The organism is Paraburkholderia kirstenboschensis (assembly GCF_904848585.1).
Lineage (GTDB): Bacteria > Pseudomonadota > Gammaproteobacteria > Burkholderiales > Burkholderiaceae > Paraburkholderia > Paraburkholderia kirstenboschensis.
The window spans coordinates 1-57188 of record NZ_CAJHCR010000022.1; the positions used below are offsets into that span (position 1 = coordinate 1).

49 protein-coding genes, 1 tRNA gene and 1 pseudogene are annotated in these 57188 nt (G+C 62.1%); 34 read left to right on the top strand and 17 right to left on the bottom strand.

Features of this window, described 5'->3' with window-relative positions; all coding sequences use genetic code 11:
* Positions 1–192: 192 nt before the first annotated feature.
* Both JMY24_RS33285 and JMY24_RS33290 read right to left on the bottom strand, forming a co-directional pair.
* A pseudogene (locus tag JMY24_RS33285) lies at positions 193–366 on the bottom strand (lipocalin family protein); the annotation flags it as partial.
* A 20-nt stretch (positions 367–386) separates the two neighbouring features.
* Positions 387–1595 (bottom strand): M20 aminoacylase family protein, encoded by a 1209-nt coding sequence (locus tag JMY24_RS33290; RefSeq protein WP_128595875.1) that lies wholly within the window; start codon positions 1593–1595, stop codon positions 387–389.
* 182 nt (positions 1596–1777) lie between these two features.
* Between JMY24_RS33290 and JMY24_RS33295 the strand changes: the two genes are divergently transcribed.
* Together JMY24_RS33295 and JMY24_RS33300 are read left to right on the top strand one after the other, a co-directional pair.
* Positions 1778–3856: a molybdopterin-containing oxidoreductase family protein gene (locus JMY24_RS33295; protein WP_128595874.1), complete on the top strand. Its 2079-nt coding sequence runs from the start codon at positions 1778–1780 to the stop codon at positions 3854–3856.
* Between the two features lie 155 nt (positions 3857–4011).
* Positions 4012–5685: a long-chain fatty acid--CoA ligase gene (locus tag JMY24_RS33300; protein ID WP_128595873.1), complete on the top strand. Its 1674-nt coding sequence runs from the start codon at positions 4012–4014 to the stop codon at positions 5683–5685.
* Positions 5686–5890: 205 nt separating this feature from the next.
* On the opposite strand, the gene JMY24_RS33305 is transcribed toward JMY24_RS33300, so the two are convergent.
* Entirely contained in the window at positions 5891–7066 is a 1176-nt protein-coding gene (locus JMY24_RS33305; RefSeq protein WP_128595872.1) for a porin, read from the bottom strand.
* A 302-nt stretch (positions 7067–7368) separates the two neighbouring features.
* Here JMY24_RS33305 and coq7 point away from each other — a divergent pair, with 302 nt between their 5' ends.
* The 18 genes from coq7 to lpxC all read left to right on the top strand — a co-directional run bounded on the left by coq7 (position 7369) and on the right by lpxC (position 27839).
* On the top strand, positions 7369–8007 hold the full coding sequence (coq7, locus tag JMY24_RS33310) for a 2-polyprenyl-3-methyl-6-methoxy-1,4-benzoquinone monooxygenase (RefSeq protein WP_128586229.1): 639 nt from the start codon (positions 7369–7371) through the stop codon (positions 8005–8007).
* 430 nt (positions 8008–8437) lie between these two features.
* Positions 8438–8866, top strand: coding sequence for a division/cell wall cluster transcriptional repressor MraZ (gene mraZ, locus JMY24_RS33315; RefSeq protein ID WP_027802334.1), 429 nt, complete (start codon positions 8438–8440; stop codon positions 8864–8866).
* Between the two features lie 15 nt (positions 8867–8881).
* Positions 8882–9835 (top strand): 16S rRNA (cytosine(1402)-N(4))-methyltransferase RsmH, encoded by a 954-nt coding sequence (gene rsmH / locus JMY24_RS33320; RefSeq protein WP_201703667.1) that lies wholly within the window; start codon positions 8882–8884, stop codon positions 9833–9835.
* Entirely contained in the window at positions 9832–10182 is a 351-nt protein-coding gene (ftsL, locus tag JMY24_RS33325) for a cell division protein FtsL (protein ID WP_128586231.1), read from the top strand. The genes rsmH and ftsL overlap by 4 nt, the downstream gene beginning before the upstream one ends.
* Complete coding sequence (locus JMY24_RS33330) at positions 10179–12044, top strand: peptidoglycan D,D-transpeptidase FtsI family protein (protein ID WP_128586232.1); 1866 nt, start codon at positions 10179–10181, stop codon at positions 12042–12044. Before ftsL ends, JMY24_RS33330 begins: the two co-directional genes overlap by 4 nt.
* On the top strand, positions 12041–13612 hold the full coding sequence (locus tag JMY24_RS33335) for a UDP-N-acetylmuramoyl-L-alanyl-D-glutamate--2,6-diaminopimelate ligase (RefSeq protein ID WP_201703669.1): 1572 nt from the start codon (positions 12041–12043) through the stop codon (positions 13610–13612). The genes JMY24_RS33330 and JMY24_RS33335 overlap by 4 nt, the downstream gene beginning before the upstream one ends.
* Positions 13609–15036 (top strand): UDP-N-acetylmuramoyl-tripeptide--D-alanyl-D-alanine ligase, encoded by a 1428-nt coding sequence (locus JMY24_RS33340; protein WP_128595870.1) that lies wholly within the window; start codon positions 13609–13611, stop codon positions 15034–15036. The genes JMY24_RS33335 and JMY24_RS33340 overlap by 4 nt, the downstream gene beginning before the upstream one ends.
* Before the next feature lie 17 nt (positions 15037–15053).
* On the top strand, positions 15054–16223 hold the full coding sequence (gene mraY, locus JMY24_RS33345; protein ID WP_020071217.1) for a phospho-N-acetylmuramoyl-pentapeptide-transferase: 1170 nt from the start codon (positions 15054–15056) through the stop codon (positions 16221–16223).
* 23 nt (positions 16224–16246) lie between these two features.
* A complete protein-coding gene (gene murD / locus JMY24_RS33350) occupies positions 16247–17761 on the top strand; it encodes a UDP-N-acetylmuramoyl-L-alanine--D-glutamate ligase (protein ID WP_128595869.1) in 1515 nt (504 codons plus the stop codon).
* A complete protein-coding gene (gene ftsW, locus JMY24_RS33355; RefSeq protein WP_201703671.1) occupies positions 17758–19026 on the top strand; it encodes a putative lipid II flippase FtsW in 1269 nt (422 codons plus the stop codon). Before murD ends, ftsW begins: the two co-directional genes overlap by 4 nt.
* Entirely contained in the window at positions 19023–20141 is a 1119-nt protein-coding gene (gene murG, locus JMY24_RS33360; RefSeq protein ID WP_128595868.1) for an undecaprenyldiphospho-muramoylpentapeptide beta-N-acetylglucosaminyltransferase, read from the top strand. The genes ftsW and murG overlap by 4 nt, the downstream gene beginning before the upstream one ends.
* The gene (gene murC / locus JMY24_RS33365; protein WP_128590790.1) at positions 20138–21541 is read left to right on the top strand and encodes a UDP-N-acetylmuramate--L-alanine ligase; all 1404 of its coding nucleotides are present in this window, start codon (positions 20138–20140) and stop codon (positions 21539–21541) included. The genes murG and murC overlap by 4 nt, the downstream gene beginning before the upstream one ends.
* Position 21542: 1 nt before the next feature.
* Complete coding sequence (locus JMY24_RS33370) at positions 21543–22496, top strand: D-alanine--D-alanine ligase (RefSeq protein WP_201703673.1); 954 nt, start codon at positions 21543–21545, stop codon at positions 22494–22496.
* Between the two features lie 49 nt (positions 22497–22545).
* Positions 22546–23298 carry a cell division protein FtsQ/DivIB gene (locus JMY24_RS33375; protein WP_128590794.1) on the top strand — a complete coding sequence of 251 codons (753 nt, stop codon included), beginning with the start codon at positions 22546–22548 and terminating at the stop codon, positions 23296–23298.
* A gap of 27 nt (positions 23299–23325) precedes the next feature.
* Positions 23326–24558 carry a cell division protein FtsA gene (gene ftsA / locus JMY24_RS33380; RefSeq protein ID WP_012434417.1) on the top strand — a complete coding sequence of 411 codons (1233 nt, stop codon included), beginning with the start codon at positions 23326–23328 and terminating at the stop codon, positions 24556–24558.
* Between the two features lie 150 nt (positions 24559–24708).
* Positions 24709–25905, top strand: a complete 1197-nt coding sequence (gene ftsZ, locus JMY24_RS33385) for a cell division protein FtsZ (protein ID WP_128589007.1) — start codon at positions 24709–24711, stop codon at positions 25903–25905.
* A gap of 217 nt (positions 25906–26122) precedes the next feature.
* Positions 26123–26626, top strand: coding sequence for a peroxiredoxin (locus JMY24_RS33390; RefSeq protein WP_128595866.1), 504 nt, complete (start codon positions 26123–26125; stop codon positions 26624–26626).
* A 295-nt stretch (positions 26627–26921) separates the two neighbouring features.
* A complete protein-coding gene (gene lpxC, locus JMY24_RS33395; protein ID WP_020071227.1) occupies positions 26922–27839 on the top strand; it encodes a UDP-3-O-acyl-N-acetylglucosamine deacetylase in 918 nt (305 codons plus the stop codon).
* 84 nt (positions 27840–27923) lie between these two features.
* Here lpxC and JMY24_RS33400 read toward each other — a convergent pair whose 3' ends face one another.
* A complete protein-coding gene (locus JMY24_RS33400; protein ID WP_128589011.1) occupies positions 27924–28409 on the bottom strand; it encodes a DciA family protein in 486 nt (161 codons plus the stop codon).
* Positions 28410–29626: 1217 nt separating this feature from the next.
* Here JMY24_RS33400 and ltrA point away from each other — a divergent pair.
* The 5 genes from ltrA (at position 29627) to JMY24_RS33425 (ending at position 37075) form a co-directional block, all read left to right on the top strand.
* Positions 29627–31327 carry a group II intron reverse transcriptase/maturase gene (gene ltrA / locus JMY24_RS33405; protein WP_128595865.1) on the top strand — a complete coding sequence of 567 codons (1701 nt, stop codon included), beginning with the start codon at positions 29627–29629 and terminating at the stop codon, positions 31325–31327.
* Between the two features lie 202 nt (positions 31328–31529).
* Positions 31530–34340, top strand: coding sequence for a preprotein translocase subunit SecA (gene secA, locus JMY24_RS33410; RefSeq protein WP_128595867.1), 2811 nt, complete (start codon positions 31530–31532; stop codon positions 34338–34340).
* 164 nt (positions 34341–34504) lie between these two features.
* Positions 34505–35746 carry a bifunctional glutamate N-acetyltransferase/amino-acid acetyltransferase ArgJ gene (gene argJ / locus JMY24_RS33415; protein WP_128587568.1) on the top strand — a complete coding sequence of 414 codons (1242 nt, stop codon included), beginning with the start codon at positions 34505–34507 and terminating at the stop codon, positions 35744–35746.
* Between the two features lie 40 nt (positions 35747–35786).
* Positions 35787–36656: an ATP-binding protein gene (locus JMY24_RS33420; RefSeq protein WP_128595864.1), complete on the top strand. Its 870-nt coding sequence runs from the start codon at positions 35787–35789 to the stop codon at positions 36654–36656.
* The gene (locus JMY24_RS33425; RefSeq protein ID WP_128595863.1) at positions 36653–37075 is read left to right on the top strand and encodes an NUDIX domain-containing protein; all 423 of its coding nucleotides are present in this window, start codon (positions 36653–36655) and stop codon (positions 37073–37075) included. The genes JMY24_RS33420 and JMY24_RS33425 overlap by 4 nt, the downstream gene beginning before the upstream one ends.
* 103 nt (positions 37076–37178) lie before the next feature.
* Here JMY24_RS33425 and yacG read toward each other — a convergent pair whose 3' ends face one another.
* The 9 genes from yacG to JMY24_RS33470 all read right to left on the bottom strand — a co-directional run bounded on the left by yacG (position 37179) and on the right by JMY24_RS33470 (position 45351).
* Positions 37179–37376, bottom strand: coding sequence for a DNA gyrase inhibitor YacG (gene yacG / locus JMY24_RS33430; RefSeq protein WP_128587561.1), 198 nt, complete (start codon positions 37374–37376; stop codon positions 37179–37181).
* 125 nt (positions 37377–37501) lie between these two features.
* Positions 37502–38257 (bottom strand): cell division protein ZapD, encoded by a 756-nt coding sequence (gene zapD / locus JMY24_RS33435; RefSeq protein WP_128587558.1) that lies wholly within the window; start codon positions 38255–38257, stop codon positions 37502–37504.
* A gap of 180 nt (positions 38258–38437) precedes the next feature.
* Complete coding sequence (gene coaE / locus JMY24_RS33440; RefSeq protein ID WP_128595862.1) at positions 38438–39049, bottom strand: dephospho-CoA kinase; 612 nt, start codon at positions 39047–39049, stop codon at positions 38438–38440.
* A 3-nt stretch (positions 39050–39052) separates the two neighbouring features.
* Positions 39053–40006, bottom strand: coding sequence for a prepilin peptidase (locus JMY24_RS33445; RefSeq protein WP_236597642.1), 954 nt, complete (start codon positions 40004–40006; stop codon positions 39053–39055).
* Positions 40007–40034: 28 nt separating this feature from the next.
* Positions 40035–41264: a type II secretion system F family protein gene (locus tag JMY24_RS33450; RefSeq protein WP_201703675.1), complete on the bottom strand. Its 1230-nt coding sequence runs from the start codon at positions 41262–41264 to the stop codon at positions 40035–40037.
* Positions 41261–42559 carry a GspE/PulE family protein gene (locus JMY24_RS33455; RefSeq protein WP_201703677.1) on the bottom strand — a complete coding sequence of 433 codons (1299 nt, stop codon included), beginning with the start codon at positions 42557–42559 and terminating at the stop codon, positions 41261–41263. The genes JMY24_RS33450 and JMY24_RS33455 overlap by 4 nt, the downstream gene beginning before the upstream one ends.
* 147 nt (positions 42560–42706) lie before the next feature.
* Positions 42707–44005, bottom strand: coding sequence for an HlyC/CorC family transporter (locus JMY24_RS33460; RefSeq protein WP_193425164.1), 1299 nt, complete (start codon positions 44003–44005; stop codon positions 42707–42709).
* Between the two features lie 228 nt (positions 44006–44233).
* A tRNA-Pro gene (locus JMY24_RS33465) sits at positions 44234–44310 on the bottom strand.
* Between the two features lie 48 nt (positions 44311–44358).
* Positions 44359–45351, bottom strand: a complete 993-nt coding sequence (locus tag JMY24_RS33470; protein ID WP_020071241.1) for a polyprenyl synthetase family protein — start codon at positions 45349–45351, stop codon at positions 44359–44361.
* Between the two features lie 239 nt (positions 45352–45590).
* On the opposite strand from JMY24_RS33470, the gene rplU reads away from it, so the two are divergent.
* From rplU to proB, 4 genes are all read left to right on the top strand, one after another.
* Entirely contained in the window at positions 45591–45902 is a 312-nt protein-coding gene (rplU, locus tag JMY24_RS33475; RefSeq protein WP_007180329.1) for a 50S ribosomal protein L21, read from the top strand.
* Positions 45903–45927: 25 nt separating this feature from the next.
* A complete protein-coding gene (gene rpmA, locus JMY24_RS33480) occupies positions 45928–46191 on the top strand; it encodes a 50S ribosomal protein L27 (protein ID WP_007180330.1) in 264 nt (87 codons plus the stop codon).
* Positions 46192–46404: 213 nt separating this feature from the next.
* Positions 46405–47526, top strand: coding sequence for an Obg family GTPase CgtA (gene cgtA, locus JMY24_RS33485; protein ID WP_128595859.1), 1122 nt, complete (start codon positions 46405–46407; stop codon positions 47524–47526).
* Positions 47527–47595: 69 nt separating this feature from the next.
* Entirely contained in the window at positions 47596–48714 is a 1119-nt protein-coding gene (proB, locus tag JMY24_RS33490; RefSeq protein WP_128595858.1) for a glutamate 5-kinase, read from the top strand.
* A gap of 87 nt (positions 48715–48801) precedes the next feature.
* On the opposite strand, the gene JMY24_RS33495 is transcribed toward proB, so the two are convergent.
* On the bottom strand, positions 48802–49359 hold the full coding sequence (locus JMY24_RS33495; RefSeq protein ID WP_128589616.1) for a CNP1-like family protein: 558 nt from the start codon (positions 49357–49359) through the stop codon (positions 48802–48804).
* Positions 49360–49445: 86 nt separating this feature from the next.
* Positions 49446–50189, bottom strand: coding sequence for an RNA pyrophosphohydrolase (locus JMY24_RS33500; RefSeq protein WP_128589626.1), 744 nt, complete (start codon positions 50187–50189; stop codon positions 49446–49448).
* A 298-nt stretch (positions 50190–50487) separates the two neighbouring features.
* Between JMY24_RS33500 and JMY24_RS33505 the strand changes: the two genes are divergently transcribed.
* Together JMY24_RS33505 and JMY24_RS33510 are read left to right on the top strand one after the other, a co-directional pair.
* Positions 50488–52224 (top strand): proline--tRNA ligase, encoded by a 1737-nt coding sequence (locus tag JMY24_RS33505; protein WP_201703678.1) that lies wholly within the window; start codon positions 50488–50490, stop codon positions 52222–52224.
* 12 nt (positions 52225–52236) lie between these two features.
* Positions 52237–52836, top strand: coding sequence for a MarC family protein (locus tag JMY24_RS33510; RefSeq protein WP_020071248.1), 600 nt, complete (start codon positions 52237–52239; stop codon positions 52834–52836).
* A 179-nt stretch (positions 52837–53015) separates the two neighbouring features.
* Here the strand turns inward: JMY24_RS33510 and JMY24_RS33515 are convergent, their stop codons facing one another.
* Both JMY24_RS33515 and ffh read right to left on the bottom strand, forming a co-directional pair.
* Positions 53016–53567 (bottom strand): hypoxanthine-guanine phosphoribosyltransferase, encoded by a 552-nt coding sequence (locus JMY24_RS33515; protein WP_128589618.1) that lies wholly within the window; start codon positions 53565–53567, stop codon positions 53016–53018.
* Between the two features lie 120 nt (positions 53568–53687).
* Complete coding sequence (gene ffh, locus JMY24_RS33520) at positions 53688–55055, bottom strand: signal recognition particle protein (protein WP_128589620.1); 1368 nt, start codon at positions 55053–55055, stop codon at positions 53688–53690.
* 81 nt (positions 55056–55136) lie between these two features.
* On the opposite strand from ffh, the gene JMY24_RS33525 reads away from it, so the two are divergent.
* Genes JMY24_RS33525 through ampD form a run of 3 tightly spaced genes read left to right on the top strand, consistent with a single transcriptional unit; the run spans position 55137 to position 57016 of the window.
* Complete coding sequence (locus JMY24_RS33525; RefSeq protein ID WP_128589622.1) at positions 55137–56090, top strand: cytochrome C assembly family protein; 954 nt, start codon at positions 55137–55139, stop codon at positions 56088–56090.
* 9 nt (positions 56091–56099) lie between these two features.
* Positions 56100–56423, top strand: a complete 324-nt coding sequence (locus tag JMY24_RS33530; protein WP_128595857.1) for a PP0621 family protein — start codon at positions 56100–56102, stop codon at positions 56421–56423.
* On the top strand, positions 56420–57016 hold the full coding sequence (gene ampD / locus JMY24_RS33535; RefSeq protein ID WP_201703680.1) for a 1,6-anhydro-N-acetylmuramyl-L-alanine amidase AmpD: 597 nt from the start codon (positions 56420–56422) through the stop codon (positions 57014–57016). Before JMY24_RS33530 ends, ampD begins: the two co-directional genes overlap by 4 nt.
* The last annotated feature ends 172 nt before the right edge of the window (positions 57017–57188 follow it).

Consider the following 57188-nt stretch of genomic DNA (forward strand, 5'->3'; position numbering starts at 1 on the left):
TCCACGCCGATGATAGTGCGGATTGCCCGTGTGAAAGTAGGTAATCGTCAGGCTCCCCAGCAGCATCAGAAACCCCACCCCACAAAGGGTGGGGTTTCTGCGTTTACGCGCCGACCAGACCCGGCACACCGGCGGCAGGAACAGGCCGGGTGCAGCCCGGGACCAGCCCTGGTCCAGGTCACATATCACTCGTCACTGCCTGCCGGTCCGTAGTGTGTTCGCGTACCCCGTCAGCTCCAGACAGGCGCGCCCGAGATCAGCGCCATCGTGGCTCACCCGCGCCGCGCCTTCCCAGTACACCGCGCCGGTAGACTCCCGCGAGTCCAGTTCCTGGTCGTCCATCAGCGGATGGAACTGCCATGTCAGCGCAGGGTGTCAGTTGAACTTCATTGATCTGTCGTACTCTTCCCCGACAGAAAGCGCTGCGCAAGTCGCACCCAGTACGTTGAACCGATGGGGAGCAATTCATCGTTGAAGTCGTAACTGGCGTTATGCAGCATGCACGGGCCCGCACCGTGGCCGGCATCTCGGTGGCCGCCGTCGCCGTTGCCGAGAAACGCGTAACACCCTGGCTTCGCCAGCAACATGAAGGAAAAGTCCTCGGCACCCATCGTGGGTTCGACAGAGTCGTCGACGTTCTCTGCCCCGACGATCTCTTTCATAACGGCCGCCGCGAACTGGGCTTCTTCACTGCTGTTGATCGTGGGTGGGTAGTTCCGGTGAAAGTGCACGTCGGCCGAGCAATCGTAAGCTTCCGCCGTACTTTGAGCGATTTTGCGCATACGCGCTTCGATCAAGTCGAGCGTTTCTGTCGTAAACGTGCGCACTGTGCCCGCGAGCCACGCATCGTTAGGAACGACGTTGACCGCATCGCCGGCGTGAATTTGTGTGATTGAGAGCACGGCTGTATCGAGCGGCTTCTTGTTTCGCGTGATGATGCTCTGCAATCCGTTAGCGATCTGCACGGCGGTAAAGACCGGGTCACGGCCATTGTGCGGCAACGCGGCGTGCGAGCCGACGCCTTTGATCTCAATACGAAACTCGTTGCTGGAGGCCATAATGGGGCCTTCAGTCACGCCAAACTTGCCAGCAGGCATGCCCGGCCAGTTGTGGATGCCGAACACGGCATCAACCGGAAATTTCTCGAATAACCCGTCGTCGATCATCGCTTGCGCACCGGCGCCGCCTTCTTCCGCTGGCTGGAAGATGAATACGATGGTGCCGTCGAAATCGCCGTGCCTCGCAAGATGTCGCGCCGCGCCGAGAAGCATCGCTGTATGGCCGTCGTGGCCGCACGCGTGCATTTTCCCGTCGTTTTTCGATTTGTGTTCGAAACTGTTCAGCTCCTGGATCGGCAGCGCATCCATGTCGGCGCGCAGACCGACAGAGCGCGTACTGTTTCCGCGTCTGAGGACGCCAACTACGCCTGTCTTGCCCAATCCACGGTGAGTTTCTATGCCCCAGGATTCAAGCGTTTTGGCGACGAGATCAGCAGTCGCAGTTTCTTCGTAGCGCAGTTCGGGATGAGCGTGGATCGTACGTCGAAGATTCTGAATTTCTCCGTGAGCAGCTTGAATTTCGGGGATCAGTTTCATAATAGAGTGCCGATGTGCTTTCGCTTTTGACTTGCAAGGAATCGCTCGGGCGAGTTGCGCCCGGACGCAGTGCTAACGATTCTACGCCGAAGGCTTTTTGGCGGCAGCATGCAGGCAAGCGCCGACAGACGTAATAAAATCCGGCGTTACGCTGTGTTTTCCGTCCCCTGAATGGTTACTCAATGAACGCTCCGACTGAATTCGCTCGCGCAGTCTGTCCACACGACTGCCCCGACACCTGCGCGATGCGTGTAACAGTCGAGGACGGCCGGGCGGTCAAAGTGGTCGGCGACCCGGACCATCCGCCAACACAAGGCACACTGTGTACCAAAGTCAGTCGGTATGCAGAGCGAGTTCACCATCCGCACCGTCTGACAACGCCAATGAAGCGCGTTGGCCGCAAGGGCGAAGGGCGTTTCCAACCAATCAGCTGGAACGAGGCGTTTGAGCTGGGCGCGAAGCACCTGTCGGAAATAGCGCGGCGTGCGCCGGAGGCCATCCTGCCATACAGCTACGCCGGCACGATGGGCTTGGTCCAAGGCGACAGCATCGCTCAACGTTTCTTTCACAAGCTCGGCGCGTCGCAACTGGATCGGACGATCTGCGCAGCGGCCGGTGCCGCAGGCCTGAAATATACGTATGGTGCGGGCATCGGCATGCTCACCGAGTTCTTCGAGGAAAGCGAGGTCATCCTGATCTGGGGCTCGAATCCGATTGCGTCGAACCTGCACTTCTGGACACGTGCGCAGCAGGCCAAGCGCCAAGGCGCGCGGCTCATCGCGATCGACCCGTATCGCTCGCTGACTGCCGAGAAGTGCCATCAACACATTGCCCTGAAGCCCGGTACCGACGGCGCGCTCGCGCTCGGCATGATGAACGTGCTGATCTCCGAAGACCTGCTCGATCACGCTTACATTGCGGCGCACACACTGGGCTTTGCCGAGCTGAAAGCGCGGGCGCTCAGTTATCCGCCATCGCGCGTCGCCCAGATTTGTGGCGTCGACGAGCAGATTATCGTCGACTTGGCGCGACTTTACGGCAGCACGAAAAAGGCAGCGATCCGCCTGAACTATGGTCTGCAGCGAGTGCGCGGCGGCGGTAATGCCGTGCGCGCGATCGCGTGCCTGCCGTCGCTGACGGGCGCATGGCGCGAGCGGGCAGGCGGCGCCTTGTTGTCGACGTCCGGGTGGGCACCGGTCGATTTGCATGCATTGCAGCGTCCAGACCTTATGCCTGGCTGGCCGACCAAGCTGAGCCGCGTAATCAATATGAACGCAATCGGCGACGCATTGCTGCATCCGGGCGATGCCGCATTCGGACCAAAGGTCGAGGCGATCGTAGTCTATAACTCGAATCCCGTTGCCGTCGCGCCTGATTCGGAGCGCGTCGCAGCAGGGTTCGCGCGCGAAGATCTGTTCACGATCGTGCTCGAGCACTTTCAGACCGACACTGCGGACTATGCGGATTTGCTCCTGCCGGCCACTACGCAACTGGAGCATCTCGACGTGCACAAGTCGTACGGCCACACGCACGTCATGGTGAACTTGCCGGCGATTCCTCCGGTGGGCGACGCGCGGCCCAACACTGATATCTTTCGCGGCCTCGCACGTCACATGGGGCTTGACGAGCCGTCGCTGTTCGAAAGCGACGAAACCGTTGCGCGCAGCGCCTTGCGTTGGCAAGACAAGACGCTGGAAGGAGTCGATTGGGAATCGCTCAAACGCATCGGCTGGGCAAAGCTGAACCTTCCCGATGCGCCCTTTGCTGAGGGCGGCTTTCGCACGCCCTCGCGCAAGTGCGAGTTCTACAGTGAACGGCTCGCGCAGCAGGGGCTGGATCCGCTTCCGGATTACGTGCCGCCCTATGAATCGGCCGAGTCCGCGCCCGAGCTCGCCGCTCGGTACCCGCTTGCGATGATCTCGCCACCCGCGCGCAACTTCCTGAATAGCACGTTCGTCAACGTTGAAAGCCTACGCTCTACCGAAGGCGAGCCGCACCTCGACATCCATCCCTCAGACGCCGGATCGCGGAATATCGTCGACGGTGATCAGGTGCGCATTTTCAACGACCGCGGCTCGATGCAGGCGCGCGCTCGCGTCACCGACCGGGCGCGTCAAGGCCTCGTGGTCGGCCTGTCGATCTGGTGGAAGAAGCTGGCGCCCGATGGCCGCAACGCAAACCAGGTCACGAGCCAGGCGCTGACCGATCTTGGTGGGTCCGCAACTTTCTACGACTGCCTCGTCCAGGTCGAGCGCGTCTGAGGAACTCGCCCGCACCCCGTCAAGCCTCGTCACGAAGGCCTCAGAACGTTCGAGGCAGCAGTCTAACCACGCCGTCATTCGCCAATACCGCAGGGGTGCCCATGCTACGATGCGTTTTTAGCACGACCATTCGAAAATAAAGAAGGAGACGCTGCATGGATAAAATCTGGCTGAAATCTTACCCGCCCGGCGTTCCCGCAGAAATCGATCCAACCCGCTATTCGTCCGTAGCCGAACTACTCGAAGAGGCGTTCCGCGAGCACCGCGACAAGCCCGCGTTTGTCTGCATGGGAAAAGAGATCAGCTACGGCGAACTGGACGCGCTTTCGCGCAAGCTCGCCGCATGGTTTCAGTCGAAGGGTCTTGCGCGCGGCGCTCGCGTCGCGATCATGATGCCCAACGTGCTGCAGTACCCGGTGGCGATCGCAGCGATCTTGCGCGCGGGTTACGTGGTCGTGAACGTCAACCCGCTTTACACGCCGCGTGAGCTCGAGCATCAGTTGAGGGACAGCGGAGCGGAAGCGATCATCCTGCTCGAGAACTTCGCCGTGACGTTGCAGGCAGTGGTGCGCAATACCGCAGTGAAGCATATCGTGGTCGCGGCAATGGGTGATTTGATGGGCGTCAAAGGCGCGGTTGTGAACTTCGTCGTGCGCCAGGTGAAGAAGATGGTACCGGCCTGGAGTTTGCCCGGCCACGTCAAATTCAACGCCGCAATCGCGGAAGGCGAGCGCCAGACTTTCAAACCGGTTCAGCAGGGCCCTGACGACGTCGCATTCCTGCAGTACACCGGCGGTACCACTGGCGTGGCCAAGGGCGCGACCCTTCTGCATCGGAATCTGATTGCCAACGTGCTGCAATCGGAAATCTGGCTCGATCCGGTTCGCGCGAATCGCACGGACATCGAGCAGTTCATCACCGTTGTCGCGCTGCCGCTTTATCACGTCTTCGCGCTGACAGTGTGTGGGCTGCTGACGATCCGCACGGGTGGCTTGGGCGTTCTGATCCCGAACCCACGTGATATCCCCGGGATGATCAAAGCTCTGCAAGGCTATGCGATCACGACGATCCCTGCGGTCAACACGCTGTACAACGCGCTGCTGAACAGCCCCGACTTTCACAAGCTCGACTTTTCCAAACTGATCGCGGCCAACGGTGGCGGAATGGCGGTTCAGGAAGCTGTCGCCAAACGGTGGTTCGAGAACACGCATACGCCGATCATCGAAGGCTATGGCTTGTCCGAGACGTCGCCGTGCGTTACTTGCAACCCGGTTACGGTAACGGAATATAGCGGCACGATCGGTTTGCCGTTGCCGTCGACCGAAGTGTCGATTCGGGACGACGAGGGCAACGAGGTCCCGCTCGGGCAGCCCGGCGAGATTTGCATTCGTGGCCCGCAGGTCATGGCCGGCTATTGGAATCGGCCGGACGAAACGGCCAAGGTCATGACGTCGGACGGCTTCTTCAAATCGGGCGATGTTGGTTTTATGAACGAGCAGGGCTTTGTGAAGATCGTCGACCGCAAGAAGGACATGATTCTGGTTTCCGGCTTCAACGTTTATCCGAACGAGATCGAGGACGTAGTGGCGAGGCTCCCAGGCGTATTCGAGGTGGCTGCGGTCGGCGTGCCCGACCAGCATTCAGGTGAGGCGGTTAAGTTGTTCGTCGTCAGGAAAGACGACGCGCTCACCGACGCAGATATTTTCGCCTACTGCAAACAGCAGCTAACTGGCTACAAGCGGCCGAAAATCGTCGAATTCCGCACTGAGCTACCCAAGAGCAATGTGGGCAAGATCTTGCGTCGTGAGCTACGCGACGGGCGTGCATGAACGGAAGGCGCGTCGAGTTCGCGTACGTCCGAGGCTCCTAACGGGTTCTGGCTAGCAAAACTGAAAGGCCCGGCAGACGAGAAGTCTGCCGGGCCTTTATTTGCACCGTCACAAACGCAAAGCTGGCAAGCCTCGTGACCCGCCGGACCCATAAAAAAAGGCGCCCGAAGGCGCCTTTGAGGCAAAACTGCGTATTTACGACTTATTAGAACTTGTGGCGGATACCGACGCGAGCCGCGAGTTGGTTCTGGTTCGACGAGCCCGACAGACCGTTGATGCCAGCATGTGCTTCGGTCACACCAGTACCTGCTGCATTCAGTACTTCACCCGACGCGTGTTGGTACACACCAATCACGTACACGTCTGTACGCTTGGACAGGAAGTAGTCCACGCCGACCGCGCCTTGGTGGTACTGGGCACGCGATGCACCTTCGATGCTCGCGCCGCGCGTGTAGTCATATGCCGCGCCGACCAGCAGCGCCGGGGTCAACTGATACTTGAAGTTGATTTCCGCGTTGTTGAACGTAGCCGATTGACCTCTGACATTCGGCTGTGCGAACGCCGCGCCCAAGTTTGCGAAACGGATGTTCGAGTACGTCAGGCCAACCGTTGCGGCACCGAACGTGTATGCACCACCCGCACCGATTACCTGGTACGTGTTGGCAGACGTGTAGGCACCATAGACCGGCGAGGACACTGCGGTCGCCGGCGTAGCCGCCGTGCCGCCGTTGTTGAACAGGCCGCCCGAAGCTGCCGGCGTACGTGCGTTCAAGTAGCCGACGCCCAAGACCAACGGACCGTTGTTGTAGCCAGCGCCCAACGACCAGATCTGGTTCGAAGTAACGTTGCCAGCAACACCGCCGAAGCTGTACGTGCCGCCGAACTTCAGGCCGCCGTAATCCGCGCTCGTGTACTTGACCGTGTTGTTCGTACGGTATGCGTTGTTGAAGTTGTCGATGTCGCCCGGGTGAGCAGCGATGTAGCCGCCCCACTGGTCGCCCGCTTCCAGCGGACCAACGTAGTCGACGACGGAGTCGTACTGACGACCCAGCGTGACCGTGCCGAACTGGCTCGACAGACCGACGTATGCTTGACGACCGAACATCAGGCCGCCTTGACCCAGCCTGCCGTTGTTCACGTCAAAGCCGTTTTCCAACACGAACAGCGCCTTCAGACCGCCGCCCAGATCTTCCGTGCCGCGCAGGCCGAAACGCGAGCCTTGCATAACACCGCTGGACAGGTTGTACAGGTGCTTGCCACCCGAGTTGGTGTTGATGTTGAAGCCTTCGTCAATGATACCGTACAGGGTCACGCTGCTCTGAGCATGTGCGACGCCTGCGAATGCGCCCAGTGCTGCGAGAGCGAGAAGCGACTTTTTCATCGAATGATCTCCAAGGATTACGAATCTTTTGTACAAGGCGAATATTTATGTAGCGTTGAGGCCTTGCTTGTCCAACTTCGCGAGAAGTTGCACGTAATGTAACAAAACGGCTACATGGCACAAAGAAAAAGGAGGGCGTCCGGAAGGCTCCTGTTTCGTTTACGCAACATGATCTAAAATCGAAATCTTGATGTCGCCGAAGGCTGAATCGAAGCCCACCGGAGGCTGCGTTTTTCTCCGCAAAGCCTTGCTGCACGGGCAGCGCAAAGCGGGGAGCCAGTTGTCGAATCAGGGAGTGCCGAATGTTTCTGGACGAGTTGATTACTGAATTTGATCGGGGTTTACGCTCAATGACTGGCGTCTCACGTATGAGCCGTCCTTTGCCGGTCCCGCAAGAATCGGCGGCTTACGCTGAGGTGCCCGAACTGTCGCCGGCCGAGCGCGCTCACTCCGCGGGTCTCATGCGCGTGAATCACGTAGGCGAAGTCTGCGCACAGGCGCTCTACCAGGCGCAGAAACTCGCAACGCGGTCGTCATCGTTGCGGACCGTGTTCGATCGGGCCGCCGTCGAAGAAGAAGATCATCTCGCATGGACGGCCAAGCGTCTCGAGGCACTGGACTCGCGCCCGAGCCTGCTGAATCCGCTCTGGTATGCGGGCGCGCTCGCTATCGGCCTTGCAGCCGGACGCCTGGGCGACCGCGTCAGTCTTGGCTTCATGGCAGAGACGGAGCGCCAGGTCGAACAGCATCTGGATAGCCACATGGACCATTTGCCTGCCGCCGACCGCGAGTCGCGCGCCATTGTCGACCAGATGCGGGTCGACGAAGCCGAACACGGCAAGGCCGCGATGGACGCTGGCGGCATCGAACTGCCATTCCCGGCGCGCGCGTTGATGCGCGCGATGTCGAAAGTGATGACTCGTACCGCCTACTACATATAAGAGACCGCAGACGTCGGTTTGTCTGCTGCAATTGCTTCGAACTGCCGTAAGTGGGACGACGCCCAAGGTGTTGTCCCCGATCAGCCCCCGACTCCCCGCCGAACGCCTTCCAGCCGCCTGCCGTGATCGCTTACGATCCGTGCCTTTCGCTCGCACTTTTCACGTATCACCTTCACAAGCCGCAGTAGCTCGTTCATTTATAACGGTTTTCCGTTTTATGTCTGACTTGAACGAGTCGCGCTAAGTCCTTGTTCTAACAAACAAATTTCGCTGAAAAACCGTCTGTCTCCCTTGACCCCCGTTTAGCGTTCCTCTAAAGTGGGAGACAGTGTGAGAAAGTGTATTTTTGTGTGATCTGACACGCGGTTTCGGGTAGATTTTTAAGAATCGGGCAGCCGGCGCAACAGCGCCGGTCAAGAGGGAGAGCGAAGTGTTCCAAGGGGCGTCGGCGCTGACTCTCGATGCGAAAGGACGGATGTCAATTCCGTCCCGCTATCGAGATGCGCTGCAAACACAGGCAGAGGGCCGGGTGACGATCACCAAGCACCCGGACGGCTGCCTGTTGCTCTTTCCGCGCCCGGAATGGGAAATCTTCCGCGACAAAGTGGACAAGCTGCCCATGAACGCGGCCTGGTGGAAGCGCATTTTTCTCGGCAATGCAATGGACGTGGACATGGACGGCGCGGGCCGCGTGCTCGTGTCGCCGGAATTGCGCGCGGCCGGCACGCTGGAAAAAGAGGTGACGCTGCTCGGCATGGGCCGCCACTTCGAATTGTGGGACGCACAGATTTACGCCGCGAAGGAACAGGCGGCGATCGCCGAGGGCATGCCCGAAGCCTTAAAGAATTTCACGTTCTGATCGCGGCTTACATATATGGCACCTGCGATGAGAAACGAATTGCAGCATCGCACGGTGCTGCTGGAAGAAGCGGTCAACGCGCTGGTCACCCGCGCGGATGGCGTTTATGTGGACGGCACGTTTGGGCGCGGCGGTCACAGCCGGCTGGTGCTGGAGAAACTAAGTGAGTCGGGGCGGCTGATCGCTTTCGACAAAGACCCGCTCGCGATCGCCACGGCGCAGCAAATCGCTGATCCGCGCTTTGGCATCGTGCACGAGAGTTTTGCTTCACTGCGCGCCGCGATTGCGGAGCGCGGGATTGAACGGGTGTCGGGTGTTTTGCTGGATCTGGGCGTGTCGTCGCCGCAAGTCGACGACCCGGAGCGGGGTTTCAGTTTCCGCGCCGACGGCCCGCTCGACATGCGGATGGACCCGACGCGCGGCGAGTCTGCCGCTGAATGGCTGGCGCGGGCCACGGTGCAGGAACTGACGGAGGTGATACGAGATTATGGGGAAGAACGGTTTGCTTTTCAGATTGCAAAGGCGCTTGTTGCTCGCCGGGCAGAGTCCGACCGTCTTGGGCCTCTCGTCAGCACGGGCGAGCTTGCCCAAATCGTGGCTAACGTCGTCAAAACCCGTGAGAAGGGCAAGGATCCGGCAACCCGCACCTTTCAGGCTATACGGATTCACATCAATCAAGAGCTTGCGGAGCTGCAAGTCGTTTTAGAAGCAGCGTTAGCGCTGCTGGAGCAAGGGGGACGGCTGGTGGTCATCAGCTTTCATTCGCTCGAGGACCGGATCGTCAAGCGATTCATGCAGGCGCACGCAAGTACGCCTACGGTCGATCGTCGCCTGCCGATTCGTGCCGTCGACCTGCCGAGTCCCCCGCTCAAAATCATCGGCCGTGTGTTTGCTAGCGACGCTGAAGTCGCCGCGAACCCGCGCGCCCGTTCTGCCGTGATGCGCGTGGCGGAGCGAATCGCACCATGAATCGTCTCAATATCTTCCTGCTGATGATCGTGATGGGCTGTGCCTTGTCTGTCGTCAACGCAACCAATCAGCAGCGCCAGATCTTCATCCAGTTGCAGCGCGCGCAATCGCAGGAGCGCCAGCTGCAGCAGGACTATTCGCAGCTTCAATATCAGCAGAGCGCGCTTTCGAAAACGTCGCGCATCGAGCAGATCGCCACCACGTCGCTAAAAATGCAATCGGTCACCACCGGTCGCACGCAATATCTGACGCTCGATCCAGGCGCGGCGAAGGCTGAAGACGCGCCGATTCCGACTTCCGGTCCGGCGTCCGCGCCGGCAACGAGCCGCAGCGGAGGCGTGCGATGAAAAAATCGTCGGCTCGCAAGAGCGTCGCCTTCTCGGCGAACCCGATCCTCTCCGTGCGCTTGCCTATGTGGCGCTCGAAGCTTGTCGTGTTCCTGCTTTTCATGGCGTTCGTCGCACTGACCGCGCGCGCCTTCTGGATTCAGGGCCCCGGCAACGCGTTCTATCAGAAGCAGGGCGAAATCCGTTATCAGCGTCGGCTCGAACTTCCCGCCACGCGCGGCAAGATCCTCGACCGCAACGGTCTCGTGCTGGCCACGAGCCTGCCGGTGCGCGCCATCTGGGCGATCCCGGAATCGGTACCGGACGATCTCGGCGCCGAGAAGCTGGGCGCGCTCGGCAAACTGCTCGGCATGACCGACAAGGAATTGCGCAGGAAGCTCTCGGAAGACAAGAACTTCGTGTACGTCAAACGTCAGGTGCCGGTCGACATCGCCGAGAAGGTGAAGGCGCTCGACATCCCCGGCATTTACGCGCGCGACGAGTACAAGCGTTTCTATCCGGAAGGCGAGATCACCGCTCACCTGATCGGCTTCACCAACGTCGAGGACGAAGGCCAGGAAGGCGTCGAGCTCGGCGATCAGAAGCTGCTCGCGGGCATGTCGGGCAGCCGCCGCGTGATCAAGGACCGCATGGGCCACATCATCGAGGACGTGGACGAGCAGGTCGTGCCGCACAACGGCCAGGACGTGGATCTGTCGATCGACAGCAAGATCCAGTACATCGCGTACACGAACCTGAAGGCGGCGGTCGAGAAGTTCAAGGCGAAGGCCGGCGCGGCCATGGTGATCGACGTGCGGACCGGCGAAGTGCTCGCGCTCGTCAATTACCCCACATACAACCCGAACGACCGTTCGCACATGACTGGCGACCAGTTGCGCAACCGCATCCTGACGGACACGTTCGAACCCGGCTCGATCATGAAGCCGTTCACGGTCTCGCTCGCGCTCGATCTGCACCGCGTCACGCCGACTACACTGGTTGATACAGGCGGCGGCCGCTTCGTGCTTGACGGTGCGCCGATTACTGACGACAGCGCGTTCGGTGTCCTGACTGTCGGCGGCGTGATCCAGAAGTCGAGCAACATCGGCGCGACGAAGATCGCGATGCAGCTCAAGCCCGAAGAGATGTGGAATATGTACACGAGCATCGGTCTCGGCCAGGCGCCGAAGGTCGGGTTCCCCGGCGCGGCGGCGGGACGTCTGCGTCCGTGGAAAAGCTGGCGCCGCATCGAGCAGGCGACCATGTCGTACGGCTATGGCCTGTCGGTGTCGCTGTTCCAGTTGGGTCGCGCGTATTCGGCAATCGCGCACGACGGTCAGATCATGCCGGTGTCGATTTTCCGCACGCCTGGCGATCAGCCGGCGACGGGTCCGCAAATCTTCTCGCCGACCACCGCCCGCGAAGTGCGCGCAATGCTCGAAACGGTCGTCTCGCCGGGTGGCACGTCGCCGGATGCGGCTGTGCCTGGTTATCGCGTCGGCGGCAAGAGCGGTACGGCGTATAAGCACGGCCCGCATGGTTACGACCACTCGAAATATCGCGCGTCGTTCGTCGGCATGGCGCCCATGCCGAACCCGCGCATCGTCGTCGCGGTGTCGGTCGACGAGCCGACTGCGGGCAGCCACTTTGGTGGTCAGGTGTCTGGACCGGTGTTCTCGGGCATCGTCGGCGATACGTTGCGCTCGCTGAACGTGCCGCCGCAAATGCCGGTCAAGCAGATGGTGGTGTCCGACGATTCCGCGTCTGCCGCGCCTTCCGCAACGCCCGCGCCGTCCGCTGCGAAAAAGATCGCGACCAGCGCCGGCGCAAAGAAGATGACGATTTCCGCGAACGCGAAGAGCCATCCGGGAGTCGTTCGATGAGCGCGCTGCGTACCAATCATCCGGCGCATCGCGAGATCGCCGAAGCGTTGAGCTGGCTGCGCGCACGCGTGCAGCCAGGCGCGCATCTGCATGCCGACACGCGTTCGCTCGCAGCCGGCGACGCGTTCTTTGCGTACGCGGTGGATGGCGCAGACAACCGTCCGTTCATCGACAGGGCAATTGAACGCGGTGCTGCCGCCGTGCTCGTTCAGGCCGAAGGGTTCAACGGCGCGATCGATGCATCTACAACGCTTGCCGTGCCGGCGTTGAACGACCTCGCCGGTTCAATCGCGAGTGCCTGGTACAACGATCCGAGCGACAACATGCTGACGGTCGGCGTAACGGGCACGAACGGCAAGACATCGTGCAGTCAGTGGATTTCGGCGGCGCTGACTGCGCTCGGCACACGTTGCGCGATCATCGGCACGCTTGGCACCGGTTTGCCCGGGCAACTCGTGCACACCGGCTTCACGACACCCGACGCTCCGCAATTGCAGCGCAGTCTTGCGCAATTGCGCGATGCCGGCGCACGCGCAGTGGCAATGGAAGTGTCGTCGCATGCGCTGCACCAGGGGCGCGTGAACGGAACGGAGTTCGACATTGCCGTGTTCACGAATCTCACGCAAGACCATCTGGACTATCACCGCACGTTCGAAGCGTATGAAGCGGCGAAGGCGCGTCTTTTCGCATGGCCTGAACTGCGCGCGGCGGTGATCAATCGCGACGACGCGGCCGGCCGCCGTCTGCTTGCCAGCACTCAAGGTCATGCGCGCACCATCGCTTACGGCCTCGACTCCGCGCCGCACGGCGCGTCGCAAACTGCACTGCAAAGCGCGCCGCAAGCCGATGCTTGGTTGCTCGCGTCGAACGTGCGCGCCACCGCGACCGGCACCGCGTTCCATCTGAGCACGTCCGACTGGGGCAAGGCCGACGTCGAAGTGCAAACGCTCGGCGCGTTCAACGTGAGCAATCTGCTCGGCGTGCTCGGCGCATTGCTTGCCGCCGACGTGCCGTTCGACGCTGCGCTCGCCCAACTCGCGAAGCTCGAATCGGTGAATGGCCGCATGGAACGCCTCGGTGGCCGCTTGCAGAACGACGAGCCGCTCGTCGTGATCGACTACGCGCACACGCCAGACGCGCTTGAAAAAACGCTGGAAGCGCTGCGGCCGATGGCAACCGCGCGCGGCGGCGAACTGATTTGCATGTTCGGCTGCGGCGGCGATCGCGACGCGACCAAGCGCCCGCTGATGGGCGCAATCGCCGAGAAGATCGCGGACGGCGTCGTGGTCACGAGCGACAACCCGCGCAGCGAAGACCCGCAATCGATCATCGAGCAGATCGCAGCGGGAATGAAAGACGCGTCGAAAGCGCGCCGCATCGAAGACCGCGCGAGCGCGATCCTTCAGGCGATCCGCAGCGCCGCGCGCGAAGACGTCATCGTGCTGGCCGGCAAGGGGCACGAAGCTACACAGGAAATCATGGGCAAGAAGCGCGCTTTCTCCGATCAGGATCACGCCCGTCTCGCGCTCGCCGCGCGGGCGACGCAGGCACGCGGAGGTGGCGAATGAGCGGGCAAGGAAATGCGATGTTCTCGCTGCGTGAAGCAGCCGCGCTGATTCCCGGCGCCACGGTAGTCGGCGACGACAGCGTCACGTTTGAACGCGTGTCGACCGATAGCCGCAGTGCGGGTCCAGGCGATCTGTTCGTCGCGATCAAGGGCGAGCGTTTCGACGCGCACGACTTTCTCGCCGACGTCGCGGCGCGCAACGTGAGCGCGGCGCTCGTTTCGGGTACGCCGCAAGACTGGAGCGTGCCGGCGCTGCGCGTGACCGATACGCGCGTGGGATTGGGCGCGCTGGCTCGCGGCTGGCGTCGCAAGTTCAGCATGCCGCTTGTCGCCGTGACCGGCAGCAATGGCAAGACCACGGTCAAGGAAATGATCGCGTCGATTTTCGCCGCCGCCGTTGGGGCCGATGCACGGCTCGCGACTGCCGGCAATTTCAACAACGATATCGGCTTGCCGCTCACGCTGTTCCGTCTCAATGCCGCGCATCAATTGGCCGTGGTCGAACTCGGCATGAATCATCCTGGCGAAACGTCGCTGCTCGGCAAGATCGCCGAGCCGACGGTTGCGGTCGTGAACAACGCGCAGCGCGAGCACCAGGAGTTCATGGCGACCGTCGAAGCGGTGGCGCTCGAACATGCGAGCGTGATCCATGCGCTGAACCCGGACGGCGTCGCCGTCTTCCCCGCGGACGACGCTTACGCAAGTATCTGGCGCGTGGCCGCCACCGGCAATCGGATCGTCGACTTCGCGCTGAACAGCGAGGAACGCGCGACCGAAGCCGCCGTCACCGGCAGGTTCGACGGCAAGCTGCTCAGCATCGACACACCGCAAGGCCATGTCGAAATCACGCTGCAAGTGCTCGGCAATCACAACGCGCACAACGCATTGGCCGCGACATCGGCCGCCCTCGCCGCGGGCGTTTCGCTCGATGCGATCAAGCGCGGCCTCGAATCGTTCGACGCGGTGAAGGGCCGCTTGCAGGTCAAGCATGCCGCGCTCGGCACGCTGGCCGGCGCAACGGTAATCGACGACACGTACAACGCGAATCCCGATTCGATGCGCGCCGCGATCGACGTGCTCGCGTCGCACGCTTCGCCGCGCGTGCTGGTCATGGGCGACATGGGCGAAGTCGGCGACAACGGTCCCGAGTTTCACCGCGAGATCGGCGCATACGCGAAGGAACGCGGTATCGACGCGCTGTACGCAATGGGCGACGCCTCGCGCGACGCCTGCACCGCGTATGGCGCCAACGCGCATCACGTTGCCGACGTCGGCACGCTGGTCGCGCAATTGCAGCAGGCCGGCTTCGGCGCCGCTGCAACGCTTCTCGTGAAAGGCTCGCGCTTCATGCAGATGGAGCGCGTGGTGGACGCCGTTACGAGTCCACAACCCAACGCAGCGGGCAGTACGCCCGCCGCACACTGAAATAGAAGGACCGAAGCATGCTACTGGCGCTGGCGCAATGGCTGCAGAATGACGCAAGCTTCTTGCGCGTGTTCAGTTATCTCACTTTCCGCGCGGTGATGGCGACCATCACCGCGCTGCTGATCGGGCTCGTCTGCGGCCCGGCGGTGATTCGCAAGCTGACCGCCATGAAGGTCGGTCAGGCTGTCCGTAAAGACGGTCCGCAAACGCACCTCGTGAAATCCGGCACGCCGACCATGGGCGGTGTGCTGATTCTGCTCGGCATCGCCGTGGCCACGCTGTTGTGGGCGGATTTGACCAATCGTTTCATCTGGATCGTGATTCTGGTGACGTTCGGCTTCGGCGTGATCGGTTGGGTCGACGACTACCGCAAGGTCGTCTACAAGGACCCGCGCGGCATGTCGTCGCGCGAGAAGTATTTCTGGCAGTCGGTGATCGGTCTGTTCGCCGCGGTGTACCTCGCGTTCAGTGTGTCGGAGGCGAGCAATGTGCGCGTGTTCGACCTGTTCATGGCGTGGGTGCGCAGCGGCTTGTCGATGGGCTTGCCCGCGCGTGCCGACCTGATGTTGCCGTTCGTCAAGTCGATCAGCTATCCGCTCGGCGTGTGGGGCTTCATCGTGCTGACGTATCTGGTGATCGTCGGCGCGAGCAATGCGGTCAATCTCACTGACGGGCTCGACGGCCTCGTGATCATGCCGGTCGTGCTGGTCGGCGCGTCGCTCGGCGTGTTCGCATACGTGATGGGCAGCTCGGTCTACTCGAAATACCTGTTGTTCCCGCATATCGCCGGCGCGGGCGAATTGCTGATTTTCTGTTCGGCAATGGGCGGCGCGGGGCTCGCGTTCCTCTGGTTCAACACGCATCCGGCGCAAATGTTCATGGGCGATGTCGGCGCGCTCGCGCTCGGCGGCGCGCTCGGCACCGTCGCGGTCATCGTGCGTCAGGAAATCGTGCTTTTCATCATGGGCGGCATTTTCGTCGCGGAAACGCTCTCCGTGATGTTGCAGGTTGCGTGGTTCAAATTCACCAAGCGCCGTTTCGGCGAAGGGCGGCGTCTCTTCAAGATGGCGCCGCTGCATCACCACTTCGAATTGTCGGGTTGGAAGGAGACGCAAGTGGTCGTGCGCTTCTGGATCATCACGTTGATGTTGTGTCTGTTCGGATTGTCCACGCTCAAGTTGCGTTAAGCAGGTATTAGGGGAAGCAGGCGATGTTCGGCGAGAAGTTTCGGGATCGGCAAAAGCCGATGGTGCTCGTGCTGGGACTGGGTGAATCCGGTCTCGCGATGGCGCGCTGGTGCGCGCGGCACGGCTGTCGGCTGCGTGTGGCCGATACGCGCGAAGTACCGCCGAATCTGTCCGCACTGGAAGCGCATGGCGTCGACGCTGCGTTCGTCGGCGGCCCGTTTTCTCCCGTATTGCTCGAAGGCGTCGAACTCGTTGCGATCAGCCCGGGTTTGTCGCCGCTCGCCGCCGACCTGCTGCCGCTGATCACCGCGGCCCGCGAGCAGGGCATCCCCGTGTGGGGCGAACTCGAACTGTTCTCGCAAGCGCTGAAAACGCTCGGCGAGAGCGGCTACGCGCCGAAAGTCATTGCGATCACCGGCACCAACGGCAAGACGACGACTACCAGCCTCACGGGCCTGCTTTGCGAACGTGCGGGCAAGAAGGTCGCGGTGGCGGGCAACATCAGCCCCGCGTTGCTCGACAAACTGAGCGAAGCGATCGACAACACCGCGCTGCCCGACGTGTGGGTGCTCGAACTGTCGAGCTTCCAGCTCGAAACCGCGCATACGTTCGAGCCGGACGCCGCGGCGATTCTCAACATCACGCAGGATCACCTCGACTGGCATGGCGGCCTCGACGCATACGCCGCCGCGAAGGGCCGGATCTTCGGTACACAAACGGTGCGCGTGCTCAATCGCGACGACGCGCGCGTGATGGCGCTCGCGCCTTCCGAGGCTAGCGACGCGGCAGTCGTGACCTTCGGCGTAACCGAACCCAAGAGCGACGGCGACTACGGTCTGCTGCGCGATAACGGCATGATCTGGCTCGTCGAAGCGCACGATCTCGACGTGAGCGACGAACCCGCGCCGAAGCGTCGTCGCAAGAACGAAGCAGTCACGCCCCCGAACATTGCGCTCAAGCGCCTGATGCCGGCGGACGCCTTGCGCATTCGCGGACTGCATAACGCGGCCAACGCGCTTGCCGCCTATGCGCTCGCTCGCGCAATCGGCCTGCCCGGCGCGCGGCTTTTGCATGGCTTGCGCGAGTATCACGGCGAGCCGCATCGCGTGGAGCTGATTGCGTCGATCGACGGCATTGATTACGTCGACGACAGCAAGGGCACCAACGTCGGCGCGACGGTTGCCGCACTCGACGGTCTTGCGCAGCGCGTCGTGCTGATTGCTGGCGGCGACGGCAAGGGCCAGGACTTCGAGCCGCTTGCCGCGCCGGTCATGCGCTGGTGCCGCGCGGTGATGCTGATTGGCCGTGACGCGCCGCGGATTCGCGCGGCGCTCGAGGAAACCGGCATCGCGATGACCGACCACGCCACGCTCGAAGAAGCGACGCGTGCGGCGACCGCGCTTGCGCAGCCGGGCGATGCCATCCTGTTGTCACCGGCTTGCGCGAGCTTCGACATGTTCAAGGGTTATGCGCATCGTGCGGCGGTGTTTCGCAGCACGGTAGAAGAAATCGCGGCCGAACGGGGGACGATGATATGAGCTGGTCCGAACGATTCGGTTCACGCGCCTCGGCCAACGGCGACTCGGCGGGCGCCACGCGCGTTGCCGGCCGCACGGGCGGCAGCGGTCTCGCGAGCGCCGTCAACGGCGTGCGGCCGTTGCGCTCGCGCATGCTCGACTACGATCACTCGCTGTTGTGGGTGGTCGTCGCGCTGCTCGGGCTTGGCGTGGTGATGGTGTATTCGGCGTCGATTGCGATGCCGGACTCGCCCAAGTACGCGTCGTACCGCGACTATGCGTTCCTCGTGCGTCAGATCATTTTCGTGGTCATGGGCGCAGTGGTCGGCGTCGTGGCGTTCCGCGTTCCGATTTCGACGTGGGACAAATACGCGCCCAAGCTCTTCCTGATTTCGCTCGTCGCTCTGGTGATCGTGCTGATTCCGCACGTCGGCAAGGGCGTGAACGGCGCGCGCCGCTGGATTCCGCTCGGCATCACGAACATGCAGCCGTCCGAAATCATGAAGCTCGCGGTGACGATCTACGCGGCGAACTACACGGTACGCAAGCAGGAATACATGCACAGCTTCGCCAAAGGCTTTCTGCCGATGGCGATGGCGGTTGGTTTCGTCGGCGCGTTGCTGCTGCTCGAACCGGACATGGGCGCGTTCATGGTGATCGCGGCGATTGCGATGGGCCTGCTGTTTCTCGGCGGCGTGAACGGCAAGCTGTTCGGCGGGCTTGTCGCAACGGCGGTCGGCACGTTCAGTTTGCTGGTGTGGGCATCGCCTTGGCGGCGCGAGCGGATCTTTGCGTACCTCGATCCGTGGGACGACCGTTACGCGCAGGGCAAAGCTTATCAATTGACGCACTCGCTGATCGCGTTCGGCCGCGGCGAGTGGTTCGGCGTAGGTCTCGGCGGCAGCGTCGAGAAGCTCAATTATCTGCCGGAAGCGCATACCGACTTCATCCTCGCGGTGATCGGCGAGGAACTCGGCTTTATCGGCGTGCTCGTCGTGATCCTGATGTTCTATTGGATCGTGCGCCGCGCATTCGAGATCGGCCGTCAGGCGCTCGCGCTCGACCGCACGTTCGCGGGTCTGGTCGCCAAGGGCGTCGGCATCTGGTTCGGCGCGCAGACGTTCATCAACATGGGCGTGAACCTCGGCTTGCTTCCGACCAAGGGCCTGACGTTGCCGCTCGTCAGCTATGGCGGCTCGGGCATTTTGTTGAACTGCGTCGCGGTCGCGGTTTTGATGCGCGTCGACTACGAAAACCGTGTGTTGATGCGTGGGGGGAAGGTATGACCCTCACGCAGCAACGCACGCTGATGGTGATGGCCGGCGGCACCGGGGGACACGTGTTCCCCGGGCTCGCGGTCGCGCATCTGATGCAGGCGTGGGGCTGGAAGGTCGTATGGCTTGGCAACCCTGCCGGCATGGAAGCCACGCTCGTGCCGAAGCATGGCATTCCGATGGAATACGTACGCTTTGGCGGACTGCGCGGCAAGGGCCTGAAGACCAAGCTGATGTTGCCGCTGAATCTGCTGCGCGCATGCACGCAGAGCCTCGGCGTGCTGCGTCGTGTGAAGCCGGATGTCGTGCTCGGCATGGGCGGTTACATCACGTTTCCGGCGGGATTGATGACTGCATTGAGCGGCCGTCCTCTCGTGCTGCATGAACAGAATTCGATCGCGGGCCTCGCGAACAAGGTCCTCGCGAAGCTCGCCAAGCGCGTGCTGGTTGCGTTTCCGAATGCGTTGCCGCACGGCGAATGGACCGGTAATCCGATTCGTGCGGAACTTGCGCGCGCGATTGCGCCCAAAGCACGCTATGCAGAACGCAACGGTCCGCTGAATGTGCTGGTGGTAGGTGGGAGTCTTGGCGCCGCGGCGCTCAACGAAGTGGTGCCGCGCGCGGTCGCGCTGCTTGGTGCGAACGAACGGCCGCGCATCGTGCATCAGGCTGGCGCCAAGCATATCGACGCGCTGCGTGAGAACTACGCGGCAGCCGGCTTGCAAACGGGCGCGGACGTGCAACTCGTGCCGTTCATCGACGACATGACGAGCGCTTATGCGAAGGCCGATCTCGTGATTTGCCGCTCGGGCGCAATGACGGTGTCCGAGATTTCAGCAGTAGGCGTGGCCGCGTTGTTCGTGCCGTTCCCGTATGCGGTGGACGATCATCAAACCACTAATGCAGCGTTTCTCGCCGATAACGGCGCGGCGCTGGTCGTGCAGCAACGCGATCTGTCGGCGGAAAAACTCGCCGACTGGTTGCGCAGCCAGACGCGGGCAAGTCTCGCGGAGATGGCGGAGCGTTCGCGCTCGCTCGCGAAACCCGACGCCACGGAACAGGTCGCGCAGATTTGCGCGACTGTGGCGGGTTCGATTTCGGGCGCGAGCCCAGAAGGAAAGCAATGAAACACATCGTCAAACATATTCACTTTGTCGGCATCGGCGGTGTCGGCATGAGCGGCATCGCGGAGGTGCTAGTCAACCTCGGCTATCAGGTAAGCGGCTCGGATCTGTCGAGCAATGCCGTTACGGATCGACTCGCCGCGCTCGGCGCGCGTATTTCGATCGGTCATGCGGCGGAGAACATAGAAGGTGCTAACGCGGTGGTCGTCTCGACCGCCGTACGCAGCGACAACCCCGAAGTGCTCGCGGCGCGTCATCGCCGTATTCCGATCGTGCCGCGCGCGGTGATGCTCGCAGAACTGATGCGCCTGAAGCAGGGCATTGCGATTGCCGGCACGCACGGCAAGACCACGACCACGTCGCTGGTGGCAAGCGTGCTCGCCGCGGGCGGGCTCGATCCGACCTTCGTGATTGGCGGCAGGCTGATCAGCGCGGGCGCGAATGCGCGGCTCGGCACGGGCGATTTCATCGTCGCCGAAGCGGACGAGTCGGACGCGTCGTTCCTGAATCTGTTTCCGGTGATCGAAGTCATCACGAACATCGACGCCGATCACATGGACACCTACGGGCACGACTTCGCGCGGCTCAAGCAGGCGTTCATCGAATTCACGCACCGTCTGCCGTTTTACGGCATCGCGGTGCTGTGCGTCGACGATCCGAACGTGAAGGAGATTCTGCCGTTCGTGTCGAAGCCCATCATCCGCTACGGCTTCGCGCCCGATGCGCAGGTGCGCGCGGTCAACGTGCAAGCGCGCGACGGCAAGATGCATTTCACGGCGATGCGCGAAGACGCGCCGCCGATGGACATCGTGTTGAACCTGCCGGGCGAGCACAACGTGCAGAACGCGTTGGCCGCCATCGCCATTGCGACTGAACTCGAAGTGAAAGATGCCGACATCCAGCGTGCGCTGGCGGACTTCAACGGCGTGGGCCGGCGTTTTCAGCGCTACGGCGAAGTGCCCGTCGTCGGGGAAGGCAACGCGTCGGGCGCTTACACGCTGGTCGACGACTACGGTCATCACCCGGTCGAAATGGCGGCAACGGTCGCGGCGGCGCGCGGTGCGTTCCCCGGGCGGCGTCTGGTGCTCGCGTTCCAGCCGCACCGCTTCACGCGCACTCGTGACTGTTTCGAGGATTTCGTAAAGGTGCTGTCGACGGTGGACGCACTCGTGCTGACCGAAGTCTATTCGGCGGGCGAGGCGCCTATCGTCGCGGCGGACGGCCGTGCGCTCGCGCGCGCGTTGCGCGTGGCGGGCAAGGTGGAGCCCGTGTTCGTCGATACGGTGGACGAAGTGCCGGACGCGCTCGCAGCACTGGTGCGCGACGGCGATGTAGTGATCACGATGGGCGCGGGTTCGATCGGCAGTGTGCCGGGTCGCCTCGCTCTCGAAACGAAGGTGTGAGATGAGCAGTATCCAGTCAGATCAACTCGCTAAACGATTCGGCAAAGTGGCCGTGCTGCTCGGTGGAAATTCCGCTGAGCGCGAGGTGTCGCTCAATTCCGGGCGTCTCGTGCTGCAAGGTCTGCGCGACGCCGGCGTCGACGCGCATGCGTTCGATCCGGCCGAGCGTCCGCTTGCCGCGTTGAAGGAAGAAGGTTTCGTGCGCGCGTTCAATGCGCTGCACGGCGGTTATGGCGAAAACGGCCAGATCCAGGGCGCGCTCGATTTTTACGGCATCAAGTACACGGGCAGCGGCGTGCTGGGTTCGGCGCTCGGGCTCGATAAATTCCGCACCAAGCTCGTGTGGCAGCAACTCGGTATTCCGACGCCGCCGTTCGAAGCCGTGCTGCGCGGCGACGACTACGAAGCGCGTGCAAAAGATATCGTCGCGAAGCTCGGTTTGCCGCTTTTCGTGAAGCCGGCAAGCGAAGGGTCGAGCGTCGCGGTCATCAAGGTGAAAAGCGCCGACGCACTGCCGGCAGCGCTCGTCGAAGCGGTGAAGTACGACAGGATTGTCGTGGTCGAGAAGAGTATCGAAGGCGGCGGCGAATATACGGCGTGCATCGCGGGCAACCTGGATTTGCCGGTGATCCGCATCGTGCCGGCCGGCGAGTTCTACGACTATCACGCGAAGTACATCGCGAACGACACGCAGTATCTGATTCCGTGCGGTCTGACGCCCGACGACGAAGCGCGTTTGAAAGTGCTGGCGCGCCGTGCGTTCGACGTTCTCGGCTGCACCGATTGGGGCCGCGCCGACTTCATGCTGGACGCCGACGGCAATCCGTATTTCCTGGAAGTGAATACGGCGCCCGGCATGACCGATCACTCGCTGCCGCCGAAAGCGGCGCGCGCAGTGGGCATCAGCTATCAGGAACTGGTTGTCGGCGTATTGGCGCTGACGCTCAAGGATTAACGGGCAGCACTAACCGAAGCACTAACCGGGGCAACCCGAAAGCAACACCATGTGGAACAACGTTCGCCAGCTCAATTTCGCCGCCAACGCATTGCATGCGTTGCTGGTGCTCGTGCTGCTGGCGGCAGGCGGTTACTGGCTGATCCAGCGCCCGAATTTTGCGCTGCACGAAATACAGATCGACGGCGATACCGAGCACATCAATTCGCCGACTGTGCGCGCAGGCGTGGTTGGGCGGCTGAAGGGCAACTTCTTCACGGTCGATCTCGACGTCGCGCGCCAGGCGTTCGAGCAGATGCCGTGGGTGCGTCACGCGAGCGTGCGGCGAGTCTGGCCGAATGCGCTCGCTGTCACGCTCGAAGAGTACAAACCGCTTGGCACGTGGGGCAGCGATCAACTGGTGAGCGTCGACGGCGATCTGTTCACCGCGAACCAGGGCGAACTCGAACAGGACCTGCCCGCGTTCGACGGCCCGGACGGTACGGCGAAAGAAGTGGTCGCGCGTTATCACGACTTTCAGAAGTGGTTCGCGCCGCTTGGCGCCACGCCCGAAGAAGTGACGCTGTCGCCGCGTTACGCGTGGACGGTCAAGCTGTCGAACGGCATGCAGGTGGAGTTGGGGCGCGAGCGCAATCAGGACACGCTGCTCGATCGGAGCAAGCGCCTAACCGCGGCCTGGAACGCGGTGACGCAACGTTGGGGAAAGGATATCGAGTATGCGGACTTGCGCTATCCGAACGGTTTCGCGATTCGTGCCGCTGGCATGCGCTTTATCAGCGAACCCGACAAGGGCAAGAAGTAAACGGACATCACACGCAATGAGCACGCTATGAGTAAAGACTATAAAGATCTGCTGGTCGCCCTCGACATCGGGACGTCGAAGGTGGTGGCCATCGTCGCCGAGCTGAAGGGCGAAGGTCACTACGAGGTGATCGGCCTCGGCCAGAGCGAATCGAAGGGGCTCAAAAAAGGCGTGGTGGTGAATATCGAAGCCACCGTGCAGTCCATTCAGCGCGCGCTCGAAGAAGCCGAGCTGATGGCCGACTGCAAGATCACGAACGTCTTCACCGGAATTGCCGGCAGCCATATCCGCAGCTTCAATTCGAGCGGCATGGTGGCGATCAAGGAGAAGGAAGTCACGCAGGCGGATGTGGCGCGCGTGATCGAAACGGCGAAAGCGATCAACATTCCGACCGATCAGCAGGTGCTGCATATCCTCACGCAGGAATTCATCATCGACGGTCAGGAAGATGTGCGCGAGCCGATCGGCATGAGCGGCATTCGCCTCGAAGTGAAGGTGCATATCGTCACCGGCGCGGTGAGCGCGGCGCAGAACATCGTGAAGTGCGTGCGCCGCTGCGGGCTCGAAGTGAACGATCTGATTCTGCAGCCGCTCGCGTCGTCGCTCGCGGTGCTGACGGAAGACGAAAAGGAACTGGGCGTGGTGCTGGTCGACATCGGCGGCGGCACGACGGACATTGCGATTTTCAGCGAAGGCGCGATCCGTCATACGGCGGTGATTCCAATTGCCGGCGACCAGATCACGAGCGACATCGCCATGGCCTTGCGCACGCCGACGCCCGACGCGGAAGACATCAAGGTGGACTACGGCATCGCCAAACAGGCGCTGGCCGATCCGGACGAAATGATCGAAGTGCCGGGTCTCGGCGAGCGCGGCCCGCGCACGCTGTCGCGCCAGGCGCTGGCGGCGGTCGTCGAGCCGCGTGTCGAAGAACTGTTTTCGCTCGTGCAGCAGGTGGTGCGCGAGTCGGGTTACGAGGAACTGCTGAGCTCGGGCGTGGTGCTGACCGGTGGCGCGTCGATGATGCTCGGCATGGTCGAACTGGGTGAAGACATTTTCCTGAAGCCGGTGCGTATCGGCGTGCCGGAATACGCGGGCGGTCTTGCCGACGTGGTGCGCAACCCGCGCTATTCGACGGCGATGGGTCTGCTCGTCGAAGGACGCTCGCAACGCATGCGCGGCCGCAAGGTCGCGGTGCAGTCCGGTTCCATGGGACAGGTGTTCACGCGCATGAAGGACTGGTTCCTCGGCAACTTTTAACGAATCTGTTTTACCGAGCAAGTTTCAACGGGTTTTCGACAGCTTGAGAAATACGCGCTGGTGCCGGCGGCTGGCGCGCGACAGGAGGTTGCCCGATCTCTTGCCGAATAACGGCCGAGTGGCTGAATTTTTTATCTTGACGGAGGCAACATGGAATTCCAGATGCTGGAAACCGAAACGAACGGCACCATCATCAAGGTGGTCGGAGTAGGTGGCGCTGGCGGCAATGCCGTTCAGCACATGATCAACAAGGGCGTGCAAGGCGTCGACTTCATCGTGATGAACACGGACGCACAGGCTTTGTCGCGTTCGCGCGCCACCGCGGTGATCCAGTTGGGCAACACGGGTTTGGGCGCCGGCGCCAAGCCGGAAATGGGCCACGCCGCAGCGCAGGAAGCACGTGAGCGCATCGCCGACGCATTGCGCGGCGCGCACATGGTCTTCATCACGGCCGGCATGGGCGGCGGCACGGGCACGGGCGCAGCACCCGTGGTCGCGCAGATCGCGAAGGAAATGGGGATCTTGACCGTTGGCGTGGTCAGCAAGCCGTTCGAATTCGAAGGCGGCAAGCGCATGCGTGTGGCAGAAGCCGGTTCGCAGCAACTGGAGGATCACGTCGACTCGCTGATCGTCGTCCTGAACGACAAGCTGTTCGAGGTGATGGGCGATGACGCCGAGATGGACAAGTGCTTCCAGTGCGCAGACGACGTTCTGAACAACGCAGTTGCCGGCATCGCGGAAATCATCAACGTCGACGGTCTGGTGAACGTCGACTTCGAAGACGTGAAGACGGTGATGGGCGAGCAGGGCAAGGCAATGATGGGCACGGCGACGGTTGCCGGCGTCGATCGCGCGCGTCTCGCTGCCGAGCAGGCTGTTGCAAGCCCGCTGCTGGAAGGCGTGGATCTGTCGGGCGCGCGTGGCGTGCTGGTGAACATCACGTCGAGCCGTTCGCTGCGTCTGTCGGAAACGCGCGAAGTGATGAACACCATCAAGAGCTATGCGGCAGAAGACGCTACCGTGATCTTCGGCGCGGTGTACGACGATGCAATGGGCGACGCGCTGCGCGTGACGGTCGTGGCAACGGGTCTCGGCCGTGCGGCGAAGAAGCAGCAATCGGCACCCATGACGCTGCTGCGCACCGGTACCGACAATCAGCCGATCAGCACGGCGCACGCTGCCTACGCAACGCCGTCGCACGCGAGCACCGCCGACTACGGCGCGCTGGACACGCCGGCTGTGTGGCGCACGTCGCGCGACACCGCGGCTTCGCACGTGCAGGCGCTGCAGGAGAAGGGCGTCGACACGTACGACATTCCGGCATTCCTGCGTAAGCAGGCGGACTGAGCGCACGGGCAGGCTTTCGCTGCCTCGCCTTTTGATAGGCGTTGGCGGACGAATGCACGAGCGTGGCGGGTGAACGGCAAACAAGCCGCGTATCGTCGGATTCGCGGCAAGGACAAGTGCCCTCTTCGGAAAACGAAGCGGCTTGGGCAACTGTCGCCGATTCACTGCGACACGATGACGTGCGAGAGACGCTTCGCATCGATGCAAAGGACTGAGCATGATTCAAGCTGGTGACAAGCTGCCCGACGCAACGCTCTTCGAGTATGTCGAAGACGAGCGCGCGGGCTGCACGATCGGGCCTAATAGCTTCGACGTGCGCGAGCAGACGGCGGGCAAGCGCGTGGTGATCTTCGGATTGCCTGGCGCGTTCACGCCGACCTGTTCTGCCAAACATGTACCGGGTTATGTCGAACACGCCGAGCAGTTGCGCGCGCTGGGCGTCGACGAAATCTGGTGTGTGTCCGTGAACGACGCGTTCGTGATGGGCGCGTGGGGACGCGATCTGCACGCCTCGGGCAAGGTGCGCATGATGGCGGATGGCAGTGCGGCTTTCACACGAGCGCTCGGTCTCGAGCAGGATTTGTCGGCGCGCGGCATGGGGATCCGTTCCCAGCGCTACGCGATGGTTGTCGACGACGGCGTGGTCAAGACGCTGAACGTCGAGGCTGCCGGCAAATTCGAAGTGAGCGATTCAAGGAGTATCCTCGTTACGTTGAGCTAGTTATGGCGGCGTCATCACCGTTGGCGCGGCACGCGGCGAACCGCGTTGTACCGCGGCAACAGTGAGCGCGACGCTTTGTGACAGGCCGTTACGCGGGCCGACAACCGGAAACGCCTCCGTTCCGGACGTCGGCCCGTCACGCTTTCCCTCACGGGCGCCCAATGAATAATTCGGGTAACGCAGCGAAACAGATTGATACGTTCCGTGCGAAGACGCTCCTTAGGGTTATGGAGTATAATTCGTGCTATGGAACAAAAAGTCCCGATTGGGATTTTCAATCGAATAAAAGATCACCATGTTGAAGCAGCGCACCATCAAATCAATCGTCAAGACGGTCGGCATCGGTTTGCACTCCGGCCGTAAAGTCGACCTGACGCTTCGCCCGGCAGCGCCGGACACGGGCATTGTGTTTTCGCGCGTGGATTTGCCCACGCCGGTAGACATTCCCGCGTCGGCAATGGCCATTGGCGATACGCGTCTCGCTTCCGTGTTGCAGAAAGACGGCGCGCGCGTCTCGACTATCGAGCATTTGATGTCCGCTTGCGCCGGTCTCGGCATCGACAACCTTTATGTCGACGTCACCGCTGAAGAGATTCCGATCATGGACGGTAGCGCCGGCTCGTTCGTGTTTCTGATTCAATCGGCGGGAATCGAAGAGCAGAACGCCGCGAAGAAATTCATCAAGGTTACCAAACCGGTCGAGATTCGTGACGGCGACAAATTCGCCCGGCTCGATCCGTATTTCGGTTTCAAGCTCAAATTCACGATTGATTTCCGTCACCCGGCTGTCGATAAAACCGGCCAGGCGCTCGAAGTCGATTTCGCCAATACGTCGTACGTGCGCGAAATCGCTCGTGCACGCACGTTCGGTTTCGCGCATGAAGTGGAAATGATGCGTGAGTTGGGACTCGCCCGCGGCGGCAGCATGGACAACGCGATCGTGCTCGACGAGTACCGCATTCTGAACAACGACGGTCTGCGTTACGACGACGAGTTCGTCAAACACAAGATGCTCGACGCGATTGGCGACCTGTATGTGGTCGGCCATCCGTTGCTGGCTTCGTACAACGCTTACAAGTCGGGCCACGGCCTGAACAATGCACTTCTGCGCGAGTTGCTCGCGCATGAAGATTCGTACGAGATCGTCACGTTCGACGACACGCGCAAGGCGCCGCGCGGCTTTGCTTATGAGACGCAGACGGCTTTTGCGTAAAGAATTAACGTCACATCTTCGGTGAAATTTCCGAAGCGAACGCGCGAAAAATAAGCGGCTCAAACGAGCCGCTTTTTCTTTTGTTCAGCGATTTCTCCGATGCCGCGCCGCCATTTTCGCCAACGCTTCCTGCAACGGGGAGGGCGCTAGTGATTCGCTCAGCGCGTGTAGCGCGTCGGCACCGGCAGGCGTCATGCGCGCCTGCTTGACCGGAGGCGGCTCCTTCGCGGGTTGCGGCCGCACCCGGATGCGCAACGCATTGACGGGCCAGCCGCGCTGCTGCAGGTCCGACAGCAACCGCGGCTCGAGATGCCGCAGCCGCGCGGCCAGCGCGTTGTGGGCGGCGAAAAGCGCCAGCACGCCTTCCTTGATAAAGCTCGGTTCCACGCTCGTGGCCAGATAATCGGGCAGCAGTTCCCGCAGGTCTTTCTCCAAGGCGGCAATCTGCTCGACGCCCGCCCGCAGCGCGGCAAAAGCGTCGGTGCGATTGAGCACTTCGGCTACCGGCTGGGGTCGGCGCACGTTGAACTGCTTTGGCGGCGGCCTTGAAAAAGAGGGGAAACGGCTCATGTTTGACAGTGGCGGCGCGTTCGCACCCAATGCGCGAACACGCCCCGATTGTACCGCGCGGGATGCACGCAGACCCGCCCGTATGTACGCCGTCGAAGCTCGGCGCGGCGGGCTTCGCTGCCTTGCCGGCGTCGCGCTGGAGACATCAGCGTGGGCGGGGGCGCGTGCTAAAATGCCCGATTCGGTGCGACACGCATGCTCGTGTCCGGCTGCTCCACGTTACGGAGCATCGACTAGAGGGTTATTGAGGTAACTCACCATGCCCTCCGCAGGCGGCCCCCTTGTGGGCCGCACTTTAGGAAGCAGATGCAACCCTATGGGAAGCATCCTTGTAGTGAAATTGGAAACCGGAGCAATCAGCCGGGAACCTTGTTGCATGGGCCTGATTACCGTCAGGTCCCGCCCAGTCAGCGGCTTCACCTCCGCCGACAGGGCGGGGTGATGTTTGCAATTCCCGAGCCTTCAGGCAAGGGTTTCGCTAAACGATACGAGCGAAAGCTCGGTGTGTCATTGTTCGGCCTCGTTTGTTGGACGACGAGGGTAGTGAACCTGCTGTACGACCAGCAGTAGCCTAGGGAGACATGCGCCACTGGCAACGGTGGGGTGTGAAGCTCTTCTGACAATGTAGCCCCCGGACGTTTCGGGCAGATTGGTTCCGCGAGGAGGCGGTCTGGATACTCCTAGCAGCAAGGGGGTAAGGCGCTAGGCTGGCTGATAGGGTTAACGGAAGTGAACTGCTGATAAACCTCGTTAGCATTGTGTGCCAAAGCTGCTGATAGGCACTGACCAAAAAGGTATGCGGTTGGATAGCCCGCTCGAATCTCGGGTTACGTCGTTCGTGATACCGCCGGGGAATAGGCAGAACCTAAGTCAGTCGTGTGACATGCCGGGAACGTGGTAAGCCTGTATGGTTGCCAGCGCAGTAAGGCTGGCAGGCGAACCGCAAGGGACGCTGTTGATTGTGCAGGTATGGGAGGACGGAAAAAGCGAAAGCCGGGCTGTAATGGTTCGGATAGGGGTTGGAACATCACCCCACGCGAAAGCGGGCAGACTTCCGTCTGGTCTACCGTCGCAAGACGGCTGACTACCCTCTGTAACTTGGTCAGATGCAGGTGCATGCGCCTGCATTGAGTTTTGTTGTTCCCCAGCGGGGTGTATCTGCCCCGCTGGGGGAGATGCGCCTTCTGTCTGGGGACTTTTCCAGGTAGGAGAGCAGCATGAAAGTATCTGGTCGAAAGACCGGATCTGCGCTTTCCCACGCGCCGGACAACTGGTACGCCATAGATTGGCAACGGGTTGAGCGGAACGTGAGAGGGATGCAGATTCGAATTGCGAAGGCGACGCGGGAAAGCGATTGGCGAAGGGTGAAAGCCCTGCAACGGATGCTGACCCGCACGTTGTCTGCGAAGCTGTATGCGGTACGACGTGTTACGCAAAACCAGGGTGCGCGAACGGCTGGAGTCGATCGCGAGCTATGGGATTCGCCTGACAGCCGGTGGGAAGCCATCGGCAGGTTGAAGCGGCGCGGATACAAGCCTCTGCCATTACGGAGAGTCTTTATCCCCAAGGCCAATGGGAAGGAACGCCCTCTGGGCATTCCGACCATGCGGGACAGGGCGATGCAAGCTCTGCATCTGCTGGCTTTGGAGCCAGTATCGGAGTCGACGAGTGATCTGAATTCTTACGGGTTCAGGCTAAATCGTTCGACAGCTGATGCGATGGCCCAAATCCGCGTTTGTATGTCCCAAGAGGCTTCTGCCAAATGGGTCCTCGAAGCGGATATCAAGGGCTGCTTTGACCACATCAGTCATGACTGGTTGGAAAATAATGTCCTGATGGACAGAGTAATCCTCCGGAAATGGTTGAAGGCTGGCCTGATTTATAAGGGGCAGCTACAGGCGACTGAGGCCGGTACGCCGCAGGGAGGCATCATCTCCCCGACGTTGGCAAACGTAACGCTGAATGGGCTGGAGCGAGAACTGGAAGTGCACCTCGGTGCAAAACTAGGGATCATGAAAGCTCGAAGGCTCAAAGTGAATGTGGTGCGGTACGCGGACGACTTTGTAATCACCGGCGACTCGCGTGAGTTGCTGGAGTGCGAGGTCCGACCTTGGGTAGAGGCATTCCTTGCGGTTCTGGGACTGCAGTTATCGGAGGAGAAGACGCGGATCACTCACATTGACGACGGCTTCGATTTCCTTGGGTGGAATTTCCGGAAGTACTCGGGAAAGATGCTCATCAAACCGAGCAAGAAGAACGCGAAAGCGTTCTACAGCAAGGTGGCGGAAACGATTCGCAGCAACAAGACGGTGAAGCAGGAGGAGATGATCCGACTGCTAAATCCAATGTTGCGCGGATGGGCGCAGTATCACCATCCGGTTACGGCCAAAAAGGCGTACACCCACATGGAGCATCTGGTGTTCCGGAGGCTCTGGTGGTGGTCCAAGCGGCGACATCCGCGAAAGAGCAGCAGTTGGGTGCGACAGAAGTACTTCCACTCAATCGACGCTCGACAGTGGGTGTTTGCGGTCCGGACGGTTCGAGACGATGGCAGTTGGGGCCTGATGGAGTTGTACCAACTCAGCGGTACGGCGATCAGGAGACACAAGAAGATCCAAGGAGAATTCAATCCCTTTGATCCGAAGTGGGAGCAATATGGCGAGCAACTGCGGCAGACGCGTCTGTGGGATTCGATGCGCTACCGGAAACAGTGGGCAAAGCTGTACATGTCGCAGAGTGGGCTGTGTGCGCACTGCGGCTGTGCCTTGACGGACGAAACAGGCTGGCACGACCATCATCTGGAATATCGGATGCATGGCGGGTCAGACAAGTTGTCCAACCGGGTCTTGCTTCACCCGCACTGTCACCAGCAGGTACACGTTGGTAAACTTGTAGTAACTAAGCCGGTTCTGTCGTAGACAGAACTTTGTTTGTAGATTTGAGCCGTATGCGGGGAAACTCGCACGTACGGTTCTCGGGGGGCCCGATCTTCGTAAGAAGGTCGGGCTACCCGACAATTCACTCTTGGACTAAGCCGCCGAGGCCATTCCGACCCCGGAGCGCGCGTGCTTGAACAGCACGCCGCGACCCAGCCGAAGCCGCGACGCAGACACCGATCCGATGACCACCGGTTTTCTACAGAAGATTTTTGGCAGCCGCAACCAGCGGCTAGTCAAGCAATATCAAAAGACCGTCGCGGCGATCAATGCGCTCGAACCGCAGATCGAGCAATTGACGGACGATCAACTGCGCGCGAAAACGGACGAGTTCCGCCAACGCGTCGCGAGCGGCGAGTCGCTGGATAAACTGCTGCCGGAATCGTTTGCGGTCTGCCGCGAGGCGAGCAAGCGGGTGCTGAAAATGCGCCACTTCGACGTGCAGCTGATCGGCGGCATGGTTCTGCACTACGGCAAGATCGGCGAAATGCGCACCGGCGAAGGCAAGACGCTCGTCGCCACGCTGCCGGTGTATCTGAACGCGCTGTCCGGCCGCGGCGTTCACGTCGTCACGGTGAACGACTACCTCGCCCAGCGCGACGCCGAGTGGATGGCGCGCCTCTACAACTTCCTCGGTATGTCCGTCGGCATCAATCTGTCGCAGATGGACCACGAGATGAAGCAGCAGGCGTACGCCGCCGACATCACGTACGGTACGAACAACGAGTTCGGCTTCGACTACCTGCGCGACAACATGGTGTACGAGCCGGAAGCGCGCGTGCAGCGCGCGCTGAACTTCGCCGTGGTCGACGAGGTGGACTCGATCCTGATCGACGAAGCGCGTACCCCGCTGATCATCTCCGGTCAGGCGGAAGATCACACCGAACTCTACGTGCGCATGAACGCGCTGCCGCCGCTGCTCGAGCGCCAGATCGGCGAAGAGAAGGCCGACGGCACGGGCGTGGAAAAGCCGGGCGACTACACGCTCGACGAAAAAGGCCGTCAGGTGTTCCTGACCGAATCGGGTCACGAGAAAGCCGAACGCCTGCTCGCCGAGTGGGGTCTGATCGGCGAGGGCGAAAGCCTGTACGCGCCGCAGAACATCACGCTGATGCACCACGTGTACGCCGCATTGCGGGCACACACGCTGTTCTACAAAGACCAGCACTACGTGGTGCAGAACGGCGAGGTGATCATCGTCGACGAATTCACCGGCCGTCTGATGGCCGGCCGCCGCTGGTCCGACGGCTTGCACCAGGCTGTCGAGGCGAAAGAGCATGTGAAGATTCAGAGCGAGAACCAGACGCTCGCTTCGATCACGTTCCAGAATTACTTCCGCATGTACGCGAAGCTGTCCGGCATGACCGGCACGGCCGACACCGAAGCGTACGAATTCAACGAGATCTACGGTCTCGAAACGGTCGTGATCCCGACCAACCGTCCGCCCAAGCGGATCGACAAGCAGGATCAGATCTACAAGACCGCCAAGGAACGCTACGACGCGGTGATCCGCGACATCCGCGATTGCTACGAGCGCAGTCAGCCGGTGCTGGTCGGCACCACGTCGATTGAAAATTCGGAACTGCTCTCGCATCTGCTGAAGCAGGCTGGTTTGCCGCACGAAGTGCTGAACGCAAAGCAGCACGCGCGTGAAGCGGAGATCGTCGCGGAAGCCGGTCGTCCGAAGCGCATTACGATCGCCACGAACATGGCAGGTCGCGGCACTGACATCGTGCTCGGCGGCAATGCTGAGAAACAGGCGTCGTTCATCGAACTCGACGAGACAATTCCCGAGGACGAAAAACAGCGTCGCATCCAGAAGCTGCATGACGAATGGCAGGCATTGCACGATCAGGTGAAGGCCGCGGGCGGTCTGCACATCATCGGCACGGAGCGCCACGAATCGCGGCGGATCGACAACCAGTTGCGCGGCCGTGCAGGCCGTCAGGGCGACCCGGGTTCGTCGCGCTTTTATCTGTCGCTGGAAGATCCGCTGCTGCGCATTTTCGCGGGCGACCGTGTGCGCGCGATCATGGACCGCCTGAAGATGCCGGAAGGCGAGGCGATCGAAGCGGGCATCGTCTCGCGTTCCATCGAATCGGCGCAGCGAAAGGTCGAGGCGCGCAACTTCGACATTCGCAAGCAACTGCTCGAATACGACGACGTCTCGAACGATCAGCGCAAGGTGATCTACCAGCAGCGCAATGAACTGCTCGAAGCGAACGACATTACCGAAACGATCGGTGCGATGCGTCATGGCGTGATCGCCGAGATCGTTCATCAGTTCGTGCCGGCGGGCAGCATTGAAGAACAGTGGGACGTGCCGGAACTCGAAGAAGTGCTGCGCAACGAATGGCAGCTCGACCTCGCGATCCAGGAAATGATCAACGAGTCGAACTCGATCACGTCCGACGAGATTCTAGAAGCGGTGCAAGCCGCCGCAGACGAAGCGTACGAGGCCAAGGTCGAACTGGTCGGCCGCGAGTCGTTTAGCGCATTCGAACGTTCCATCATGCTGCAAACGCTAGACCGCAGCTGGCGCGAACATCTCGCCGCGCTGGATCACCTGCGTCAGGGCATCCATCTGCGTGGCTATGCGCAGAAGAACCCCAAGCAGGAATACAAGCGCGAGGCGTTCGAACTGTTCGCCGCCATGCTCGACGCGGTGAAGCTCGAAGTCACTCGCGTGGTGATGAACGTGCAGATCCAGTCGCCCGAGCAGTTGGAGCAGGCGGCCGAACAGCTGGAAGAGCAGGGCGGCCACCTCGAGAACGTCGAGTTCCGTCACGCCGAATTCGCCGAAGCCTCGGCCGCGGCGCCTGCCGCAGCGGAGGCCGCAACCGCTGCGATGATCGGCGACGCGATGAGCCACGGCTCCTCGTCGCAAACGGCGTCGCATGTCGGCGCGGACAACGTGCCGAAGGTCGGCCGGAACGATCCGTGCCCGTGCGGCAGCGGCAAGAAGTACAAGCAGTGTCACGGCAAGATCGCATAATGCCTTGGGCGGCGCGCTTACGAGCGCGCCGCGTCGCTTGGCGCAGTCTTTCTTGCACCGTGTTGTGTTGCTGATTTCGCGGTGGTCCGGCATCTGGCCGAGCTACCAGTTCCGTTTCCCTCAATGCCGGCACTCGCCGGCATTTTCTTCGACAGGTCGCGACCATGGCTGTCAATTTCCCCTCGATCGATCCCGCTCAACTGCATCCCGTCGCCGGCGTCACGCTCGGTTGGGCGGAGGCGAACATTCGCAAGCCGAACCGCAAGGACGTGCTCGTCATTTCCGTCGATGAAGGCGCGACGGTAGGCGGCGTCTTCACGCAGAACCGCTTTTGCGCGGCGCCGGTCACGGTGTGCCGCGAGAATCTGGAGCGCGTGCGCGCCGGCGGCAAGCCAATTCGTGCGCTCGTGATCAACACCGGAAACGCGAACGCGGGCACCGGCGAGCCGGGCCTCGTGGCGGCGCGTGAAACCTGCGCGGAACTCGCGCGCCTCGCCGACATTGCGCCGGAGCAGGTGCTGCCGTTTTCGACGGGCGTGATTCTGGAACCGTTGCCGGTCGATCGTCTTAAGGCGGGTTTGCCGGCCGCGCTCGCGAACCGCAAGGAAGCCAACTGGTACGACGCCGCGCAGGCGATCATGACCACCGACACGCTGCCGAAGGCGACCTCGCGCCAGGTCACGATCGAGGGCCACACGGTCACGCTGACCGGCATCAGCAAGGGCGCCGGCATGATCAAGCCGAACATGGCGACCATGCTCGGTTTCCTCGCGTTCGACGCGGCGCTCGCTCAGCCGGTGCTCGACGCGCTGGTCAAACACGTTGCAGACCGTTCGTTCAACTGCATCACGATCGACGGCGATACGTCGACGAACGATTCGTTCATCCTGATCGCGTCGGGCAAATCGAGCCTGCCGGCGATCACGTCCACCGACTCGCCCGCTTACGCAGCGTTGCGCGACGCGGTGACCGAAGTCGCGCAGACGCTCGCGCAGCTGATCGTGCGCGACGGCGAAGGCGCGACCAAATTCATGACGGTGCAGGTAGAAGGCGGTTCGAGCGCCGGTGAATGCCGGCAGATCGCGTATGCGATCGGCCATTCGCCGCTCGTAAAGACGGCCTTTTATGCATCGGACCCGAACCTCGGCCGCATTCTCGCGGCTATCGGCTATGCCGGCATCGACGATCTCGACGTCGGCAAGATCGATCTGTATCTGGACGACGTGCTGGTCGCGACTGCCGGCGGCCGCAATCCGGCCTACCGTGAAGAAGACGGCCAGCGCGTCATGAAAAAGAGCGAGATCGGCATTCGCGTCGTGCTCGGCCGCGGCAATGCGCAAGCCACGATCTGGACTTGCGATCTGTCGCACGACTACGTGAGCATCAACGCCGACTACCGCTCGTAATCAGGTTCATCATGCGGCCTCTGGCTGCTCACTCATTGTTATGGACAAACTCGAACAGTTTCTGACACGGGCCGAAGCCGTGCTCGTCCGACTGGAAGCGATGCTTCCGCCCGCCGCGCCTGATATCGACTGGGCGGCGGCGGTCGCCTTTCGCTGGCGCAAACGCCAGGGGCGCGGCTACCTGCAGCCAGTGCCGGCCATCTCCGACATTACGCTCGACGATCTGCAAAACATCGATCGTCAGAAAGCGCTGATCGAGCAGAACACGCGCCAATTTGTCCACAAGCTGCCGGCCAATAACGTGCTGTTGACGGGCGCGCGCGGTACCGGCAAGTCGTCGCTGATCAAGGCGTGCCTGAACGCGTATGCGAAAGACGGCTTGCGCCTGATCGAAGTGGACAAAGACGATCTGCACGATCTCGGCGACATCGTCGATCTGATCGCGAAGCGGCCGGAACGCTTCGTGGTGTTTTGCGACGACCTCTCGTTCGAAGACGGCGAGTCGGGCTACAAGGCGCTAAAAGTTGCGCTCGACGGCTCGGTCGCCGCGCAGTCGGACAACGTGCTCATTTACGCGACGTCGAACCGCCGCCATCTGCTGCCGGAGTACATGAGCGACAACGAGACCTACAAGCACACGTCAGATGGTGAGATTCATCCCGGCGAGCTGGTCGAAGAAAAGATCTCGCTGTCAGAACGTTTCGGGCTGTGGGTCAGCTTTTATCCGTTCAAGCAGGACGACTACCTGTCGATCATCGGCCACTGGCTGCGGCATTTCGGCTGCAACGACGCTGAAGTCGAAGCCGCACGCGGTGACGCATTGGTGTGGGCGCTCGAGCGTGGTTCGCGCTCGGGGCGTGTCGCGTGGCAGTTTGCGCGCGACTGGTCCGGCCGGAAATCCGAGGCATGAGCGACGCGCAAACGAACTCGGCCGGTCGTCCGGTGACGGAAGTCGCGGTCGGCGTGCTCGTTCAGCCGGACGGGCGCTATCTGCTCGCGCAGCGTCCGGCGGGCAAGCCGTACGAGGGTTACTGGGAGTTTCCGGGCGGCAAGCTGGAAACGGGCGAATCGGTCGAGGCGGCCCTTGCTCGCGAGCTACACGAAGAGCTGGGCATCGAAGTTGAAGCGTGCCACCTTTGGCATACGCTCGAACACGATTATCCGCATGCTTATGTGCGGCTCTTTTTCTGCAAGGTGACGCAGTGGAAGGGCGAGCCGCACGGCCGCGAAGGTCAGGCGTTTGTGTGGCAAGCGCTGCCGGCCGACGTTGCGCCGCTCCTGCCGGCGACCATTCCCGTGCTGGAATGGCTCGCGGCAGAGAAACGCTGACAGATAGAAGCACGTAATGCTGGCGTTGCTTGATCAATGAGCACTTTTGCAGCGACCGGCGCGTGCGGCCCTTGTGGACCGCCCGGCCTACGTCCCCGCATGCTCAATGCGGGTTGGAGTCGCCGCCGGGCGACTCGTCTGACGGCGCTTCCTGATCGGTCCCGCCGATTTTGTATTTCTCAGCGGCCCAGGCGCCAAGATCGATCTGTTTGCAGCGGTCCGAGCAGAACGGGCGGAAGCGGTTTTCCGCTGTCCAGCGGACGTCCTTTCCGCAAGTGGGGCATTTGACGACGGTTGGCATACGGTCAGGCGGTCAGCGCAAATGGAACAAGTATCGAATATAGGGGCATTTGTCGCCGCTTTAAAGGCGCGGCGAGCGAGCCGACCGCTTTATTCGAGTCCGTGAAGCGCAAGCGAGGCGCTTGCTTACAGGCTGCAAAGCGTGAGCTGGAAGGGCACGTCCACATCGACGGCACGTGGACGCAGATCGCCGTCCTGCACCGTGAAGCGCACCCAGAGCATGTATTTGTTGGCGCTGGCCTCGGGAATCACGCGCAATTCCGGCGCCACGCGCACCTGCATCAATTGATACGAGCGGCCCGACAGCATTTGCTGATAGCTGCCCGCCATGGCCATGACCTTCGACGCCTGACCCGACTCGCGTGCGAGCCTTAGCACGATCGTGGCCGCGTCGCGCAGAGGCAGCAGCGGCGTGACCCACTTGGCAATGTCCTGACGCCGCTGATCCGGATGCAGTTGCTGCCACGCGTAATACGACGGCAGGTCGAATTTGCACGTGCCGCCCGGGATGATCGCCCGGCTGCGGATGCTGGCGAGCCATTCGTTCTCCGCGAGATGCTGGCCCGTCTTGCCCTGCATCTGCGAAAGCCCCGCCAACGTCTGCTCGATTTCGCCGAGCACCGCTTCGAGCGCGCTCTGCTCGATTCCCGGATTGCCGCGAAACGGCGCGAGCGTTTGCCGCTGCCGTTCGAGTTCCTTCATCAGATCGGACTTGAGATCCGCGCGACCCGCTACCTCTGAGATTTCGAACAGCGTAGTCAGTGCGACATGATGTTCCCTGGCGTCATCTTGCGTCAGAAAGAACGTGAAGCGCTCGAACAGATCTTCGAGGCGCAATAGCGTCCGGATTCGCTCGTTGAAGGGGTACTCGTAAAGGATCAAGCGGGCTCGCCTCGGGCGTGGTCGGTGACGGGAATGCAGGACATTCTAATGCCGTGCGACTACCCTAGCAATCGCGCGCTTTTCTCGCGGGTTTCTGCACATTTTTCGGCGCGTTTCTCGCGATTTTCCGCTGCTTCGGCATACAGCCAATGCCAAAGTTCAACGTTTCGCGCCAATAGGTCACACGGGATTAACACGGGCAAGCGACAGGTACGCCCGATGCTGCGCGTCGACCTGCGCGGCGAGGGCAGCAAGCGGCGCGTTGTCGTTCACGATCACGTCATCTGCGGCGGCGAGCCGCGCTTCGCGCGTAGCCTGGCGGGCAATGATCGCGAGCACCTGTTCGCGGCTGAAACCGTTGCGGTTCATGACGCGCGAGATTTGCGTCTCCACACTGCAATCCACGGCGAGTACGCGATTCACGCGGTTTTTCCAGCTGCCCGACTCGACCAGCAGCGGGACCACGACGATCACATAAGGCCCTGTGGCCTCGCGTTGCTCGCGTTCCGTTTCTGCGCGAATCAGCGGATGCGTGATGTTCTCGAGCCGCTTGCGCGCCGCGTCGTCGCTGAAGACGAGCGTGCGCATGCGTGCGCGGTCGAGCGAGCCGTCCGCGGCGACGAACGCACTGCCGAACTCGGCGGCGATCTGCGGCATCGCGATGCCGTGCGGCGCGGTGATGCGATGCGCGATCAGATCCGTGTCGACGAGCGGCACGCCATGCGCCGCGAACAGATCGGCAACGGTCGATTTGCCGCTGCCGATGCCGCCTGTGAGTCCCACAACGAACATGCTTCAGCCTCCGAGAGCCAGGTAAAGCGGTGTGCCGAAAAACAATGTGAGAACGCCGCCCGCTGCAAGAAACGGCCCGAACGGCAGCGGCTCTTCGAACCGCATGCGGCCGCGCCACGTTGCCGCGAGACCGACGACCGCGCCCGCCACGGCGGCAACCAGCACGATCTGAGGGAGCGCCGCCCAGCCAAGCCACGCGCCGAGCGCCGCGAGCAGTTTGAAGTCGCCGTAACCCATGCCGTCGATACCTCGCACGAGCCGGAACAGCCAATGCACGGCCCACAGCACCAGATAGCCGAAGATAGCGCCAAGCACGGCATCGTGAAGACTTGCGAACACGCCGTAGAAGTTGACGATGATGCCCGCCCAAAGCAGGGGCAACGTCATCGAGTCCGGCAGCAGATGCGTGTCGATGTCGATGGCGCTCATTGCGAGCAGGGCGGCGCACAGTCCGAACGCGGCAAGCGCGGCGAGCGTCGGACCGAACAGCGCGAGAGCGGCGGCTGCGAGGGCCGCGCTGGCGAGTTCGAGCAGCGGATACCGCGGGCTCACGCGAGCCCCGCATGCGGAACAGCGACCGCGCAGCAGCAGATAGCTGAGCACCGGCAGGTTCTCCCAGGCGTGCAGCACATGACCGCAGTGAGGACAGGCGCTGCGTGGCACCCACAGGTTGTAGCGCGCCGGCAGGCCGTCCTGTTCGAGAGGTTCGTTAGTGGCCTCGCTCACTTCCAGACGCCATGCGCGTTCAAGCATGATCGGTACCCTATGCACGACGACGTTCAGGAAGCTGCCGATCACGAGCCCGAATACGATCGCAAAAGCGAACTGCAAGGCGGCCGGCAGGCTGCTGAATGCCTGACCGAGACCGGCTGCGAAATGACCTGGCAGCAGGTTCGAAAGCGAGCCCGAAAGCAGGTTGGAGGAGGTTTCTGGCACGAGTGAATGAGCTGCCTGCATGGACGAAACGGTGGATTCGGCTGCGATGCTACACCACGTTGCCGAGTTGAATAATGGGAAGATACATTGCGATGACAAGCCCGCCGACCAGCGCCCCCAGCACAACAATGACGAGCGGTTCGCACAGGCTGGACAGCGTGCCGATCTTTTCGTCTACCTGACGATCGGCCAGCGACGCCACGTCGAGAAGCATGGTGTCGAGTGCTCCGGACTCCTCGGCAACGGCGACCGGCTGCACGACCTCTTGCGGGAAGCAGCTTGCCGAGCGCATGGCTGCGGCGAGCCGTTCACCGCGCCGCAGCCGCGCCGCGATGTCCACAGTTGCGCGGTCGAAAAAGGCGTTGCCCGTGGCGTGAGTCAGCGAATCGAATGCGTCGGCGAGCGGCGTGCCGGCCGACAGCAACGTGCCGAGCGCGCGGCTCCAGCGTGCGGCGCAAAGCGTGGCGAGCAGTGAACCGGCGACCGGCATTTTCAGCGATAAACGCGCGAAGCGGATGCGCGCCGTTTCGGAACGTCGCAGCAGAAACGTCGCCGCGAAATACGTCGCGACGATGACCGCGATGGCGGGCACACTCCATTGCGCGGCGCCCGACGACAGCGCTAATACAAACTGCGTTGGCGCGGGCAAACGCGCGCCAAAACCGTCGAAGATCTGTTTGAAAGTCGGCACCACCCAGACGAGCAAAGCGGCGGTAATGGCTAGGGCCAGCAGCAGAATTACGACAGGATAAGTCAACGCCGCGCGCACTTTCGCCCGTTGCGCGGCGGCGCGCTCGCGGTCGTCCGCGATTCGCGCGAGAACCGCGGACAGTGCGCCAGCGGCCTCGCCCACTTCGACGAGTTGACAATACAGGGCGTTGAACTGCAACGGATGCCGCTGCAACGCTGCCGAAAATCGCAGGCCTGCCGTGATGTCCCGCGCCAATGCGCCGACGATCCGCGGGATGCCCGAACGACGCGAGCTTTGCGCCTTGCCCAGTAGGTCCAGTGCGGGGGCGAGCGGCAAGCCGGCGCGCAGCAGGCTTGCGAGCTGGCGCGTGAACAGCGTGACGTCGGCGGCATTTGCTTTTGGGCGCGGCGCCGGCCCTTGAGCTTTCAGGTCGACCACGAACAGGTTGTCGCGTTTGAGCAGGGCGCGAGCGGTGCTCGCATCCGGCGCAATGAGCGCGCCCGTTCTATGGCCGCCGTCGGCATCGACACCGTGCCACCTGAAGCGCGTGTCGGTTGACGCAGGGCGATGTGCCGCGGGAGTACTCATGCGGCCTCGGTGGCGGCGAGTGCTTCGGTGAGGCTCGTCGTGCCGTCGCGCACGAGAGCCAACGCGGCGTCGCGCAGGGTGCCGACGTGTTCGCTGCGCGCCTGCCGCGCGAGCTCGTGAGTGCCCGCTCGCGCGACGATCAACTCACGCATGGCATCGGATACCGGCATGACCTGGTGGACGCCGACGCGGCCCCGATAGCCGATGCCGTGGCAAACCACGCAACCCTTCGCAACGTAGGGCTGCAAACCATCAATCTGTTCTTCGGCGAAGCCCGCGGAACGAAGCGCCGCGGCAGAGTGCGGCGCGGGCGCCCGGCAAGCTGTGCACAGGCGGCGCACCAGTCGCTGCGCCGTCACCATGCGCAACGCGGCCGCAAGGTTGTACGGCGCCACGCCGATGTCGATCAGACGCGCGACAGCGGCTGGCGCGTCGTTCGTGTGCAACGTCGACAGCACCAGGTGGCCGGTTTGCGCGGCCTTTACGGCGACGTCGGCGGTTTCCTCGTCGCGTATTTCGCCGACCATGACGACGTCCGGATCCTGGCGCAGGAAGGCGCGCAACGCGACAGCGAAAGTGAGCCCGGCCTTCTCACGCACGCTGACCTGATTGATGCCGGCCAGCTGGATTTCCGCCGGATCTTCGACGGAACACAGATTGCGCGCCTCGCTATTGAGCAGGTTCAGGAAGCAATACAACGACAGCGTCTTGCCGCTCCCTGTTGGCCCCGTGACGAGCACCAGACCATGCGGCGCCCGAATTGCGGAATCGACGGCATCGCGTTGCCGAGCATCCAGCCCGAGCGAGTCGAGCGAAAGATCGGTTGGCAGCGCGTCGAGCCTGCGCAATACGAGCTTTTCCCCGAACAGCGTGGGCAGCGAGTTGACGCGGTAGTCCTCGGGCCGTCCTGGCGACGTGGCGATCCGCAGCCGGCCGTCCTGTGGGACACGCCGCTCGGCGATGTCCATGCGCGCCAGAACCTTCACGCGCGTGATGAAGGCGTCCCGCAGATGGGCGGGCGGCGTCGCCATTTCATGCAACACGCCGTCGATGCGCAAGCGCACGCGCCAGCCGTTTTCCGCTGGTTCGATGTGCAGATCCGATGCGTTGCGGCGTGTCGCTTCCCTCAACGTGTCAGTCAGAAGACGCACGGCGGGGGCGTTGTCGGAATCGTGGGGCATTGCGGCAGCGCCGCCGGTTTCGCCGGTGAGCCCGTTTGGCTTATTGCGAGAGGCGCTTTCGCTGCCTGCCGGTAGCGGCCGCACCAACGCCGCGGGTTGAAAAGAAGCTTGCATGAAGAGCCGGCGACGAGCCGCCTGTAGAACACGACGGCTTCATCTTCGGGCAAGGCGTGCGGCGCCGCCACTCGGCCATTCGGCTAATGGCGCACGGCGCGGGCTTATGGGATGCTGGCGTGCGGCGCCGGCCTCAACCGGCATGAACTAACCCAGCAACGCCTTGCCAGCCTTCGCGCGCGCCGGCGGCTTGAACAGCTTGACGGTGCGGATCGCCTGGTCGTCGCTGCGCATTACTTCGAGCTTCACGTCGCCGATTTGCACGCAGACATCGCCATCGGGAATGTCTTCGAGAATTTCGAGGATCAGCCCGTTGAGCGTTTTCGGGCCGTCGGTGGGCAGCGAGAGTTGCAACCAGCGGTTCAGCTCACGCAGCGGCATGCTGCCCGCCACGATACATTCGCCGAGTTCGTTCCAGCCGCCGCGCGAATTGGCGCCACGAGGGATCGACGTGGTGAACTCGCCGATCAGTTCCTCGATGATGTCTTCCGGCGTGACGAGCCCTTGCAACTCGCCGTATTCGTTGACGACGAGCGCGATGCGATGGCGGCTCTCCTGGAAGAACTGTAATTGCTGGAACACCGGCGTGCCGGTCGGCACGAAGTACGGCTCGGCGAGCAGTTCGCGCAGCGTCTCGCGCTCCAGTTCCTGGTTGTGCAGAGCGGCGAGTGTCTTGCGAACGTGCAGCACGCCGAGCACGCGGTCGATATCGCCTTGATAGACGACCAGCTTGTTGTGATAGCAGGTTTCGAGCTGATGCAGGATCTGCTCGAACGGAGCGTCGAAGTCGAGCGCCTCGATGCGGCGGCGCGGGATCATCACGTCGTCGACGGAAATGTTTTCGAGGTCGAACAGGTTCAGCAGAATGCTGCGGTGCTTGGTCGGCATGAAGCTGCCGGACTCGAGCACGATGGCGCGCAGTTCTTCAGTGGAGAGGCGCTGATCGCGCGCGCCTTTTGTGTTGATATGCAGCACCCGCAAGATGCCGGTGGCGAACAGATTGACGAACCAGATGAGCGGCCTCGCGACGCGCATCATCGGCGCGATCAGCAGGCTGGCTGGCAGCGCGATCTTCTCGGGGAACGTTGCACCGACGATCTTCGGCGTGATCTCGGCAAAAACGATGATCAGGAACGCGACGATGCCGGTCGCGATGGAAAGCACAACGTTGTTACGACCGAACGTGTGCAGCGCGATCGAAGTAGTCAGCACCGGAATGATGGTGTTGAACAGATTGTTGCCGATCAGCACGACGCTCAGCAGTTGATCGGTGTGCGCCAACAGACCCTGAGTGGTCTTCGCGCCGAGCGCATTCTTGCTGGCAAGGTGCTTCAGGCGATGGCGGTTGAGTGCCATCATCGCCGTTTCGGTAATGGAAAAGAAGCTCGAGCAGATCAGCAGCAGAAAGACGGCGCCAATCTGCGCCCATAAGGGAAGTTGTTCCACGCGTCGTGAAGGATAAAAGAGGGGAAAAGGATGGAGAGAATATAGCAGAGGGGGCGGCGCAAGCCGCCAGCAGGGATGTTGCCACTCGGAGGCTAGTAGCCCGAGCCGAGTGCGTGCGCCGCAAGCCCGGCGGCAAATCTGGCCGCAAAAACAAAATCCGGCCGCAAAAACAAAAAACCGCCGAGCACGCTGGGCGGTTTTTCGAGCCTTGAACTAACAAGGCGAATCTGGTCGGGGTGAGAGGATTCGAACCTCCGGCCTCTACGTCCCGAACGTAGCGCTCTACCAGGCTAAGCTACACCCCGATGTGTACTGCGGACTCGAATCAGACTAAACCGGCGTTTGAGTCTTATTTAAGACTGTCTCGCCGTCGAGTAAGAACATAATTCTAGCAGGCTTTCTTTGTAAATGGAATCAGGAAACGAACAAATTGCCGCCGCTGCGGCCTGAGCTTCCTGCTTCGCGCATTCGAGCGTGTGATCGAGCGCCCCGGAACGTGTGATCGCCTCAAAGATGGTGTCGAAACGGTCGGTGCCGCCTTGCTCGATGGCCTCGCGAGCGAGAGCCGACTGCTCGGGCGTGCCGCGCTCTATCAGGTAGATGAGCGGCAGCGTGGGCTTGCCCTCACGCAAATCGTCGCCGGCGTTTTTTCCCATCGACTCCGCCGTGCCTGTGTAGTCGAGCCAGTCGTCCATGATCTGGAAAGCCGTACCGATGCGCCGGCCGAACTCCGCCGCCGCTGCTTCGGTTCTGGCATCTGCGCCGGCCAGCACCGCGCCGAGCTGCGCCGCGGCCTCGAAGAGCTTGGCCGTCTTGTAGCGGATCACCTGCATGTAGCGGGCTTGGTCCACGTCGGCGTCATGCATGTTCAGCAGTTGCAGCACTTCACCTTCGGAGATGATGTTGGTAGCTTCCGACAGGATCTCCATGACGCGCATCTTGCCCACGCCCACCATCATCTGGAACGAGCGCGAATAGAGAAAGTCGCCTACCAGCACGCTCGCCGCATTGCCGAACAGCGCGTTGGCGGTCTGGCGACCGCGCCGCAAATCGGATTCGTCGACCACGTCGTCGTGCAGCAGCGTTGCCGTGTGGATAAATTCGACGACCGCCGCCAGTTCATGCCGGTGCCCCGTGGTTTCCCCGAGCGCGCCGGCCACCAGGAGCAGCAGCGCCGGCCGCAGGCGTTTGCCGCCGGCACTGATGATGTACTCGGAAATCTGGTTGATCAGCATCACCTCGGACGCAAGACGGTGCCGGATGACGCGATTCACCTGCTGCATGTCTTCGGCGATCGGAGCGAGCAGGCTGGCGGCGTTGGAGGAGGTGGTGGCAGTCGACGACATGATGGCTGAATTGGGTAGTGCCGCGAATTATAAGGCGAATCGCGGTTGTTCCGGGTCGCGGACTGCCGCGCGGCGCGCTCGTGGACGCCGCCAGGCGCTGGGCTGCGCGTCCCCGGACGGAACGCGGGGCCGCTCTCAATGAGTTTTGACCGAGCAGCTAACTCTATGTATAATCACGGGTTTCCGCGCGCGGTGCGTGGGGAAAATGTGAAACGAATGAACACAGAGTGAGGTTCTCAATGTACGCGGTCATAAAAACCGGTGGCAAGCAGTATAAAGTTGCCGTCGGCGAAAAACTTAAAGTAGAACAGATACCGGCAGACATTGACGCTGAAATCACGCTCGACCAGGTTCTCGCAGTGGGCGAAGGCGAATCGATTAAGTTCGGTACGCCGCTGGTCAGTGGGGCTTCCGTCAAGGCTACCGTCGTGTCGCAAGGTCGTCACGCTAAAGTGACTATCTTCAAGATGCGTCGCCGGAAGCACTACCAGAAGCATGGCGGCCACCGCCAGAACTATACCGAACTGCGCATCGACGCTATCAACGCGTAAGCGCACCGGTTAAGGAGCAAATCAAATGGCACACAAAAAGGCAGGCGGATCATCCCGCAACGGCCGCGACTCTGAATCGAAGCGTCTCGGCGTGAAGGTTTACGGCGGTCAGGCTATCAACGCTGGCGGCATCATCGTTCGCCAACGCGGCACGCGTATGCACCCGGGCGAAAACGTTGGCATCGGCAAGGATCACACCTTGTTCGCGCTGACGGACGGCCACGTCAATTTCTCGACGAAAGGCGCAGCGAAGAAGCACATGGTCAACGTCGTCCCGGCAGCAGTCTGAGTTCACTCAGGCACGGGCTTCAGGACCGGAAAAAGGCCCCGCGAAGTTAGCGGGGCTTTTTTTATTGCGGCAAGGGCCGTTGGCCCTGCAATTGCGGCGCTGCGCCTATGCCGTTCGGTCGATTGATCATCGCGCCGCGGGCGCGGCAAAATAGCAGCATCCAGTAGTATTCAGCAGCACCATCTGGCAGTACACCACGGGACGGAGTTACGCATGAAGTTCATTGACGAAGCGAGGATTGAAGTCATCGCCGGCGACGGAGGGGATGGCAGCGCGTCGATGCGCCGCGAGAAGTTCGTTCCGTTCGGCGGCCCGGATGGCGGCGACGGCGGCCGGGGCGGCAGCGTGATTGCGGTAGCAGACCGCAACATCAACACGCTGATCGACTACCGTTACGCGAAAAAACATATGGCGCGAAACGGCGAAAACGGCCGCGGCGCAGACTGCTACGGCAAGGGCGGCGACGACATCACGCTGCGCATGCCGGTTGGCACGACCATTACCGACATGGAAACCGGCGAGCTGATCGCCGATCTGACCGAGCACAACCAGAGCGTGCAAATCGCGCAGGGCGGTGCGGGAGGTCTCGGCAATCTGCACTTCAAATCCAGCACCAACCGCGCGCCGCGCCAGAAAACCGACGGCAAGCCGGGCGAGCGCCGCATGGTGCGCCTCGAGTTGAAGGTACTGGCCGACGTCGGGCTGCTCGGCATGCCGAACGCGGGCAAGTCCACGTTCATCTCTTCCGTGTCGAACGCGAAGCCGAAAATCGCAGACTATCCGTTCACCACGCTTGCGCCGAATCTCGGCGTGGTCCGAGTCGGACCGAGCCGCAGCTTCGTGATCGCCGACATTCCCGGTCTGATCGAGGGTGCCGCGGAAGGCGCGGGGCTCGGCCACCAGTTCCTGCGGCACTTGCAGCGCACGGGCTTGCTGCTGCACATCGTCGACCTGGCGCCGTTCGACGAAGCGGTCGATCCAGTCGCGGAAGCCAAGGCGATCGTGAACGAACTGCGCAAGTACGACGAGCTGTTGTATCAGAAGCCGCGCTGGCTCGTGCTCAACAAGCTCGACATGGTCCCCGAGGACGAGCGTGAGGCACGCGTTTCGGCGTTTATCGAGGGCTTCGGCTGGGAAGGCCCGGTCTTCGAAATCTCGGCTCTGACCGGTCAAGGTTGCGAGAATCTCTGCTATGCGGTGTTCGACTACATCGCGGCCCATTCGGAAGCGCAGCGCGCCGCCGAAGCCGAAGACCTCGCCGCCGACGTCCGCTTTCGCGACAAGCCGGAAGCACCTGCCGCCGCTGGCGAATCCAGCGCCGATCCGCGGGACTAAACAACTCGGGCGCCGGGCCTTTGCGGGTTGGCGGCGCGCGTCAGGCGTCATCTTGGGAGGCTGCGCACAATGCGTTCCGTCATCGCAGATTCACGGCGATTGGTAGTGAAAGTCGGCTCGAGCCTCGTCACGAATGACGGGCGCGGCCTCGATCATGCTGCGATCGGCCGCTGGGCTGCGCAGATTGCCGCATTGCGTGCGCAGGGCAAGGAAGTGGTGCTGGTAAGCTCGGGCGCCATCGCCGAAGGAATGCAGCGGCTTGGTTGGACCAGGCGCCCGCGCGAAATCGACGAATTGCAGGCGGCCGCGGCCGTCGGACAAATGGGCCTCGCGCAGGTCTACGAAAGCCGCTTTGCCGAGCATTCGATCCAGACCGCGCAGATCCTGCTGACTCACGCAGACCTGGCCGACCGCGAGCGCTATCTGAACGCGCGTTCCACGTTGCTGACGCTGCTGCGGCTTGGCGTGGTGCCAATCATCAACGAGAACGACACGGTCGTCACCGACGAAATCAAGTTCGGCGATAACGACACGCTGGGCGCACTGGTCGCCAACCTCATTGAGGGCGACGCGCTCATCATCCTCACTGATCAGCAAGGGCTTTTCACCGCCGATCCCCGGAAGGACCCGAACGCCACGCTCGTTCAGCAGGCAGACGCCGGCGCGCCGGACCTCGAAGCCATGGCCGGCGGCGCCGGTTCGAGCCTCGGGCGCGGCGGCATGCTCACCAAGATTCTCGCCGCCAAGCGCGCCGCTCATAGCGGCGCGAACACGGTGATCGCGAGCGGGCGCGAAGCAGACGTGCTGTCGCGGCTCGCTTCGGGAGAGGCGATCGGCACGCAGTTGATCGCACGCACCGCGCGCATGGCGGCGCGCAAGCAATGGATGGCCGATCACTTGCAGGTGCGCGGCCACGTCGTGATCGACGACGGAGCCGTGGAGAAGCTGACGGCAGGCGGCAAGAGCTTGCTGCCCATCGGAATTGTCGGCGTGCAGGGCGCGTTTGCTCGCGGCGAGGTGATCGCGTGCCTCAATGCAGCTGGCCGGGAAGTGGCGCGCGGCCTCACCAACTACAGCAGTGCAGAGACAAAGCTGATCCAGCGGCGTCCGAGCGGCGAGATCGAATCGGTGCTGGGCTATATGCTGGAGCCCGAACTGATTCATCGCGACAACCTGGTGCTCGTTTGAGTGACCAACCGGCTCACGCGCAACATGTAAAAAAGCCGTTCCAGCGAATGCAGGAACGGCTTTTTTTCTGGGTGCGTCGGCGAAGCGTCAGTGAACCAACGAAGTCGCCGTGCGCTTATAGCGGATGTTATCCACAATCGTTTTTGCGCTCCCCGTAGGGATCTTGTTGGCGCACAAATAATCCTGATACAGCACCGCGTGATACGCGTTCAGCGCGCCATTCTCGATACGCGTGAAGTCGTTCGCGACTGTCTTGTCCCAGCCGTCGTGATCCGCGTTCAGACCGGCATACAGGCGCCATTCATAGGTGTCGCAGCGGATGCCTTCGTAGTTCACGTTGCGGGCGCCACTCGGGCTCGTCACGACCACGGTATAGCGCACGACGCCGTCTGAGCCGACAGTCAGCGAGTTCTGGTCGATCGCGAAATGCAGCGGCGTATTGCCTGACACCTCGAAGGGCAGCAGGTTCGAGTCCTGCGGCAGCGGCGGCAAGGTCTCGACCTTGTTTTCGACCCAGTTACTCGGCCGGTCCAGCAGATAGGCAAAGGCGCTGTCGTCCTTGTTGGTGGGTTTGCCGGCGCTCGAACAACCAGCCAGCAGGGCGCCGGTGGCGACGCACGCCACGACGAGAGCAAGTGCTTTCAATATGGTTTCCTCGAAAAAGCGGGCGCGGCTTGAGAAGCCGCGCCCGCATAGGCGACATAGGCGACGTAGACGGCCGCGCAGAATGGTCAGTTGCGCACGCCTTGATGACGGAACATCGAACCCGCAGTCTCGCGAGCCGAGTCTTCGTCGAGTTCCGATACGGTGCCGGCCTCGTTCCCCGAGCCGGCAGTTTCGCCGCAATCGGACACGCTTGTCGTGTGAACCGAAGTTTCGATTCTGACGGACGTTACCGTGGTCACCGTCATTACCGTGGAATCCGGCGGACTTTCCATTGACGACGCTATCCGGGGATAGCGCGGCCCATGGTGCCCGCCAGGTTTTTCCGCACGCGGCGCAGTGCGGCGCATGAAACGGGATAGCTCCGTCAGCGCCAACTGATATACATCCCGCTTGAACTCGATCACACAGTCGAGCGGTACCCAATACTCGTTCCAGCGCCAGGCGTCGAACTCCGGGTGGTCAGTGGCGCGCAAGCAGATGTCGCAGTCGCGCCCCACCATTCGGAGCAAGAACCAGATTTGTTTCTGGCCGCGGTAGTGACCGCGTACCTCGCGCTTGATGAACTTGTCAGGCACCTCGTAACGCAACCAGTCGCGTGTGCGACCGATCACCTTGACGTGCTCCGGAAGCAGGCCGGTTTCTTCGTGTAACTCCCGATACATCGCTTGCACGGGGGTCTCTCCGTACTTGATGCCCCCTTGCGGAAACTGCCAGGAATGTTCACGGAGCCGTTTGCCCCAAAACACCTCGTTGTGCGCGTTCAAGAGGATGATGCCGACGTTCGGGCGAAAGCCTTCACGATCCAGCATACAACCACCTTCGAATCCTTTAAAATTGCTTTGATTATAAACAGATAACGGACCCGACGCACCGATTCGCACCAGATTGGAACGATTCGCCGCAAAAGGCCTGCTTTGCGGTAGCCTGTCCGTCTTCCCGTGCCTCATCCCTTGTGCAAAAGACTTGCGCGGCGGCTTTGGCGCCCCGGCGGCGGCCCTTGCGCCGGAATGGCGCAACCGGGCGGGCCCGGCGACGCAGCCGTATCGATTTCCCCGTTTTCACCCTTTCGGGCGGTCCCTCCGGAGCCGCCGCTTTTGGAAAATCTGAATGAAAGCTTCCCGTTTCTTTATCGGCACCCTGAAAGAAGCTCCGGCCGACGCCGAGATCGTCAGCCACAAGCTCATGGTGCGTGCCGGCATGATCCGCCGCGTCGCCGGCGGCATCTATAACTATCTGCCGATCGGCTTGCGCTCGATTCGTAAGGTGGAAGCGATCGTGCGCGAGGAAATGAACCGGGCAGGCGCGATCGAGTTGCTGATGCCGGCCGTGCAGCCGGCCGAGCTGTGGCAGGAGTCGGGCCGCTGGGAAAAATACGGCCCTGAACTCCTTCGCTTCAAAGACCGCAAGCAATCCGACTTCGTGATCGGACCGACCCACGAAGAAGTGGTGACGGACATCGCGCGTGGGCAGATCAAGAGCTACCGTCAGTTGCCGGTCAACTTCTATCAGATCCAGACGAAGTTCCGCGACGAAATCCGTCCGCGTTTCGGCGTGATGCGCGGCCGCGAGTTCATCATGAAAGACGCGTACTCGTTCGACAAGGACGCGGCAGGTCTGCGCGAGTCGTATCGCAAGATGTACGACGCGTACGTGCGCATCTTCACGCGCCTCGGGCTCGATTTCCGCGCGGTCGCCGCGGACAACGGTTCGATCGGCGGCAGCGGCTCGCATGAATTCCACGTGATCGCCGAAACGGGTGAGGACGCAATCGCCTACTGCCCGACCTCCGACTTCGCCGCGAACGTCGAAGCGGCCGAAGCTTTGCCGCTCTACGCACAGCGCGCGGCTCCCGCCGAGCAGATGAAAAAGACGCCGACGCCGGGCAAGGCAAAGTGCGAGGCCGTCGCCGAGCTGCTGAACATTCCGCTGGAGCGCACCATCAAGTCGATCGTGCTCGCCACCGAAAACGAAGGCGCTGAACCGACCATCTGGTTGCTGATGCTGCGCGGCGATCACGACCTGAACGAGATCAAGGCAAGCAAGTTGCCGGACCTCGCCGATTTCCGCATGGCGACCGAGGCCGAGATCATCGAAACGTTCGGCACGCCGCCGGGTTATCTCGGTCCGCTCAACACGAAGAAGCCGGTGAAAGTCGTCGCGGACCGCACGGTCGCGAACATGAGCGACTTCGTAGTGGGATCCAACGAGGTGGACTACCACACCACGGGCGTGAACTGGGGCCGCGATCTGCCGGAACCGGTCGTTGCCGATATTCGCAACGTGAAAAAGGGCGACCCGTCGCCGGACGGCAACGGCGTGATCGAGATTTGCCGCGGCATCGAAGTCGGCCATGTGTTCCAGCTCGGCACCAAATATTCCGAAGCGATGAACGCAACCTGTCTCGACGAAAACGGCAAACCGCAGCCTATGGAAATGGGCTGCTACGGCATCGGCGTCACACGTATCCTGGGCGCCGCGATCGAACAGAATTTCGACGACAAGGGCATCATCTGGCCGGAATCGATCGCGCCGTTCGAAGTCGTGCTGTGCCCGATGGGCTATGACCGCAGCGAAGCCGTGCGCGAGCAGGCTGACAAGCTGTACGCAGCGCTGGTCGAAGCTGGCATCGACGTGATTCTCGACGATCGCGGCGAGCGCCCCGGTGTGATGTTCGCCGACTGGGAACTGATCGGCGTGCCGCATCGTCTCGTGATCGGCGACCGTGGCCTGAAGGAAGGCAAGCTCGAATATCAGGGCCGCCGCGACGCCGAGGCGACCTTGCTGCCGGTAGACGAAGCTGCGCAAACGGTGATCGCGAAGGTTCGCGCGGCGCTGGCGCGCTAAGCGGGGCGGACGGTGGAGTACACCTTCCTGTCCGCGACCGTGCTGCTGATCCTGATCACTGACCCGCTCGGCAACATTCCGCTCTTCATCAGTTGTCTGCGCGGTGTGTCGCCGAAGCGGCGCACCGCAGTGATTCTGCGAGAGGTCGCGATCGCGTTTGCGATCCTGCTGGTATTCATGGTGGTCGGCGACGCATTTTTGCGCATGATGAGTCTCACCGACCAGTCGTTGCGCATCGGCGGCGGCATTGTGTTGTTTCTGATTGCGCTGCGCATGGTGTTCCCGCATCCGGACGGCCCTTTCGGCGGCGACGTGCGCGGCGGCGAGCCGCTGATCGTGCCGCTTGCCATTCCGGCGCTGGCAGGGCCGTCGGCGCTGGCAACCGTGATGCTGCTGACGTCGCAGGCGCCTGGCAAGATGTTCGAGTGGATCGGCGCGCTGACCGTCACCATGATCGTCTGCGCAGTCGTGCTGATGCTGGCCGAGCGTATTCAGGCGTGGCTCGGCGAGCGAACCATGATGGCATTCGAGCGGCTAATGGGACTCGTGCTGGTGGCGATCTCAGTGGAGATGATGCTTGGCGGTATCCGCGCGTTTGTGCATCAACTCTGAGTGACGCGCGCTGTCGATCGGAGCGGCAATCGGCGACGCCGGGCGGATCTCCGAGCCGAACTCAGCTGAGTGAACCCCGCAAGCAATGTTTGACGCAACAAAAAGCGGCCCAGCGGGCCGCTTTTTTTATCTCGTCATTTTCGCGCCGCGCAAGACAACGCGGCGACTAATCAGGCAAGTCAAGCGCCTTCAGTCAATGCGCGAATAGTCGGCAGGTTGCGCCAGTAGCCTTTAGCATCCATGCCGCAGCCGAAAACATAGCGGTCCGGCACTTCGAAGCCGCAGTAATCGGGGCGCAGCGGCTTGGCTTTTGGGATGATCTTTTCGCACAGCACGGCGCTCAGGAAGCGCTTTGCGCCCATCGCGAGAATGCGGTCGCGGATCGCGGCCATCGTCTCGCCTTCATCGAGAATGTCGTCGAGCACCAGCACCACGCGATCCTTCACCGACTCAGCCGGCGCCACGCGCCATTGCATCTCGTTGCCGCCCTTGGTGGTGTTGCGGTAGCGCGTGAGATGGATGTAGTCGAACTCGAGCGGGAAATCGAGGTGCGGCAACAGCATGCCTGTGAAGACCGCGGCGCCGCCCATCACCGACAGCACGAGCGGAAAGTCCTCGCTCATTTCGTTGCGGATGGCGGTAGCCATGCCGCTGATCGACGCGTTGACCTCGTCGGCCGAAACGATTTCTTCGGAGTGGCTAAAAATGTGGAGAGCTTCTTCGCGGTTCATGACGTCTGACGGGCGGTAACTGTATACATAGTGTGAGTGAGAACGCCCCGAAGGAAGTTCCCATGGTGACGGTGGCCGCCGGTCGGGTCAGCAACCCGCGCGCCGCCGTCTTGCTAAAGCTTAGCGCATGCCGGGCATCATGCCCTTCATGCCGCGCATCATCTTTTGCAGATTGCCGCCCTTCAACTTCTTCATCATGGTGCGCATCTGATCGTACTGGTTCAGCATGCGGTTGACTTCCTGCACCTGCACGCCCGCGCCCGCGGCGATGCGGCGCTTGCGCGTGGCCTTGATGAGATCCGGCTTGGCGCGCTCGAGCGGCGTCATGGAATTGATGATGCCTTCCATGCGGCGCATCTGCTTTTCGGCCTGGCTCATGTCGGCGCCGGCGGCGGCCTGCTGGAATTGCGCGGGCAGCTTGTCCATCAGCGACGAGAGACCGCCCATGCCCTTCATTTGCGTAAGTTGCGCGCGGAAATCATTGAGGTCGAAGTCGCCGCCTTTCTTGACCTTATCTGCGAGCTTCTGCGCGGCTTGAACGTCCACGCCGCGTTGCGCTTCCTCGACGAGAGCGAGAATGTCGCCCATGCCGAGAATCCGGTTCGCCATACGATCCGGGTAGAAGACTTCGAGGCCGTCGAGCTTTTCCGCGACGCCGACGAACTTGATCGGCTTGCCTGTGACGTGACGCACCGAGAGCGCCGCGCCACCGCGCGAGTCGCCGTCGAGCTTGGTGAGCACCACGCCGGTGAGCGGCAGCGCGTCGCTAAATGCTTTCGCGGTGTTGACCGCGTCCTGGCCGAGCATTGCGTCGACGACGAAGAGTGTTTCCGCCGGCTTCAAGGTGGTGTGCAGCGCGGTGATTTCCTGCATCATCGCTTCGTCGATACCCAGACGGCCGGCCGTGTCGACCAGCAGCACGTCGTGATAGTGACGCTTGGCCCAGTCCACCGCGGCGCGCGCGATGTCGACCGGCTTCTGATCGGGTTCCGACGGGAAGAAGTCCGCGCCGACCTGCTCGGTGACCGTCTTCAACTGCGCGATAGCAGCGGGGCGATAGACGTCGCACGAAACAGTCAGAACCTTTTTCTTGTACTTCTCGCGCAGCAGCTTGGCGAGCTTGCCGACCGTGGTCGTTTTACCCGCGCCTTGCAGACCCGCCATCAGAATGACGGCCGGCGGCGTGACAGCGAGATTCAGCTCGGCGGCCTTGCCTTCGTAGTCGCCGCCAATCACCGCGGTCAGCTCGCGCTGCACGACGCCGACGAGCGCCTGACCCGGCGACAGGCTGCTGATGACTTCCTCGCCGAGCGCCTTCTCTTTCACCTTCGAGATGAACTCGCGCACGACGGGCAGCGCCACATCCGCCTCGAGCAGCGCCAGACGCACCTCGCGCAGCATTTCCTGGGTGTTCGCCTCGGTGAGCCGGGCTTCGCCGCGCAGCGTCTTGACGACGCGCGCCATCCGTTGAGTCAGATTGTCGAGCATGGGGAGCGATGAACAGTGCGGCCCCGGCCGGGCGCGAAGTGGAAGACGTCGCGGAGCAGGGGCCTAGTGTAAACTTCGAATATGGATATTGTACTGTATGCCCTCACTGCGCTCCTGTACGGCGGACTCGCCGTGGCCGGCTGGCGCTCGCACCGGCACGCCGGGTCGCGCCCCGTGCTGGAAAGCGTTCCGCCGATGCCGGCTGCCGCAACCACTGGCGCGAACACACAGACACAGTCCGGGTTCGCCGGCTCGGCGGCTTCGGGCATGAGTTCGTCGGGCCGCGCGTTGCTGTTCGTCGCGCTGCTCGCGCACGGCGTGCTGCTGCATACCACGATCTTCCCGCAGAACGCGATGGTGTTCGGCTTCGCGTTTGCGCTGTCCGCAATGTTCTGGCTCGGCGCCGGCATCTACTGGATAGAAAGCTTTTTCTTTCCGCTCGACGGACTGCGTCTGCTGGTGTTGCCGCTCGCCTGCGTCGCCTCGCTATTGCCGCTCGCGTTCAACGGCGTGCGGGTGCTGCCGTATTCGGCCGCGCCCATGTTCAAACTGCACTTCCTGATCGCCAACATCGCCTATGGTCTGTTCGCGATCGCGGCGCTGCACGCCATTCTGATGCTGCTCGTCGAGCGGCGTCTTCATGCAATGCGCGGCGGCATCGCGCAGCGGAATGTGGCTGCGGCGGGCAACGGCTGGCTGTCCAGCTGGCTCGACACGCTGCCGCCGTTGCTCACACTCGAGAAGCTGCTGTTCCGTCTGATCGGCGCCGGTTTCGTGCTGCTCACGCTGACGCTCGTGTCGGGCATTCTGTTCAGCGAGCAACTGGTCGACCGCGCGCTGCGGCTCGATCACAAGACCGTGTTCGCGATCCTGTCGTGGGTAATGTTCGGCGCGCTTCTGACGGCGCGCAAGGTGTCCGGCTGGCGCGGCCGTGCTGCATTGCGCTGGGTGCTGGCGTCGTTCGTCGCGTTGCTGCTGGCGTACGTCGGCAGCCGTTTTGTTTTCGAGGTGCTGTTGCACCGTGCTGTAGTGTGAGCGTGCCCCATGCGACAAATCTTTTTGCTCATCATGTTGTTCTTCGTCGGCCAGTGGCTCGTGAAGGCGCTGCGCCGTCATGACGCGCATACGGCACAACGTACTGGCGCCGGCGGCGCGCGAGGCGCATCGGGCGCAGCCAGTAATGGCAATGGCAATGGTGCCGCGCGTCCTGCAGAGCCGCCTCAACTCGCCGAGCCCATGATCCGTTGCGTCGAGTGCGGCGTGCATGCGCCGAAGAGCGACTCGGTGGTCGTTGCCGGGCAGCCGTTCTGCAGTGCCGCGCACGCGCAGCGGCACGGCGCGCGACCCACGGGCCGCGACGCTCGATGAGCGTCGGGTTCGCCGTCGACGCAGACGGTTGGGTTGCACAAGCGCGCAAGCTGCCATCGCCGAATTTCGAAGCACGGCCGCAAGGCGCGGTGCCGACTCTGATCGTGGTTCACAACATCAGCCTGCCGCCCAACCAGTTTGGCGGCACGGCGATTGCCGAACTGTTTCTCAATACGCTCGATTGCGACACTCATCCTTATTACGACGCGCATCTGCGCGGCGTGCGCGTGTCCGCGCATTTCGTGATTCATCGCGACGGCGCGCTCGAGCAGTTCGTGTCGTGCAATGAGCGCGCATGGCACGCGGGCCCATCTAACTTTTTTGGCCGTGAGCGCTGCAATGATTTCTCGATCGGCATCGAACTGGAAGGCAGCGACACCACTCCTTTCGAGGCGGCGCAATACCACACGCTCGGCTCGCTCGTAAGTGCGCTGACGGCTCGCTATCCGATCGAGGCGCTTGCCGGGCACTCCGACATAGCGCCCGGCCGCAAGACAGATCCAGGACCACATTTCGAGTGGCCGCGTCTGCAACGCGACACGTTGCTGGCGGATCGGTATTTCCCCTATCTCAAGTTTTCCAGAACGCCGTAACGGCACTTTGCGCGACGTCGCGTGAGTGCCGCAGAGCGAGGCTCTGCCTGCTTCTGCAGGCGGAGGGCATCGCGCCGCGCGGACCAAAAGTCAAGACTTCAAAAGCAAATAAAAGCGTTTGACCTGTCTCGAATCTCCACTATACTTGGTGCCACAAATTCAGTTACGCACT

What these genes read in the sequence shown, in the direction of transcription:
- JMY24_RS33290 (WP_128595875.1), bottom strand. Translation starts at nt 1,595, where the DNA reads ATGAAACTGATCCCCGAAATTCAAGCTGCTCACGGAGAAATTCAGAAT.
- JMY24_RS33295 (WP_128595874.1), top strand. Translation starts at nt 1,778, where the DNA reads ATGAACGCTCCGACTGAATTCGCTCGCGCAGTCTGTCCACACGACTGC.
- JMY24_RS33300 (WP_128595873.1), top strand. Translation starts at nt 4,012, where the DNA reads ATGGATAAAATCTGGCTGAAATCTTACCCGCCCGGCGTTCCCGCAGAA.
- JMY24_RS33305 (WP_128595872.1), bottom strand. Translation starts at nt 7,066, where the DNA reads ATGAAAAAGTCGCTTCTCGCTCTCGCAGCACTGGGCGCATTCGCAGGC.
- coq7 (WP_128586229.1), top strand. Translation starts at nt 7,369, where the DNA reads ATGTTTCTGGACGAGTTGATTACTGAATTTGATCGGGGTTTACGCTCA.
- rsmH (WP_201703667.1), top strand. Translation starts at nt 8,882, where the DNA reads ATGGCACCTGCGATGAGAAACGAATTGCAGCATCGCACGGTGCTGCTG.
- ftsL (WP_128586231.1), top strand. Translation starts at nt 9,832, where the DNA reads ATGAATCGTCTCAATATCTTCCTGCTGATGATCGTGATGGGCTGTGCC.
- JMY24_RS33330 (WP_128586232.1), top strand. Translation starts at nt 10,179, where the DNA reads ATGAAAAAATCGTCGGCTCGCAAGAGCGTCGCCTTCTCGGCGAACCCG.
- JMY24_RS33335 (WP_201703669.1), top strand. Translation starts at nt 12,041, where the DNA reads ATGAGCGCGCTGCGTACCAATCATCCGGCGCATCGCGAGATCGCCGAA.
- JMY24_RS33340 (WP_128595870.1), top strand. Translation starts at nt 13,609, where the DNA reads ATGAGCGGGCAAGGAAATGCGATGTTCTCGCTGCGTGAAGCAGCCGCG.
- mraY (WP_020071217.1), top strand. Translation starts at nt 15,054, where the DNA reads ATGCTACTGGCGCTGGCGCAATGGCTGCAGAATGACGCAAGCTTCTTG.
- murD (WP_128595869.1), top strand. Translation starts at nt 16,247, where the DNA reads ATGTTCGGCGAGAAGTTTCGGGATCGGCAAAAGCCGATGGTGCTCGTG.
- ftsW (WP_201703671.1), top strand. Translation starts at nt 17,758, where the DNA reads ATGAGCTGGTCCGAACGATTCGGTTCACGCGCCTCGGCCAACGGCGAC.
- murG (WP_128595868.1), top strand. Translation starts at nt 19,023, where the DNA reads ATGACCCTCACGCAGCAACGCACGCTGATGGTGATGGCCGGCGGCACC.
- murC (WP_128590790.1), top strand. Translation starts at nt 20,138, where the DNA reads ATGAAACACATCGTCAAACATATTCACTTTGTCGGCATCGGCGGTGTC.
- JMY24_RS33370 (WP_201703673.1), top strand. Translation starts at nt 21,543, where the DNA reads ATGAGCAGTATCCAGTCAGATCAACTCGCTAAACGATTCGGCAAAGTG.
- JMY24_RS33375 (WP_128590794.1), top strand. Translation starts at nt 22,546, where the DNA reads ATGTGGAACAACGTTCGCCAGCTCAATTTCGCCGCCAACGCATTGCAT.
- ftsA (WP_012434417.1), top strand. Translation starts at nt 23,326, where the DNA reads ATGAGTAAAGACTATAAAGATCTGCTGGTCGCCCTCGACATCGGGACG.
- ftsZ (WP_128589007.1), top strand. Translation starts at nt 24,709, where the DNA reads ATGGAATTCCAGATGCTGGAAACCGAAACGAACGGCACCATCATCAAG.
- JMY24_RS33390 (WP_128595866.1), top strand. Translation starts at nt 26,123, where the DNA reads ATGATTCAAGCTGGTGACAAGCTGCCCGACGCAACGCTCTTCGAGTAT.
- lpxC (WP_020071227.1), top strand. Translation starts at nt 26,922, where the DNA reads ATGTTGAAGCAGCGCACCATCAAATCAATCGTCAAGACGGTCGGCATC.
- JMY24_RS33400 (WP_128589011.1), bottom strand. Translation starts at nt 28,409, where the DNA reads ATGAGCCGTTTCCCCTCTTTTTCAAGGCCGCCGCCAAAGCAGTTCAAC.
- ltrA (WP_128595865.1), top strand. Translation starts at nt 29,627, where the DNA reads ATGAAAGTATCTGGTCGAAAGACCGGATCTGCGCTTTCCCACGCGCCG.
- secA (WP_128595867.1), top strand. Translation starts at nt 31,530, where the DNA reads ATGACCACCGGTTTTCTACAGAAGATTTTTGGCAGCCGCAACCAGCGG.
- argJ (WP_128587568.1), top strand. Translation starts at nt 34,505, where the DNA reads ATGGCTGTCAATTTCCCCTCGATCGATCCCGCTCAACTGCATCCCGTC.
- JMY24_RS33420 (WP_128595864.1), top strand. Translation starts at nt 35,787, where the DNA reads ATGGACAAACTCGAACAGTTTCTGACACGGGCCGAAGCCGTGCTCGTC.
- JMY24_RS33425 (WP_128595863.1), top strand. Translation starts at nt 36,653, where the DNA reads ATGAGCGACGCGCAAACGAACTCGGCCGGTCGTCCGGTGACGGAAGTC.
- yacG (WP_128587561.1), bottom strand. Translation starts at nt 37,376, where the DNA reads ATGCCAACCGTCGTCAAATGCCCCACTTGCGGAAAGGACGTCCGCTGG.
- coaE (WP_128595862.1), bottom strand. Translation starts at nt 39,049, where the DNA reads ATGTTCGTTGTGGGACTCACAGGCGGCATCGGCAGCGGCAAATCGACC.
- JMY24_RS33445 (WP_236597642.1), bottom strand. Translation starts at nt 40,006, where the DNA reads ATGCAGGCAGCTCATTCACTCGTGCCAGAAACCTCCTCCAACCTGCTT.
- JMY24_RS33450 (WP_201703675.1), bottom strand. Translation starts at nt 41,264, where the DNA reads ATGAGTACTCCCGCGGCACATCGCCCTGCGTCAACCGACACGCGCTTC.
- JMY24_RS33455 (WP_201703677.1), bottom strand. Translation starts at nt 42,559, where the DNA reads ATGCAAGCTTCTTTTCAACCCGCGGCGTTGGTGCGGCCGCTACCGGCA.
- JMY24_RS33470 (WP_020071241.1), bottom strand. Translation starts at nt 45,351, where the DNA reads ATGTCGTCGACTGCCACCACCTCCTCCAACGCCGCCAGCCTGCTCGCT.
- rplU (WP_007180329.1), top strand. Translation starts at nt 45,591, where the DNA reads ATGTACGCGGTCATAAAAACCGGTGGCAAGCAGTATAAAGTTGCCGTC.
- rpmA (WP_007180330.1), top strand. Translation starts at nt 45,928, where the DNA reads ATGGCACACAAAAAGGCAGGCGGATCATCCCGCAACGGCCGCGACTCT.
- cgtA (WP_128595859.1), top strand. Translation starts at nt 46,405, where the DNA reads ATGAAGTTCATTGACGAAGCGAGGATTGAAGTCATCGCCGGCGACGGA.
- proB (WP_128595858.1), top strand. Translation starts at nt 47,596, where the DNA reads ATGCGTTCCGTCATCGCAGATTCACGGCGATTGGTAGTGAAAGTCGGC.
- JMY24_RS33500 (WP_128589626.1), bottom strand. Translation starts at nt 50,189, where the DNA reads ATGCTGGATCGTGAAGGCTTTCGCCCGAACGTCGGCATCATCCTCTTG.
- JMY24_RS33505 (WP_201703678.1), top strand. Translation starts at nt 50,488, where the DNA reads ATGAAAGCTTCCCGTTTCTTTATCGGCACCCTGAAAGAAGCTCCGGCC.
- JMY24_RS33515 (WP_128589618.1), bottom strand. Translation starts at nt 53,567, where the DNA reads ATGAACCGCGAAGAAGCTCTCCACATTTTTAGCCACTCCGAAGAAATC.
- ffh (WP_128589620.1), bottom strand. Translation starts at nt 55,055, where the DNA reads ATGCTCGACAATCTGACTCAACGGATGGCGCGCGTCGTCAAGACGCTG.
- JMY24_RS33525 (WP_128589622.1), top strand. Translation starts at nt 55,137, where the DNA reads ATGGATATTGTACTGTATGCCCTCACTGCGCTCCTGTACGGCGGACTC.
- JMY24_RS33530 (WP_128595857.1), top strand. Translation starts at nt 56,100, where the DNA reads ATGCGACAAATCTTTTTGCTCATCATGTTGTTCTTCGTCGGCCAGTGG.
- ampD (WP_201703680.1), top strand. Translation starts at nt 56,420, where the DNA reads ATGAGCGTCGGGTTCGCCGTCGACGCAGACGGTTGGGTTGCACAAGCG.